Here is a 56,650-nt window from a genome sequence, read left to right as displayed (position 1 = left end):
CCATGTTCTCCAGTTTGCTTCAGCGGCTGCAGCGCCTGCGCCCCGCCGGCCCCACCTCCTTTACCCGCCAGGTCCCGGCCGCCATCGGCGCGCTCGTCACGCTGCTCCTCACCGCGCTGGCCAGCCGCGCCGCGCTGGGCGCCGCCGCCGTTCACTCGCTGCCTTACCTGATCGCCCCGATGGCCGCGTCCGCCGTGCTGCTGTTCTGCCTGCCGGCAGCGCCGCTGGCCCAGCCCTGGCCCGTCATCGGCGGCAATGTGGTGTCGGCGCTGGTCGGCGTGGCCTGCGTCCAGGCGGGCGATCCGCTGGTCGCGGCGCCGCTCGCGGGCGGTCTGGCGATCGCGGCGATGGCCTCGCTGCGCTGCCTGCATCCACCCGGCGGCGCGGTGGCGGTGACGGCGGTGCTGGGTGGAGCGGCGGTGCACCAGGCCGGCTTCTGGTTCGTGCTGGCGCCGGTGGGATTGAATTCGGTACTGATGGTGCTCGGTGCGATGGTCTGGAACAAGCTGTCCGGGCACGCCTATCCGCACGTGCAGCCGGCCGCACAGCCGCCCGAGCAGAAGGCGGGCTTCGCCAAGGAAGACCTGGACGCGGCGCTCGACAGCTACGGCGAGACGCTCGACGTCAGCCGCGACGACCTGGCCTCGATCTTCGCCGAGACCGAACAGCGCGCGGCCGAGCGGCGCGCGCGCCTGCACCATTGCGGCGAGCTGGCCAGGCCGGTGCCGGCGACCCTGCGTCCCGACATGCCGCTGGCGGCCGCGCGCGCCTTGCTGGTGCGGCACGGCGTGCCGGCCTTGCCGGTGCTCGATGCCGACGGCCGCCCGGTGGGCGTGCTGAGCATGTCGAGCCTGGTGGCGGCTGGCGGCAGCGCCAGCCGTCCCTTGCCGGCGCGGGCGCGCCGCGCCACGGCGCTGTTGTTCGGGCACGATACGGTGCCGACGGTCGGCCAGCTGCTGGAGCCGGACTTCATCGCGGTCAGAGAGACGGCGCCGGTGACGGCGATGCTGGCGCGCTTCCATGACGGTGCGCGGCAGGTGTTCGTGGTGGATGGGGAAGGGAGGCTGACCGGGATGGTGCAGCCGGGGGACCTGCTGGTGGGACTGGACCTGGGATTGCAGGATGCGGCCGCCTGAGGGCGGCCGCTTGAATGACAATCAGCTCGACTCGGCGCCGCAGCACTTCTTGAACTTCTTGCCGCTGCCGCAAGGGCAATCGTCGTTGCGGCCGACCTTCGGCTCCTCACGCTTGACGGTTTCGACCGCGCCTTTGCGCAGCGGCAGCCAGTAGCGGTAGATGGCAGGGATGTTGGCCTCGATCTGCAGCGCCAGCCCGTGCGCCTTATGCGGGTCTTCGACTTCCTTGAGTTCCTCTTCCTCGATCTCGTCCGCGCCCAGCAGGTAGATCGGGCGCATCAGTTCGGCGACCTCGGAATCCCAGATCGGGTCCCAGGCGCCCGGACGCAGTTCCATACCTTCCCAGAAGCCCCAGCACCACGCTTCGGCATCGATCAGGGTGTCGCTGCCGATCTCGTGCTCGCAGAACAGCGGCTCGAATTCCTTGGGCGCGGCTTCGAAGGTGATCAGGACTTCGTTCATGAAGCGCATGATCAGGTTGAGGATGCGCTGTTCTTCCTTGCTGTTCTTCCACTTCGGCGCCTGCTTGCCATCCTCGCCCCAGACACGCGGCAGCCACTCGGCAGGCATGATGGTTTCCGGACCGATCGCGATTGCGGTCAGGTAGCCGTGCAGGGTGTCCATCGTCATCGCGTCCTCGGGGGAGCGATCGGACAGCAGGAACTGGTCAAGTTCGTCGAATTCTTTTTCGGTGAGGGGCTCGTCGAGATGCATGGGGTGCTCTTGTTGCGTTTTGAAGGCGCCAGTGTAACGCCTGCGGCCTGCGAGAGCACGGAAAACGTTTGATTACACCGTTGGCCGATGAGCCGTCGCCCCGGCGGAGGCCGGGGCCCAAGTTCGTTGCGTCACGTTGGCGGGTGAACGCAAGCGGTTGTGATTAGCGGACAAACTTGGATTCCCGCCTGCGCGGGAAGTCATGGGCGCCAGTGGCGCGCATGACGGTCTTTAGGCTGCGTGTTCTAAAGTCTGCAACTCAGCGCTTGGCCGCGAACGCCTTCGTCAACGCATCCGCCGCATACTGCTCCGCTTCCTTCGCCTTCGTCACCACCGCGCCCATGCCGAAGAACTCGTGCGTCACGCCGCTCCATTCGCGGTAGTCGACCGCCACGCCGTCCTTCTTCAGCTTGTCAGCATACTGCTTGCCCTCGGTGAGCAGCGGGTCGATCTCGGCCGCGACGATGGTCGCCGGCGGCAGGCCCTTGAGCGAGCTCGCCTTCATCGGCAGCGCGTACGGGTTCTTCGGATCGCCGCCGTAATGCTTGAAGAACCAGCCCATCATCGCCTTGTTGAGGGGCTTGGCGTTGGCGTTGCGCTTGTAGGATTCGTTGTTCATGTCGTCGTTCACGACCGGATACACCAGCAGCTGGTGCAGCGGCAGCTGGGCTTTCTTGTCGCGCGCCATCATCGACACCACGGTTGCCAGGTTGCCCCCGGCCGATTCGCCGCCGACCGCCACGCGCATCGGGTCGCCATTGAAGTCCTTGGCATGCTGGATGGTCCAGAGGTAGGCGGCATAGGCGTCTTCCGGCGCGGTCGGGAATTTGTGCTCGGGCGCCTGGCGGTAATCGACCGACACCATGATGGCCTTGGCCATCTTGGCCAGGGCGCGCGGCGACGCCTCGTACACCTTGGTGTCGGCGATCACGAAGCCGCCGCCGTGGAAGTAGACCATCACCGGGAAGGGGCCGGCGCCTTCCGGCGTGAAGATGTGGACCGGGACGCTGCCGCCCTTGACCGGCACGTTCATGGTCTTCATCGTCACGCCCGGTTCCGGGGCGGTGCTCTTGCCCATCTGGGTGAGCACTTTCTTGACCGCGTCGGCCGGGGTCGGCTGCTTGCGCGCTTCCGCCGGCGTCAGCTTGTCGATCGGCTTCGGGTTCAGCGACGCGTGGGCGTCGAGCACCTTCTGCATGTCGGCGTCGGCCTTGGGCGGCTGCGGCGACTGCGCCTTGGCGGCGTTCCAGACAAAGGCCGCGGCGACGGCGGTCAGCGCAAGCGGGAGTACCTTCTTCATATTCTTTTCCTCTTTGAAAAGGCCGTATGCCACGCGAAGCGCGTTCAGGTACGTGCCAAATCCGATAATTGCCCGCGCCGGCATGCAGACTCTGTTCGTGCGCGCACCAAATCCGTCAATTTCTGAGCGTTTAGGCAGGAAGGCAGGGCGGCGCTTACAATGCGTGAATGGATAATTTGCCTACTGAAGCATCGAGCCAGACCCATCCGTTCGCGCGGCTCGACCCGCAGGCGGTGCTGGAGGCGGTCGAGAGCGTCGGCCTGTTCGGCGACGGCCGTTTATTGGCCCTGAACAGTTACGAGAACCGCGTCTACCAAGTCGGCCTGGAGGAGGGGCCGCCGGTGGTGGTCAAGTTCTACCGCCCCGGGCGCTGGAGCGACGCCGCGATCCTCGAGGAACACGCGTTCGTGGCCGAGCTGGCCGAGCAGGAAATCCCGGCAGTGCCGGCAAGCGTGATCGACGGGCGCACGCTGCATGAATTCGCCGGCTACCGCTTCTCCGTGTTCCCGCGCAGGGGCGGACGGGCGCCGGAACTGGGCGACCCGGCCACCCTGGAGTGGATCGGGCGCTTCATCGGCCGCATCCATGCCGTCGGCGGCACGCGGCCGTACGGGGCGCGGCCGGAACTGAACCTGCAGACCTTCGGACGCGAGCCCTTCGCATATCTGCGGACCCACGACTTCATTCCGCCTGAACTGGCAGCCACCTGGGCCAGCGTGGTCGAGCAGGCCTTGAGCGGCGTCGAGCGCTGCTACGAGCGCGCAGGCGAGCTGCCGCTGTTGCGCCTGCACGGCGACTGCCACGGCGGCAACGTGCTGTGGACGCCGGATGGCCCGCACTTCGTCGACTTCGACGACAGCCGCATGGGCCCGGCCGTGCAGGACCTGTGGATGCTGCTCTCGGGCGAGCGCCAGGAGATGGTGGGGCAGATGGCCGACGTGCTGGCCGGCTACGAGGACTTCTGCGAATTCCACCCGCGCCAGCTCTACCTGGTCGAAGCGCTGCGCACGCTGCGCCTGATCCACTATTCGGCCTGGCTGGCGATGCGCTGGGACGACCCGGCCTTCCCGGCGGCTTTCCCCTGGTTTCACACCCAGCGCTACTGGCAGGACCGCATCCTCGAGCTGCGCGAACAGGTGGCGCTCATGGATGAGCCGCCCCTGTGGCCGGTATAGCAAGGAATTGCGCCGCTTTTGCCGTCCAGTTCGGCGTGACAGCCTTGCTGGATTTGCCGGATAATCGGCAGGACGCAGCTTGCGTCCACCCTTGAAGACGACCATGGAACCCATCAAGCCCGATCCCGACAAGTACGACGACAGCGATTTCACGATCGACCTCTCGCATGCGGGCAGCGTCATGCCGGCCCAGAGCGCCGGCCGGGCGCCGATGGAAATGCGCGAGATCCAGGAAGCCATCGCCCGCGTCGAGGCCGAGGCCAAGGCCAACGTGGCCGCCGAGAGCCGGGCCCACGCCGAGTCGCGCGCCCGCTCGCTGGCCGAGGAGCGCGCTGCGATGGACGCGGCCGCCACCGCCGCCGCGCTGGCCAATGCCCAGGCTTCGGAAGAGGCGATCGCCGCCGACCGTGACCGCCTGGAATCGCTGCGCGCAGCCGCCCAGGCCTCGAACGAGCGCCTGGAAGCGATCCGTCAGGAGACCGCCGAACTGCGTGCCCGCGTCCAGGCTGAAACCGAAACCCGCATGGCGGCCGAGTCCCGCTCCCGCGCCGAGGAAGAAGCGCGGCGCCGCGCCGCCGCCCAGGTGGAAGCCCAGGCCGAGATGGCGGCCCAGGCTACACGCGCGGCCGAGGAGCTCCTGGTGCAGACCGAGCAGGCGCGCCTGCAGGCCGCCGAACGCATGGCGGCGGTGGAAGCGGCCAAGGAAGAAGTGCTGCACAACGCCAGCGCCGACGCGCGCGTGGCGATCCTGGCGCGCGAGCGCGAGCGGGCCGAACGCGGCGCCCGCCAGACCGCCGAGAAGCTGGCCCAGGCCGAAGCCGAGGCACTGGAATTGACCCAGCAGCGCGAACGCGCCGACCAGGTCGCGCTGGCGTCGAGCTTTGCGCGCGCGGCCGCCGAAGCGCGGGCGCTGGAAGAGGCGCGCGCGCTGGCCCACATCGAACAGGAACGCGAAGCGATCGCGCTGGCGCAGGCCGAGTCCGAGCGCGTTGCCGCGCAATCGCTGCGCATGCGCCTTCAGGCTGAGAAGGAGCTGCGCGACGCCGCCACCCACCGCGAGCGCATGGAACAGATGGCCGCCGCCAGCGCCGAGGCCCGGCGCGAGGCGGAAACCCGCATCCTGGCCGCGACCGAGGCCCGCATCGAAGCCGACCGCAAGCTGCGCGAGGTGTCCGAGGAACGCGCGCGTGCCGAGGAAGAGGCGAGCGAGCAGGTGAGGGCGCGGGTGGAAGCCGAAGCCGTCGCCGCCGACCATGCGCGCGTGCGCGCCGCGGCCGAGGAAGCGGCGGCGCAAGCCGCCCGCCGCCAGGCCGAGGAAGAACAACGCGAACGCGCCCTGTTCGAGGAACGCGCGCGTCTCGCGGTGCAGGCGGCCGAGGCCAAGGCGCAGGAAAACGCATTGGAAGAGGCGGCGATGGCTGCCGTGCGGCAGCAGGCCGAGGTCCAGCAGCAGGCCGTGGAAGCGGCCCGCCAGCGCGCCGAGCAGGCCGAACGGCTGGCCCAGGCCGAGCGCGAGCGTGCGGCCGCCGAGGAAGCGGCCCTGGCGCGCGAGCAGGAACGCCTGCTGGCCGAGCAGGAACTGACGCAGGCTGCCCAGGCGCGCGAACAGGCGGCGCAGGCGGCCAGCGCCCAGCTACGGGAACAGGTGGAGGCCGAGCAGCGTGCCGAAGCGGCGCAGCAGGCTGCGTTGGAAGCGCAGCGGGCCCAGGCGCACGCCGCCATCGCAGAAGCGGAGCATGCCGAAGCGGCCGCCGCGGCCCAGCAGGCGCAGGCGCGCCGTGCGGCCGAACTGGCGCAGGTGCAGGCCGAGCGGGCCGAGGCCGAGCGGCGCCAGCAGGCGCTACTGGATGCGGCGATCCTTGAAGAACGTGCCGCGACTGAGGCGGCGCGCGAATCGCTGGCCCTGGTGGAGCGCAAGCTGGCTGCACAGCGCCAGCAGGCGGCGTCGGATGCGCGCGCCAACGAGGCGGCATCGGCGCGGCTGGCGTCGGAACAGGCTGCGGCCCAGGCCGCCCAGACCCGTGCTGCCGCCGAAGAAGAACAGGCCAGGCTGGCGCGCGAGCGCGAGGTGCTGGAACAGGCGGCGCTGCAGGCGGCCGTCGAGAAGCGCGAAGCCCAGCGCGCGCTCTTGGCGCACGCCCAGCGCCATGCCGAGATGCAGCGCAAGGCGGCCGAGGCGACCCAGCGCATGGCGGATGCACGCAAGCAGCTGGCCGACCTGGAGTCGCAGCGCTTCGATGAGCATACGCAGGAACTCGGCGCTACCGAGCGGGCCATCGGCGAGCGCAAGGCGGAAGCCGAGCACCGCGTGGCCTCGGTGAACATCACGCGCGAAGTACTGGGAAGGTTCAAGCAGATGCCGCCGGCGTCGGCCTCACAGGCGGTGACGCGGCTGGCGGATGTGATTGCGAATCAGCGCAAGCTTGAGGAGTGATTCTCGAGCGCTAGCGGGGCGCTGCGGAAGTCAAATTGGGTTCCGGCCTTCGCCGGAACGACGGTTTTTGGATTAACGCAGAGTGGTCGCACACTCCTGTCTAACCCGCACCCTCAGCACGTCATCCCGTGACTAGGCGTCCCCCTTGGCCGGGATCCAAGTTGACGGTGATATGCCGAACGTATTAATAGCACCCAATTAATACGCCCCGCGTATCACTGCGGATTCGGCGCCACCGGATTCAGCGGCCCGGTGCCCGCCTTGGTCGCAAAGTATTCCGTCTCACCGAAGCAGGAGGTCGGAATCCCGACGTGCTGTTCGTACGAAATCTGCACCCGCTGTCCCATCGCATTCTGCAGCTGCTTCACCACCGCCTCGTCGCGCACGGTGAAGGCGAAGCGTTCCGGGATCGCGCCCGGCATGCTCGACAGCAGAATCTCGCCCTCCCAGGTCTTGCACAGCCAGCCCTTCTTCGAGAACTTCTGCAGGTAGCCCGCCCGTTCGCCTTCCGAATACGACCAGCTCAGCGTGAACCAGGTGTACAGCGCGAACAGCACCACGATGGCGGCGAGGGCGGACAGGAGGAGGGCGGTGGCGCGTTTCGGCATGGCTATTCGTGGGTTGAGTTGTCAGGATGGCAGCATCGCAGCCGCGCCCATTCTGCCACGGCTGCGCCATTTAGCAAAATCCCTCAGTCTCCCAGGCCCTGCCCCTTGTCCTCCATGCGCTTGCGGTAGCGCACCGAGGACCACAGCGACACCAGGATGAAGGCCAATCCTGACAAGCCGGTGAACCATTCCGGGATGTGATACTCGACGCTGAAGAACATGATCAGGGCCAGGATACCGATCGCGTAATGCGCCCCGTGCTCGAGGAAGACGAATTCGTCCAGCGTGCCCTTGTAGACCAGGAACACGGTCATCGAACGCACGAACATGGCGCCGATCGCCAGGCCCAGCATGATGATCACGACGTCATTGGTAATCGCGAAGGCCCCAATCACGCCGTCGAAGCTGAACGAGGCGTCCAGCACTTCCAGGTACAGGAAGCCGCCGATGCTGCCCTGGGCGATCATCTTGCCCACCGTCGGGTCTTCTTCCTCGCTCTCGAGCAGGCCGCTCAGCCATTGCACGCCGATATAGATCAGCACGCCGGTGACGCCCGCGATCAGGACCGGGAGCTTGCGCGCCGGTTCCATCAGGTACATGGCGCCGAACACCGCCGACAGGGTGATCAGGATCGCCAGGCCCTCGGTGCCGTACTTGCCGACCTTTTCCTCCAGCCAGCCGAGCCAGTGCAGTTCCTTTTCCTCATCGAACAGGAAGTTCAGGAAGACCAGCATCAGGAAGGCGCCGCCGAAGGCCGCCACCTCGGCGTGCTTCTCGGTGAGATGGCGCGAGTATTCGGTGGGATTGTCGATCGCCATGTGCCAGACCTCGATCATGCCCAGGCCGGTCGCGGCCGACACGATCACGAGCGGGAACAGCAGGCGCATGCCGAACACCGCCACCAGGATGCCGACCGTGAGGAAAAGCTTGCGCCAGAACTCGTTCCAGCCGCGCAGGACGGAAGCGTTGACGACCGCGTTGTCGAAAGAAAGCGACACTTCGAGCACGCCCAGCACGGCCGTGATCCACAGCGCCTGCAATAGTCCCGCCATCCCGCGGTGCTCGTAGCCCCACCAGCCCGCCAAGGCCATCAGGATGATCGTTACCCCAATCGACAACCGGAAATGCCGCATACTGCCCCCTTGCCTGTCTAGTCTAGTTAAGAGAATATTACCGTCCCAGGTGGTGCGGCGGCGCTACGGATGTCCCTGTTTCATCCCTGATTTCGTATCGACGATGCTTTGCATCTGAGATAATGCCGCGCGGCATTACATTAACACTAACTACCTGGATTTGGACGTGGATATTGCTTATCTTGTAACACCTGTGCTGACCTGGATGGTGGTTGGCCCGATCAAGTTCCTGATTACCAGCGTGCGCCAGCGCCGCTGGGCCTTCAACCTGGTGGGCAATGGGGGCTTCCCCAGCAACCACAGCTCGGTGGTCACCAGCATGGCGACCCTGATCGCCCTGCGCGAAGGCATCGGCCACCCGGCCTTCGGCGTCGCCGTGACCCTGGCCTTCATTGTGATGATCGACGCCAACAGCCTGCGCCAGCACGTGGGCCGCCAGGCGGCCGCCATCAACCGGCTGGGCAAGGAAACCGTCGGCCACGTCGTCCTGCGCGAACGCATGGGCCACACCCTGGTCGAAATCAGCGGCGGCATCCTGACCGGCATCGGCATGGGCTTCCTGGTTCACGCCATCTTCGGCGCCGGCGTCTAGAAGGCGGGCTGGCGGGCCATCCGGACGTCCGCCTTGTCCGCAAACTGTCCGGAATCGGGCACATTTCAGCCCGTCTGGAATGCAGCTCATCGCGAAATACCGCATTTCATCCCTCGATTTCCGCAGTACGCAGAGTAGTCACTTGAAGTTGGTAGGGCACTACTCGATACTGCGCGCTGGCTGTCTATATTCGAATTTTTACAAGAACAACCAAGTCCATTCTCTGGAGAACCACAATGCTGCGCAAATCATTACTCGTCCTTGCCATCGCCTCGGCGCTCGTCGCCTGCAGCAAGGAGTCCAAGGAACCCGCGAAGCCGGGCGAACAGACCGCCCAGGCCGGCGCCAAGGGCGAGGCCAAGGACAAGCGTCCGTCGCAGCTGCAGGTGGCGCCGGAAGACGTAATGACCGTCCAGAACGACACCCTGACCAGCGGCCCGGTCGTCACCGGTTCGATCCAGCCGGAGCGCAAGGCCGACCTGCGCGCCGAGGTCTCGGCCGTGGTGCTTCAGGTCCTGAAAGAGAACGGCGACCCGGTCAAGCGCGGCGACGTGCTGGTGCGCCTGGATGAGACCGCGATCCGCGACACCGTGTCGTCTGCCGACGAAGCCGTGCGCGCCTCCAGCCAGGCCCTCGACCAGGCCAACCGCCAGCTCGAGCGCATGAAGACCCTGCGCGCCTCCGGCATGACCTCGGCCGTCGGCCTGGACGAAGCCGAAGTGCGCCGCAACAGCGCCCAAAGCGAACTGTCGGCCGCCCGTTCGCGCGCCGCCACCGCCCGCCAGCAGCTGTCGCGCACCATCGTGCGCGCTCCGTTCGACGGCATCGTCTCCGAGCGCAAGGTCTCGGCCGGCGACACCGCCACCATCGGCAAGGAACTGGTGAAGGTCATCGATCCGGACAGCATGCGCTTCCAGGGCCGCGTCTCGGCCGATTCGATCGCCGCCGTCAAGACCGGCCAGAAGGTCAACTTCCGCGTCAACGGCTACGGCGAGCAGCAGTTCGCCGGCATCATCAAGCGCATCGACCCGGCCGCCAACGCCGTCACCCGCCAGGTCGAAGTCGTGATCGAGTTTGCCGACAAGGCCCAGCCGAAAGTGGCCGGCCTGTACGCCGAAGGCCGCGTCGATGCCCAGAGCACCAGCGCCCTGATGCTGCCGGAAGCGGCAGTCGTGAAGTCGGGCGACAAGGCCTACACCTGGCGCATCAAGGACAAGACCCTGTCCCAGGTCAACCTGGTGGTGGGCGCACGCGACCCGCGCACCGGCAACGTCGAGATCAAGCAGGGCCTGGCCGCCGGCGACATCGTGCTGCGCGCCCCGACCTCGAACCTGAAGGATGGCCAGAAGGTCGACATGGCGACCGCCCGCGTGGCGAGCGCAGCCCCGGTTCAGGGCAAGTAAGGAAAACAAGGAAAACAACAAATGTTCCTCTCTAATTTCAGTGTCAAGAAGCCTGTCGCGACGGTCGTGCTGATCGTCGCGATGATGGCCATGGGCCTGCTGGCCCTGTCCAAACTGAAGGTCAACCAGAACCCGGACGTCGAAGTGCCGGTCATCGTGGTCGACATCCCGTATCCGGGCGCCTCGCCGGAAACCTCCGAACGCGAGATCACCAACCGCATCGAGAAGCAGATGCTGGCGATCCAGGGCGTCACCGAAGTCAACTCCAACTCCTACGAAGGCGGCGCCTCGATCTGGATGGAATTCGACTTCGACCGCAACCTGATCGAAGCCTCGGACGACGTGCGCAACGCGATCGCCGCGGTGCGCTACAAGCTGCCGGTCGAGATGCGCGAGCCGATCCTGCGCCGCATCGACCCGGCTTCGGAACCGGTGATGTCGCTGGCCTTCTCGTCGAGCTCGCAGAGCCACGCGGAAATCTCGCGCTACGCCGAAGACGTGCTGGCCGATAAGTTCCGCGCCATCGACGGCGTCTCGACCGTGAGCGTCAACGGCGCCCTGCGCCGCGAACTGTCGGTCCTGCTGCGCGCCGAGAAGCTGCGCGAGTTCGGCGTCTCGGTGTCGGACGTGACCAACGCCCTGCGCACCCAGAACACGAATGCGCCGGTGGGCAAGCTGCGCAGCGAGCTGGACGAGAAGGGCATCCGCCTGGTCGGCCGCATCGAGCGTCCCGAAGATTTCTCGCAGGTCGTGGTCAAGCGTAACGGCGACCAGATCGTGCGCCTGAACCAGGTGGCCGAGATCAAGGACGGCTACGCGGACATCAACAGCCTCTCCATGCGCAGCGGCAAACCGAACGTCGGCATCCAGATCTCCCGTTCGCGTGACGCTTCGACCGTGTCGCTGGCCAAGAAGGTCCACAAGGTGGTCGAAGAGACCCAGAAAGAACTGCCGGAAGGCACCAAGCTGGAAGTCACCCGCGACGGCGGCGACGACGCCCAGATGAGCCTGAACAACGTGATCGAATCGCTGGTGCTGGGCGCGATCCTGACCATCTTCGTGGTGTACGTGTTCCTGAACTCGTGGCGCTCGACCCTGATCACCGCGCTGTCGCTGCCGACCTCGGTGCTGGCCGCCTTCATCGCGGTCTGGCTGTGCGGCTTCACGCTGAACTTCATGACCCTGCTCGGCCTGTCCCTCGCCATCGGCGTGCTAATCGACGATGCGATCGTGGTGCGTGAAAACATCGTGCGCCACATGGAAATGGGTTCCGACCGCCGCACCGCGGCGCTGGAAGGCACCGCCGAGATCGGCATGGCCGTGGCCGCGACCACCTTCTCGATCATGGCCGTGTTCATCCCGGTCGCCTTCATGCCGGGCATGTCCGGCCAATGGTTCGGTCCGTTCGCACTGACCGTGACCTGCTCGGTGATTGTGTCGCTGTTCATCTCCTTCACCCTCGACCCGATGCTGTCGGCCTACTGGGGCGACCCGGTCGACCACCACAAGATCCAGAAGAAGGGCATCGGCAAGGCGCTCGACAAGTTCAACGTCTGGTTCGACCACCAGGCCGACCGCTATAGCCGGGTGATCGCCTGGGCGCTGCACCATCGCAAGTGGATGGCCGCCATCGCCGTCGCCAGCTTCGTCGGTGCGATCTTCCTGCAGGGTAAGTTCGGCGGTTCGAGCTTCCTGCCGAAATCCGACCAGGGCACCCTGATGGTCGAGATCCGCGTACCGGCCTCGTCGAGCGTGGAGTATTCGCGCCGCAAGGTGGAAGCGGCGGCCGAGCTGGCCCGCGCCATCCCGGAAACCAAGGACACCAACAGCAACGTCAACACCGGCGGCGGCCGTATCTACATCGACATCGGCAAGCGCAGCGAACGCAAGCGCACCGGTTCCGAAATCGCGACCGAGCTGCGCGAGAAAGTCGGCCGCCTGGTCGGCGCCGAGTACACCGTGATCGATGACCTGAACGGCGGCGGCAAGCCGGTCCAGATCCAGTTCACCGGTCCGGATTCGCGCAAGCTGATGGACCTGACCACGGCCTACATGGAAAAGCTGCGCCAGGTTCCGGGCGCGGTCGACGTCACCCTGTCGGAGCAGGATCCGAAGAACGAGCTGCAGATCGTGCTCGACCGCGGCCTGGCCAACGCCATGGGCATCTCGATCAACGACGCCGCCCAATCGCTGCGCGTGGCCTTCGCCGGCATTGAAGTGGGCGACTGGGTCGACCCGAGCAGCGAAACCCGTGACGTCGCGGTGCGCCTGCATCCGGACGACCGCGTCAACACCGACAGCATCGAGCGCCTGCCGATCGCCGTGAGCGGCACCGGCATGATGGTGCCGCTGGAGCAGATCGCCAGCATCACCATGGGCAAGGGCCCGGCCGCGATCCGCCACAAGAACGGCGAGCGCATGATCACCGTGTCCGCCAATGCCCAGGGCCGTTCGCCGGGTGAAGTGACCGCCGACGCCATGAAACTGGCCAAGAGCTTCGACTTCCCGCCGGGCTATGGCCTGCAGCTGGGCGGCGCCGGCCAGGACCAGCAGGAAGTGTTCACCGCCATGGGCATCGCCCTGATTTCGGGCATCGGCCTGATGTACCTGATCCTGGTGATGCAGTTCGGTTCCTTCACCGCACCGATGGGCGTGATGCTGTCGCTGCCGCTGTCCCTGATCGGCGTGGTGCTGGCGCTCCTGATCACCAAGAACACCCTCAACCTGATGAGCCTGATCGGCGTCATCATGCTGATGGGCCTGGTGGCGAAGAACGCGATCCTGCTGCTGGACGCCGCCCGCGAACTGGAGAAGCAGGGCATGGACCGCGAGGACGCGCTGATGGCGGCCGGCCGCAAGCGCCTGCGCCCGATCCTGATGACGACCTTCGCGCTGATCGCCGGCATGCTGCCGGTGGCGCTGGCCCTCGGCGACGCCGGCCAGTTCTACCAGCCGCTGGCCATCGCGATCATCGGCGGCACCATCACCTCGACCTTCCTGACCCTGCTGGTGGTGCCGACCTTCTACGACAGCATCGAGATCGCCCGCGACCGCATGTTTGCGAAGTTCAACCGCCGCGCCAACCGCTTCAACCCGGCGCTGGCCTTCCTGATGACCTTCGTCGAAGCCATCCTGACGCTGACCTTCGTGCGCCTGGTCTATCGCACGATCATGCGCCTGGGCCGCCTGGTGACGGGCCGTGGCCGCGGTACGCCGCAGCCGGTGTAAGGGGTTTTCTTCTCCGCAAAAGCCAGCCTTCGGGCTGGCTTTTTTTTCGTCGTATATCCGCAAATTCCCCAGATTTCATTGCGCATCTGATAACGCGTGCATGCATCTGTGCATTAAAATTGCCGCATTGCGTCATTCGCCCACCCACTGAAAGCTTTTCGCATGCCTGAAACGACCCCGGCGCTCGATCGCCAGCCCGACCTCAGCTGGCTGGCGGGCGGCGGCGAGATGGGCGCCCTGATCCGGTCGATGGACTGGTCCGCCACGCCGCTGGGACCGCTCGACCAGTGGCCGCAGAGCCTGCGCACGACGGTCAGCCTGTGCCTGTCCTCGACCTTCCCGATCCTGGTGTGCTGGGGTGAGCAGGACATCCAGATCTACAACGACGCCTACCGCCCGATCTGCGGCGACCTGCATCCCAAGTCGATGGGCGGCCCGTTCAAGGAAATCTGGGCCAGCGCGCTGCCGGTCGTGGGCGATGCCTTCGACCGCGCCCACAAGGGCGAAGGCGCCTACATCCGCGACCAGCGCATGTTCCTCGACCGCCACGGCTACCTGGAAGAGGCCTTCATGACCTTTTCCTTCTCGCCGATCCGCGACGAGTCGGGCGCGGTGGGCGGGATCTTCCACCCGATCACGGAGACCACGGCACTGGTGCTGGGCGCGCGCCGCACGCGTGGACTGCGCGAGCTGAGCGACGCCCTGGCCAGCGCACGCACCGCCGCCGACATCGGGCGCCAGCTGGCGGCCGGCCACGCGGCCCTGGCCGAGGACCTGCCTTTCATCCTGTTCTACCAGCATGACACTGCCTCCGGCCAGCTGCTGCTGCGCGGCCGCGCCGGCATCGAGAGCCACTGTCCGCTGGCCCCGGGCGCCCTGGCGCCGGACGACACCACCTGGCCGTTCGCGCTGGCCGCAGCGGGGCGCGCCACCCAGCGCGTGACCGGCCTGGCGCAGCGTTTTGCCGGCGCCCGCTGCGGCACCTACGACGAGGCGCCCGATACCGCGATGGTGCTGCCGGTAACGCTGCCGGGGCAGCAGGAAGCCTGGGGCTACCTGGTGGCCGGCGTCAGCGCCCGGCGCGCGCTCGACGCCGACTACCTGAACTTCTACGAGCTGCTCGGCGCCGCCATCGGCACCGCGGTGGGCAACGTCTCCGCCTATGAGCAGGAGCTGCGCCGGGCCGAGGAGCTGGCCCAGATCGACCGCGCCAAGACCGCTTTCTTCTCGAACGTCTCGCACGAATTCCGCACGCCGCTGACCCTGATCCTGGGCCCGCTCGACGACGCGCTGGCCGATACCGGCGAAGCGCTCACGCCCGGCCAGCGCCGCCGCATCGAACTCACCCAGCGCAATGCGCTGCGCCTGCTCAAGCTGGTCAACTCCCTGCTCGACTTCTCGCGGATCGAAGCGGGCCGGGTCCAGGCCAGCTACGCGCCGGTGGACCTGGCGCGCCTGAGCACCGAACTGGCCGGCGTGTTCGAGTCGGCCATGGTGCGCGGCGGCCTGGCCTATGCGGTCGATGCCGAGGACCTGGGCGAGCCGGTCTGGGTCGACCGCGACATGTGGGAAAAAATCGTGTTCAACCTGCTGTCGAACGCCTTCAAGTTCACCTTGGCGGGCGGCGTCACGCTGCGCCTGCAGCGTCATCAGGGCATGGCGCGCCTGTCCGTGAGCGACACCGGCATCGGCATCCCGGCGCACGAACTGCCGCGCGTGTTCGAACGCTTCCACCGCATCGAAGGCGCCAGCGGCCGCACCTACGAGGGCACCGGCATCGGCCTGGCCCTGATGCAGGAACTGGTGTGGCTGCACGGTGGCAGCATTGCCGTGCACAGCGTGGAAGGCGAGGGCACCCGTTTCGATATCGATATCCCGTTCGGACATGCGCACCTGCCGGCCGAACGCGTGCTGGCGGCGGACGCGCCGGCGCCGGCCGGGGACGATTCGCGCATGGGCGCCGCCTTCGTCGAGGAGGCGCTGCGCTGGCTGCCCGACGCCGGCGACCCTGCCGCCGTGCCGTCCGCCGGCCTGCCGGCCACGATAGCGGACGCCGGGCCGCGCCCGCGCATCCTGGTCGCCGACGACAACAAGGACATGCGCGCCTACCTCAAGTCGCTGCTCGAGCCGCATGCCGAGGTCATCGCCTGCGCCGACGGCGAGACTGCCTTCGCGCTGCTGCAGCGCGACCCGCCCGACCTGCTGCTGAGCGACGTGATGATGCCGCGCCTGGACGGCTTCGGCCTGATCGCGCGCATCCGCGCGGACGAAGCCCTGTGCGACCTGCCGGTGATGCTGCTCTCCGCGCGCGCCGGCGAGGAAGCCAAGGTCGAGGGCCTGCAGGCCGGCGCCGACGATTACATGGTCAAGCCCTTCGCGGCCAACGAACTGCTGGCGCGGGTGCGCAGCCAGGTGGCGCTGGCGCGCGAACGCCGTCGCATGCACCAGGAAACCTCGCGCCGCGACGCCTATTTCCGTGCCCTGGTGGATGCCTCGCCCGCGATGCTCTGGACCACCAGCGGCGACGAGCAGTGCACCTATCTGAGCCAGCGCTGGTACGACTTCACCGGCCGCCGTGTCGAGCAGGACCTGGGGCGCGGCTGGCTCGACAACGTCCATCCGGACGACGTGCAGCGCACCGTCGACGCTTACCTCGAGGCGACGGCCGCACGCGTGCCGTTCGCGATCGACTTCCGGCTGCGCCGCCATGACGGCGCCTACCGCTGGGTGATCGACACCGGCCTGCCGCGCACAGACGAAGCGGGGCGGCCGGACGGCTATGTCGGCACCGTGATCGACATCCACGAACGGCGCATGCTGCAGAAGCGCTTCGAGCGCGTGGCGCAAGCCGGCAACATCGGCGTCTGGTATGCCGACGCGCCTTTCGAACTGTTCCGCATGAACCCGGAGATGGCGGCCCAGCTCGGGATGGACGGCCGGCGCGAGGCCGTGGTGGAGGAGCTGGTGGCCGCCGTGCACGGCGCCGATCGCGCGCGCTTCGAGGCGCGCCTGCGCCGCTCGCTCGAACAGGGCAGCGCGCTCGACATCGAATTCCGCAGCGCGTACGACGCGGACGGGACGCGCTGGCTGCACGCGATCGGCTGGTGCGACCTGGACGAGGACGGCCAGCCGCTGCGCTTCGACGGCGTGACCTTCGACGTCAGCAGCCACAAGCATGCCGAGCAGGAGCTGCGCCACCTGGCTGACGAACTGGCGGCCAAGAACCGCCAGCAGAACGACTTCCTGTCGACGCTGGCGCACGAGCTGCGCAATCCGCTTGCGCCGATCCGCGCCGGCGTCGACCTGCTGCAGTCCGGCGCCGACGCCGGCGGGCGCGACGTGCCCGGCATGATGCGGCGCCAGGTGGACCACATGGTGCACCTGGTCGACGACCTGCTGGATATGGCGCGCCTGTCCGAGGGCAAGCTGACCTTGCGCCTCGAACCTGTGCTGCTGGGCGACGCGGTGCACGACGGCGTCGAGATGGCCATGCCCCTGGTGAACGCGCGCGGCCACCGGCTGGCGCTGCGCCTGCCGGAGGCGCAGGTCGTGCTGCAGGCCGACCGCCACCGCGTGTCCCAGGTCATCAGCAACCTGGTGAACAACGCGGCCAAGTACACGCCGGCCGGCGGCGACATCGCGGTCGAGGCCTGGACCGAAGAAGGCGAGGCGGTGATCGCCGTTGCCGATTCGGGGATCGGCATCGGGCCCGACGCACTGGCGCGGGTGTTCGACATGTATGCCCAGGGACATGCGAGCGAAGTGATGGGCGAGGGCGGGCTGGGCGTCGGCCTGAACCTGGTCCAGCGCCTGGTGCAGCTGCATGGCGGCAGTGTGGCCGCCGAAAGCGCCGGCGAAGGCCGCGGCAGCCGCTTCACGGTGCGCCTGCCGCTGCCGGATGCCGCGCCGGCTGCATCGGCCCCGGCCACACCGGCGCCGCACGCTCCCCGGGCCGCGGCGCCCGGTCGTGCGCTCCGGGTGCTGGTGGTGGACGACAATGTCGATGCTGCGGAGATGCTGGCGACCCTGCTCGAGATCGGCGGTCATGAGGTGCGCATGGCGCACGACGGCGCCGGCGCGATCGACGCGGCGCGCGCGCTGCTGCCGGAAGTGGTCTTCCTCGATATCGGACTGCCGGATACCACCGGCTACGAGGCCGCGGTGGCGCTGCGCCGGATCGACGGCCTGCAGGGGACCATGCTGGTGGCCCTGACCGGTTGGGGGACAGAGCAGGACCGGCAACGGGCGCGCGAGGCGGGCATGGACCACCACCTGACCAAGCCGGCCGAGTTCGACGCGGTCGACCGCCTGCTGGCGCTCGCGCTGCAGGCGCGTTCGCCGGGTCGCTAACGGCGCCCAAAGCGGGCGCCTGGCGGGGACTAGGGCGCGCCGGCTCCGCGCACCAGAGCGTCCCAGGACGCCATGGCGAGCTTCGCCACCGTCTGTAGTTCTTCCCTGCTGGCGCCGTCGCGCGCCCTGATCGCCATGCCGCTCTGGACGATTTGCAGGTAGCGCGCCAGACCGCTCAGGTCGACGGAGGGCGCCAGTTCGCCATTGCGCACGGCCTGCTCCAGGCGTCCCAGCAACACGTCATAGGTACCGCCCCGCGTCGTTCGCATCAGCGCGCCGAGTTCCGCATATTCGCTGCCGCCCACGGTGCCGAGGTTGACCATGCACCCGCGCGGCAGATCGGCATCCGATCCCGTCATCGCAGCCGCCGAGTCCAGCAAATAGGCGGACATCGCCTCGCGCGCCGTGGGCGCCGTCCGGAATCTGCCCAGCACCAGGTGTTCATAGCTGGCCGCATACAGCTTGAGCGTCTCGGCATACAACGCTTCCTTCGAGCCGAATGCGGCGTACAGGCTGGTCGGTCCGATTCCCAGCGCCGTCGTCAGATCCGTGATCGAGGTCGCCTCAAAACCCTTTACCCAGAACAGCTTCATGGCCGTCTCCAGGGCGGCGTCGCGGTCGAACACGCGCGGCCGTCCGCGACGTCCGGATCCACCGGTCGTTCCCGTAGGAGCCGCTTCAGATTTTTTTGTAGTAAGCATTACAAAAGTCCTTGACCAGGCGACGATCCTACCATACGATTAATGTATCGATCACTACATAAAGGTCCAGAAATGAAGTCCCTCCAAGGAAAACGCGCGCTCGTCACCGGCGGCTCGCGCGGCATCGGTGCCGCCATCGCCCGCATCCTGGCCGAGCAGGGCGCGGACGTCGCGCTCACCTACCAGGGCGGCGCGGAGCGCGCGCAAGCGGTCGCGGCCGACATCGAGGCACTCGGCCGCAAGGGGATCGCGATCCAGGCGGACAGCGCCGACCCGGCCGCCATCAAGCGCTCCGTCGATGCGGCGGTATCCGCGCTGGGCGGGCTGGATATCCTGGTCAACAACGCCGGCATCGCGCGCTACAACCTGATCGCCGATTTCAGTGTCGAGGATTTCGATGCGCTGTTCGCGGTGAACGTGCGGGGTCCGGTACTGACGACCCAGGCGGCCATTCCCTACCTCGCGTCAGGCGGCCGAGTGATCACGATCGGCTCGGCCGGCGCCGACCGGATCGTCGGCACGCCGGGAACCGTGTACTACATGACCAAGTCGGCTTTGCAGTCGTTCGCGCGCGGCCTGGCGCATGAACTGGGCGCGCGCGACATCACGTCGAACCTGGTGCAGCCCGGGTCGACCGACACCGACATGAATCCCGCGAATGGCGAAAGCTCGGACTTCCAGCGCGGCCTCATGCCGCTGGGACGCTACGCCGAGCCGGCCGACATCGCCGCCACTGTCGCCTTCCTGGCAAGCCCGGCCGCAAGGCATATCACGGGCACCGTCGTCACGGTCGACGGCGGTTTGCTCGCCTGATCGCACGGAGTAAACGACATGAGCGAGGGCAGTTCGTCGCGTCCGATTGGCGTGGGCATCGTGGGCGCTGGCCCGCATCGTGGATGGGCCCGCGTCGCCCACCTGCCGGCGCTGCGGGCTATCGACCGGTTTGCCCTGCGCGCCGTCAGCACGACCCGGATGGATAGCGCGCGGGCCAGTGCGGACGCGCTCGGCATTGCGCTTGCGTTCGACGACCACAGGGATCTCGTCGGCCGGCCGGAAGTCGAACTCGTCGTGGTAGCGGTGAAGGTGCCCGGACACCACGCCATCGTGCGCGACGCACTGGCCGCGGGCAAGATGGTGTATTGCGAATGGCCGCTTGCGCGCAACCTGGCGGAAGCCGAGGAACTCGCGGCCCTGGCCCGTGCGGCGCAACGCAAAACGGTCGTCGGCCTGCAGGGCCGGCATCATCCGCCAATCCGCTTCCTGCGTGACCTGGTCCGGCAAGGCGTGATCGGGCGTCCGCTCAGCACCAGCATCCGGGCGCATCCGACCGAGGCTACCTGGTATGGGCATTTCGACCCGCCTTTCGAATACATGGCCGACAGCGCCAACGGCGCCACGATGCTGAGCATCGCCGTGGGCCATGCACTGGAGCCGCTTGCGCAGGTGCTCGGCGAGCTCGAGAGTCTGTCGGGAGTGGCGGTGAACCGGCGCGGCCATGGTGTCCGCTTGCGCGACGGCAGCTCGATGCAGAACGATACGCCGGATGAGATCGCAGCGGTGGGCCTGATCGAGGGCGGCGTCGTGGCTTCCCTGCATTACAGCGCAGGCAGTGCGGTGGCGAAGCCGATGTCCTGGGAGATACAGGGAAGCGCCGGCAGCCTGCTGATCGAGTCCGCGACGGCCGGGTATCTGCACATGGGCGATCTCGGTATCGTGCTCAGGCGTGGCTCGGAACCACCGCGCCGGATACCGGTTCCCGCAGCGTATTTCGCCGATTTTCCCGGCTTGAGCGGCGCCGCCGCGGGCGTGGCCAGGCTGTATGCGCGCCTGGCTGTGGATATCGAGGAGGGAACATCGACGGTGCCGGATATCGACACGGCATTACGCAGGCATCGGACGCTCGATGCGATCACGCACTCGTTCGCGACAGGAGACCGTGCACGCCTTTAGCGGGCCCGCGGGCAAGACCCAGGGAGTGGAAAGAAGTAGTGGTGCGCGTGCATCAAGACGACTAAGCCAGCCCGGACGGGCTGGCGATCGCCGATGTGAAACGGCACGAAGCCAAGCTTCCGGCGAGAGCGGAAGTCCCGGAGCCTGCGTTGCAGGCTCCGTTCGTTGCCAGGCGGATGGCCGATCAGCCGCCGCTGCTTGGCGGGGTGGTGCCGGTGCCGGTGGTACCGGTGGTGCCCGAGGTACCCGAGGTGCCGGTGCCGCCGGTGGTGCCGGTGCCAGTGGTGCCGGTGCCGGTGGTGCCGGTTGCGCCAGTGCCGGTGGTGCCGGTGCCGGTTGCGCCGGTGCCGGTGCCCATGTCGCCGGTGGTGCCGGTTGCGCCAGTGCCGGTGGTGCCGGTTGCGCCGGTGCCGGTGGTGTCGCCAGCGGTGCCGGTGGTGCCGGTGCCAGTTGCGCCGGTGCCGGTGTCACCCGTGGTGCCGGTGGCGCCCGAGGTGCTGCTCGGGGCAGTTGCCGAGGTGTCCGGCGTGGTGGTGGTGGCGTCGGTTGCCGGCTCGTTCTTGCGGCATGCGCCCAGCAGGGAGGCCAACACGGCAGCAGTCAGCAGGATTTTTGGTGCTTGAGTCAGTGCTTTCATTGTTTAACTCCTCGTTTACGTCTATCTTGTGCCGCAATCTCCAGGTGAGGCCTTGGAGGGGAAGCGGCGCCAGGTTAGGTCCTCCGAGGGTTCGTAAACCCAGCAGTGGAACCATCAGGGAACCGACGCAATACGCGGCCCCGGTCAGTGCACGAATCCGACTGGAACATCGCAGGCGGACAAGCCGCCAACCAGTTGGACCGCGCACCGTCGTACTTGTTTCCGCGGTGCGCTGCGGATTTGCTGGAGACTAGGTGGTCGGGACCCCCATCCCCCAGCCCACCGGCGTCTGCCGGGTGGTCCTGGTGTCGCCGGCATCCTTGCCTGCGATCTGTTCCAACAGCGCGGGTATTTCCTGCGATATTTCCCGCGCCAGATAGCCAAGTGTTCCCATGCGCTGCGCCAATCGCTCGCCGGCGCGCGCATGCAGCGCCACACCCCAGCAGACGGCCTGGTCGAGCGGCGCGCCACGCGCCGCCAGTCCTGCGATGACGCCGGCCAGCACGTCGCCGGAGCCGGAGATCGCCAGGCCGACGTTGCCGCCCTCATGCTGGTACAACGTTCCATCGGGCGTTGCGATGACAGTGCGTGCACCTTTTAATGCGAGCACCGCATTCCAGTCGCGCGCCGCAGCGAGCGCGCGCGCATCGGGCGCGGCCGTGATCTCGTCTTTCGCGATGCCGGTCAGGTGCGCCATCTCGCCCGCGTGCGGGGTGAGGATCACGGGGCGCTCGAAACGCCAGGGCATGCCGGCCGGCCAGTGCTTTGGCGGATGCAGCAGCACGCCCATGGCGCAGGCGTCCAGCACCACGCGCGTGCCCGCCGCCTCGAAGCGCGGCAGCAGCGCGTGCACCAGTTCCGCGGTAGCCGCTTCGTCGCGCATGCCCGGTCCGATCAGCACTGCGTCGACGCGGTCGGCCAGCGGGTCGAGGCAGGCGACCGCGTCCATGCTGAAGCCGGCGCTCGCGTGCTCATTGAGGCCGATCACGCGCGCCTCGGGCATGGCCAGCGCCACCAGCTGGGCCACGCTCTGGCCGGTGGCGATGGTGAGCTTGCCGGCGCCCGCGCGCAGGGCCGCGGTGGCGGCCAGGATGATCGCGCCCGGCATTTCGCAGGAGCCGCCCAGCACCAGCACGTGGCCGCGGATTTCCTTGTCGCCTTCGACGGCCGGCATCGGCACAGGCCAGCTGCGCAGCAGGGCTGTGTCGACGTCATGCACGGCATTGGCGCGGGTGAGTGATTCCATGGATGGGCTCAGGCCTTCGGTGCGGCAGGCAGGTCCTTGCTGGCGGTGACGGGGGTGCCGCTCGCTTCGAGCGGCGCAACGAAGTTCACGAGGCGCAGGGCCATGTGGCCGCCCTTGCCCAGTGAGGGATCGAATTCGTAGGAAGTGACCGAACAGTTCGGCACGTCGCCGGCGCGGTCGAAATCGAGGATGGTCTTCTCGTCCATGCGCTCGAACAGGTAGCGGAAGCAGTTGACCGTGACCTGGTGCGCAACGATGAGTACGCGCTCGCGGCAGAACTCGCGGTTGAGCGTGTCGACCACGCTGCGCAGGCGCAGGATGACGTCACACCAGCTCTCGCCGCCGGGCGGGCGGAAATAGAACTTGCCGACGTGCTGGCGCTGTTCGTACAGCTCCGGGTAATCGTGCGCGATGCCGTGGGTGGTGAGGCGGTCGAGGATGCCAAATTCCTTCTCGCGCAGGCGCTCGTCGGATTCGACGACCAGGCGCGAACGGTCGAGGCGCTGCATCAGGATGTTGGCGGTGTCTGCGGCGCGCACGTAGGGCGAATGCAGCACCACTGTCGGCTGCTGTTCCGGCGGCAGGGCGGCAAACCAGGAGCCGAGCGCCTGCGACTGGCGCTCGCCCAGCTCGGACAGGGGCACGTCGACGTCACGGTCGGCGATGTCGATGCGGTGTCCGGCGGCAGCTTCCGCCAGATCACGCGCGACGTTGCCGGCGCTCTGTCCATGCCTGACCAGCCAGATTTCCTGTGGCCACTTCTGTTCCATCACAAGCCCGTCTCTGATATTGACATGACGTCATCATAGACGGATTCTACGGGCGCAAAGCGCACGATTGCGGGCCTTCCACAGAGGCTCGCCGTGGCGTCGGAACCCGCTTACAAGCGGTGTTTACACGGTCTGTTCGTCACCATCCAAATTGATTTCCGCGTCGCTATTAAACACGCGCAAATCGCTCTGTCCGAGCGTGCGGCTGGTAAGGGTACCGGCCATGATGGAGCCGCTCACGTTGAGTGCCGTGCGGCCCATGTCGATCAATGGTTCGACCGAAATCAGGAGGCCCGCCAGCGCCACCGGCAGGTCCATCGCCGATAGCACGATCAGGGCCGCGAAGGTAGCGCCGCCGCCGACACCGGCTACGCCTATCGAGCCGAAGGCGACGATGGCAAGCAGCGGCAGCAGGAAGCTGGCCGTGTACGGATCGACGCCGACGGTCGGCGCAATCATCACCGCCAGCATGGCCGGGTAGATGCCGGCGCAGCCGTTCTGGCCGATGGTGGCGCCGAAGGAGGCGGCGAAGTTGGCGATGCCTTCCGGCGTGCCGAGGCGGCCGGTCTGGGTCGCCACGCTCATCGGGATGCTGCCGGCGCTGGTGCGGGAGGTGAAGGCGAAGGCCAGCACCGGGAAGATCTTGGCGACGTAGCGCAGCGGGTTCAGGCCGCTGCCGGTGACCAGCAGCAGGTGCACCAGGAACATCAGCGCCAGCGCGCAGTAAGAGGCGGCGACGAAGCTGGCCAGGCTCAGGATGTCCTGCAGGCTGGAGCCGGCCACCATCTTGGTCATCAGGGCGAACACGCCGAACGGGGTCAGGCGCAGCACCAGGGTCACCATGCGCATCACGATCACGTGGACTATGTGCACGAAGTCGCTGAAGGACTGGAACACTTCCGGCTTCTTGCCGGCGATGCCGGTGGCCGAGATGCCGATGAAGATCGAGAACACCACCACCGCAATGGTCGAGGTCTTGCGCGCCCCGGTCATGTCGAGGAAGGGGTTCGCAGGGATGAAGGACAGCAGCATGGTAGGCAGCGAAATCTCCTTCGCCGCGGCCAGGTTGCCCTGCAGGTATTCGCCGCGCGCCACTTCTGCTGTGGAAGCCGTCAGGCCCACCGCGCTCAGGCCGAACAGCTTGGCCATCAGGATGCCGATCGCGGCGGCCACGATGGTGGTGGTGATCAGGATGCCGATGGTGAGCGTGCTGATGGTGCCGAGCGAAGACGCATTGCGCAGCTTGAGGATGGCCTGCACGATCGAGACCATGATCAAGGGAATGACGATCATCTGCAGCAGCTTCACGTAGCCGCTGCCGACCACGTTGAGCCAGGCGCCGGTCGAGGCGACGATCGGCGAATCCGCGCCATACACGGTCTGGAGTGCGGCGCCGAGCAGCACGCCGAGGCCGAGTCCGGTGAACACGCGCTTGGTGAAGGACACGTGCCTGGCCTGCATGCGGTACAGCAGCACGCAGACGAGGAGGGCGAGGACCAGGTTGATCAGGACAGGGAAATTCATTAGAGCCTTTTCGTAGCAGCAAATGCACTGCGGAAATCAATCCATGCATTTTATAGGCAAACTAGCATCGCCGCCGAGCCACCATATAGCACCACGCTGGTGCATGTCATTGTCGCAACGACTACAAGCGCTGACACCCTAACAATCCTGTGTGGCTAGGGGACGACGGAGGTCGGAAAAAAGGCGATGTTGACTGTTCAGTTTCTGGGTTGATGGATGCATTGTTTCTATAATTCAATGTGAAATGACGTCCTGCTGCCACTCCAATCATCGGATTTCCCATGTTTAAAAATCTCAGCATCAAGTCCCGTCTCATCTTCGTTATCGCGCTCCTCGCGGCCGAGCTGGTCGCCGGCGCGGTGATCGGCATCTACAACCTGAGCGTCGCCAACCGCGAGCTCAAGGGCATGCACGACGACCGCGTCGTCCCGCTCGGCCAGCTCGGCGCCGTCATGCGGCTGATCACGACCAACCAGCTGCTCGTCACCAAGGCCGCGCACCTGGACGATGCGAGCGCGCGCAATGCGCTGATGGCCGAAGTCGATGCCAACATCGCCACCGTGACGGCCACCTGGAAGGCCTATGAACAGACCTCGCTGACAGCGGAAGAAGCTGCGCTGGTGGCGAAATTCGTCGAGGCCCGCAAGGCCTTCCTGGCGCAGGGACTGCAGCCGGCGATCGCCGCCATCCGCGCCGGCGACCTGGCGCAGGCCGGCCAGCTCGCCTCCGGTGCAATGGAGCGCGGCTTCCAGCCCGTGGCTGCGCTCGGCGGCCAGTTGATTGCGCTGCAGCAGCAGGTGGCGAAAACGGAATATGAGCATTCGCAGCAGAAGTATGCAATCGTGCGCCTGGTGTGCCTGGCCGGTCTGGCCTTCGGTCTCTTGATGGCGGCCGTGGTCGGCTGGATGCTGGTGCGCGCAATCGTGCGTCCGATCGAGCAAGCCATGCAGATCGCCGGCGCAGTCGCCGCAGGCGACCTGACCCAGCAGATCGAGGTGACGTCGAAGGACGAGACCGGCCGCCTGCTGCAGGCGCTCAAGGACATGAACCTGGCGCTGGTGCAGATCGTCACGCGCGTGCGCGGCGGCACCGACACCATCGCTACGGCCTCGGGCCAGATCGCCGCCGGCAACCTCGACCTGTCGAGCCGCACCGAGCAGCAGGCCGGCTCGCTGGAAGAGACCGCGTCCTCGATGGAAGAACTGACTTCGACCGTGCGCCAGAACGCGGACAACGCGCGCCAGGCCAATGCGCTGGCGGCCTCGGCCCAGCAGGTGGCGGGCAAGGGTGGCGAAGTGGTCGATCAGGTGGTGCGCACCATGGGCGCCATCAACAGCTCGGCGACCCGCATCGTCGACATCATCTCGGTGATCGACGGCATCGCTTTCCAGACCAATATCCTGGCGCTGAATGCGGCGGTGGAAGCGGCGCGCGCCGGCGAGCAGGGCCGCGGCTTTGCGGTGGTGGCGGGCGAGGTGCGTAACCTGGCGCAGCGCAGCGCAGCGGCGGCCAAGGAGATCAAGGCCCTGATCGACGATTCGGTCCAGAACGTGCAGCACGGTTCGGTGCTGGTCGACCAGGCCGGCGCGACCATGGCGGAGATCGTGCAGAGCGTTGGCCGCGTGACCGACATCATGGCCGAGATCACGGCCGCCAGCCAGGAGCAGACCGCGGGCATCGAGCAGATCAACAGCGCCGTGGTGCAGATGGACCAGGTGACGCAGCAGAACGCTGCGCTGGTCGAGCAGGCCTCGGCGGCGGCCCAGTCGATGCAGGAAGAAGCGGCCTCGCTGGCCCAGGCGGTGGGCATGTTCAAGCTCGACGCGCAGGCGGCGCCTGCCGCGGCCGTGGTGCGCACGCCGGCGCCGGCACGTCAGCAGAAAGCGCCGGTCCGCATCGAGACCAGGGCCGCGGCTGCCAAGCCGGCACCCAAGGCGGCCAAGGCCAAGCGCAAGGCCGAGGAAGCGACCGAAGGGTGGGAAGAGTTCTGACGGGATTCAGCTGAGGGCAGGGCGGCCGTGTGAGGGCCGCCCGCCAGCGCTAAAACGACACAGCGGGCAAGGCGCCCGCTGTTTTTTATGCGCGCGCCTGCACACGGCGCCCGGCGCCGGATGCGGGCGATATACGGCGTCTTACTAGAAAGCGATCACGAGTGCGGCCATGCCGAGGCACAGGCCGACGGCCACGCCGATCCGCTGACGCAGGCGGCGGCTGTTCGAAACGACGCCCTTGGCAAAGGTGCGCTTCGGCATGCCCGGGTTGCTGCTGTCGATGGTCGCTGGGTGGATGGTCGGATGCGAATGCTCGGTGTTCATGTCGGTTCCTTGTTTATGCCGTCTCCACCGGAGACTGGCGTTTGATAGTGAATGGCGCCTGGCGGCGCGAAAAATGCATGGCAGCGTGGTCCGGCGGAGTCGATCTTGCGCCCGCCGGCTTAGGCAAGCCGGACCGGAACAGCCGGACCGGATCCGGCAGGTAAGGCGCTGGCGCACCGCACGGCAACGGATCTGTTGCGCGATTCTCTAGCGTGCGGTTGAGAGACGTAAGACATGCTTTGCCAGTCAGCGTTCAATGAAAAACCCGGTCCGTGAAATCCCTTGCCGTTAAGCTGCACGGATGTTGTCTATTTTACATGCAGGGATGGCGAATTCAAGGGCGCACACAATTGCTTACGACTTCAAGGAATTGCTGCAAAACAACAATATCCCGCCGTCCTTGAGGAATGTCAAGCAATTACGGTAGGGAGTAGGGGGAAACCAACACTTACGGGTAGGTGCTGGTGCTACGCCTTGTGAAAACGATACAAAAAACCGATGCATATTGCTATTTTTGTATCATTTCGACGCGATCTAATGGTGAATCAATCAAGACCGTTTCGTGATGTGCGGCGGTCGCGCCTTGCGGGTGACGGGCGCTGCCCTAGACTGCAATGAGCCCTGACAGCTTCAGGCAGCCCAATCGGTCCACGAAGGAGAACACCATGCGCCCCCTATCCCTGGCAATCGCTGCGGCCCTGCTGCTGTTGGTCGCCGATGCCGCTGCCCAAACCAGGAACTACCCTGTGACGGGCGACTCATCCATCTCGAGCGTGCAGGTGACCGCGCCCGCCCGCACCATGCGGGTCTACCAGGAACACCTCGATGCGGTGCGCGGCGTGTATGCGCTGTCGAACGGCTGGCGCCTGAAGGTCGGCGCGGCCGCCGGCGGCATCACGGCCCAGATCGACCGCCAGCCCGCGATGCACCTGGTGGCCCTGAGCCCCGACCGCTACGTGTCGCGCGACGGCAATGTGACGATGGACTTCAACCGCGGCGATACCGGCGACGACATGCTGATGAGCTATGTACCTGATTCGCGCGTGGCGCAGGTGATCGTGGTGAAGGCGACGCTGGCACAGCGTTGACGAGGGAAGGGCGGAAACAAAAACGCCAGCCCGAAGGCTGGCGTTTCTGCTGATTCTGGTAGGCCGTGCGGGGCTCGAACCTGCGACCAACGGATTAAAAGTCCGCTGCTCTACCAACTGAGCTAACGACCCGAAAGAAGTGAGATTATAGGATGAGTCGCGCTCGCTGTCAAATGCCGTACGACATCGCAGCACGTCCCCATCCTTATTTCAGCGAAGCGAGGCGGTCCTTGGCCGTCTTGGCGGCGCTCGACTCCGGGTACTTCGACACCAGCTGCTGCAGCGCCTTCTTGGCGTTCTTGCTGTCCTTGAGCAGGGCGTAGCTGCTGCCGATGTTCAGCATCGCGTCCGGCACCTTCGGGCTGCTCGCGTAGGTCGTGGTCAGCACTTCCTGGGCGGCGATGGCCTTCTTGTAGTCGCCTTGCGCGAACCAGGCGTTGCCGAGCCAGTACTGCGCATTGGCGGCATAGGCCGACTCCGGGTAGCGGCGCACGAAGTCCTGCAGGGCCGCGGTGGCGCCCTTGTAGTCGCCCGACTGGAACATCGCGGTGGCGCTGTCGTAGGCGGTCTTTTCGGCCGGCAGGACCGAGGCGGTCTGGCCGTCGACGGTTTCCTGCTGCGGCTCGACCTTCTTGATGCGGGCGTCGAGGTCGGCGTACAGCTGCTTCTGGCTTTCCTGGGCGCGCGCGATCTGGTTGGCCAGCACTTCGATCTGGCCGCGCAGGCGCGAAATTTCCTGCATGGTCTGCTCGTGCTGGTTCAGCAGGTCGAGCTGCGAGGTCTTGTCCGACTTGGTCTCGATGCGGGCGTTCAGGTCGCGGGCAATGGCATCGACCTTGGCGCGCAGGTCGAGGATAGCCTTGCGCGCTTCGTCGTCGTCGAGCAGGCCGGCGTGGGCCTGCAGCGGCATCCAGGCCGCCAGGATCAGGCAGGCAAGACGGGACGGGGACAGTTTGATCATGGCATTTCTTTCCGGTTGCAGAGTAAAACGGGGCGGATGCAGTCTGCACTGCCATCCGCCCCGCTGTCAATCAGCCGTATCTAAACAGTTATCGGAACGATTACTGGTAGACGATGTCGGCGCGACGGTTTTCAGCCCATGCAGCTTCGTCGCTGCCGGTTGCCTTCGGCTTTTCTTCGCCCAGCGACACGGCTTCCATCTGGTTTTCCGACACGCCCAGGGCGGCCATTGCACGGCGCACGGCTTCGGCACGCTTCTGGCCCAGGGCCAGGTTGTACTCGGTGCCGCCGCGTTCGTCGGTGTTACCCTGGATCAGGACCTTGCGGCCGGTGTTCTTGGTCAGGTAGCCCGAGTGGTTGGCGACGACCGGCTTGCCGTCTTCGCGCACGACGAAGCTGTCGTAGTCGAAGTAGACGCTACGGTTGGCCAGCACGCCTTTCGGATCGTTCAGCGGATCGACGCTGCCGGTTTCGACCGGGCGGATGTCGCGCGGGTTGGCTTCAGCCTGTGCCGGCGGCGGGGTCGGGGTCTTTTCGACGACCGGGGTTTCCTGCAGCTTGGTCGACGAGCAGGCGGTCAGCACGAGGGCGGAAGCGATGAGGGCCAATTTCTGGAAGTTGCGCATGGTTTTTCTCCTTGTCTATTAAAGATGTACTGCTTTTTACTTCATGAAGGGACCCCAGCTGGGCTCCCGAATGTTTCCCGCGTTGGTGGTCAAGCGCTGCTTCACCCGTCCATCCACCGAGACCACGGCCAGCGAGACACGCCCGCCGCCCTTGGTCGCATACATGATGTACTTGCCGTTAGGCGAAAAACTCGGTTCGGTGGCCCCGTCGGCCAGGCGCAGCTCCTGGCCGCTGGCCAGGTCCATCGCGTATAAGGAGAAATTGCCGCCACGCTGGGAAATCCAGGCCAGTGTCTTGCCGTCGGAAGACACGCGCGGGCTGATATTGTAATTGCCGTTGAAGGTCACACGGGTCGCATTGCCACCCGCTGCGCTCATTTTGTAGATCTGCGGACCGCCGCTGCGGTCGCTGGTGAAATAAATGGTCTGGCCGTCGGCCGAGAACTGCGGTTCGGTGTCGATCGACGGGCTGTTGGTCAGGCGGCGGTGGCCGGTGCCGTCCGAGTTCACGGTATAGATTTCGGTATTGCCGTCCTTCGACAGGGCCACGGCCAGGGTGCGGCCGTCCGGCGACCACGACGGCGCCGAGTTGTTGCCCTTGACGTTGGAGATCACGTTGCGGCGGCCGGTCATCAGGTCCTGCAGGTAGACCACGGGCTTGCGGTCTTCCATCGAGACGTAGGCGACGCGGGTGCCGTCCGGCGCCCAGGCCGGCGAGATAATCGGCTCGCGGCCGCGCGCGGCGACGACTTCGTTCTCGCCGTCGGCGTCGGCCACGGCCAGGGTGTAGTTGCGGCTGGCGCGGTCTTCCTTGACGTAGGCGATGCGGGTCGAGAAGATGCCGCGCACACCGGTCAGCTTTTCATAGACGTCGTCGGCGATGCGGTGGGCCTGCAGGCGCACGTACTTCGGCTGCACTTCGCCGCCCAGCTGCGACAGCTGCGCGCCCTTGACGGTGTCGTGCAGCTTGTAGCGGATCGCGAAGCGGCCGTCCGGGCCGCGCGTCACGCTGCCCACCACGAGCGCGTCGGCGCCCTTGGCCTTGAAGGCGGCCAGGTCGACGCTGGCGCTGTCGCTGATGGTCTGGCCGGCGTCGATCACCTTGAACACGCCGCTGCGCTCGAGGTCGGCGCGGATGATGTCCGAGACGTCGTCGGCGGCCAGCGATTCGTCGGCGAAGGCCGCGACCGCGACCGGGATCTGGTTGCTGCCGACACCGGCGATCTCGACCTTGATCTGGGCCTGGGTGGCCGTGCCCATGACGAGGGTGGCGCTGAACAACAGGAAATGGAGTTTTTTCATAGTCTTGGGTTAGCTCGTACGGATCAGTCGTAGTCCTTCATGGAGAAACCAATGTCGGCGGTGCGCGCGACGGTGCCATCCTTGCGCTTCGGCAGCGGTGAGGCCTTGCGAATGCCATTTTCCACTGCCCGGTCGAACTCAGGCACACCGCTGCTTTTCACCAGGCGCACGGACATCACTTCGCCGGTCGGCAGCTGCTCGACCTTGAACACGGCGCGCGGATTGCCCGCCATGGTGGTGCTGCCGCCATACGAGGTGGCGCTCTTGATCGCGGCGGTGAGCGCGGCGACGTAGCCGTCGTCGGAACGCGGGCCGGTCGATTTTTCGGCGGTGCCGGTGGTGCCCATCGCGCCCGCGATGCGCTTGAGTTCGTCCTTGGCCAGCTTGTCCAGCTTGGCGGCTTCGGCTTTTTCCTTGGCGGCCTTTTCCTTCGCTGCTTTGTCGGCGGCGAGCTTCTCGGCTTTCTTCTTCTCGTCAGCTTCCTTCTTCGCGAGCTCTTTCTTGTCGGCTTCTTCCTTCTTTTTCTTTTCGGCGAGTTCCTTGCGCTCTTCTTCCTTACGCTTTTGCTCGAGCTCGCGCTCCTTCTTCTCGGCCAGCTCGCGCTTTTCCTGTTCCTTGCGTTCCTTCTCGCGCGCCAGGTTGATGTCCGGCGGCGTCGGTGCAGGGCGTTCCACCGGCGGCGGTTCGACCGGGCGCGGCGGCGGGGCGGGTTCGGGTTCCGGCTCGGGTTGCGGCGGTGGCGAAGGCCGTTCCGGCGCGGCGGCGCTCTGGACCGACATGTCCCAGACTTCGGCCTGCACGGCGACCGGTTCCGTGTTCTGCCAGCTGATGCCGAACCACAGGAAGCCCAGCAGCAGGGCGTGCACCACCACTGCCAGCATGAAGGCGGGCAGGCGGCTCGGTTCGGGCGGCACGGTGTAGGGCGTGCCGGCGGTGGCAGGCTTCATTGCAGACATATCACTTGGTGGCGAGTCCCACCCGGTTGATGCCCATCTTCTTGGCGTCGGAGATCAGGGTGATGACATCCTCGTATTTGCTGTCGCGGTCGCCTTCAATCAAGACCGGGTAGTCCGGATTTTCTTCGTGCAGGGCGCGCAGGCGCGCCATCAGGGCGGTGCGGTCGGCCACGTCTTCCATGGCGACTTTCTGCTTGCCGCCGACGCCGATCGACAGGCGGTTCTCCGGCTGCACGGAAAGGCGGATATAGGTGTCCGGCGGCAGCGCCGATTTCTCGGCGCTCGGCAGGTTGACCACGCTCGGCGCCTCGTTGGCCGGCACCGCCATGAAGATGATGAGCAGCACCAGCATCACGTCGATGTAGGGCACGACGTTGATCTCGGACTTGAATGCCCGTTTGCGTCCGCTGCGCAGGCTGCTGTTAAAGGCCATTCCGGTCCTCCTCGCTTAGCGCGACTGGCGCTGCAGGATGTTCGAGAATTCTTCGACGAAGCTCTCGAAGCGGATCGCCAGGCGATCGATGTCGTGGGTGAAGCGGTTGTACGCCACCACCGCTGGGATCGCGGCGAACAGCCCGATCGCGGTGGCGATCAGGGCTTCGGCGATGCCGGGCGCGACCACGGCGAGGGTGGCCTGCTGCACGTTGGCCAGGCCGCGGAAGGCGTTCATGATGCCCCACACGGTGCCGAGCAGGCCGATGTAGGGCGAGACCGAGCCGACCGAGGCCAGGAAGTTCAGGTGGATGTCGAGGGCGTCGAGTTCGCGCTGGAAAGCGGCGCGCATGGCGCGGCGGGCGCCGTCGAGCACCGGACCCATGTCCATGGCGTCGCGCGCGGCCTGCTTGCCTTTGATGAATTCGCCCATGCCGGCCTCAAAAATGCGGGCCAGCGGTCCGCTCTGGTCGCGCTGGCTGCTGGCGCTCTGGTGCAGGGTGTGCAGGTTGCCGCCGGCCCAGAAGCTGCGCTCGAACTGCTCGGTCTGGCTACGGGCGGAGCGCAGGGCGAATACCTTGCGGAAGATGTAGGTCCAGCTCACGACCGACAGGATCAGCAACAGGGCCATGATCAGCTGCACCAGGAAGTGCGCGTTGGCGATCAGCGTAATAAACGAAAGGTCTTGGGTCGCGGTCATTGGGTTGTGGTCTGTTGTCTGATTGTCTGTACTTATGCGGCGCGCATTTTATCAGCAGCATGGTCGGGAAGCGAACGCGGACGCATGGTGGCGATGTCGACGCAGCCGACCTTGACGCTGGCGCTGGTCAGCAGCAGTTCGCCGCGCCAAGCTTCCTGCGCGAACTGGACCGAGGCACGGCCCAGCTTCTCGACCCGGGTGCGGATGGTCAGCACGTCGTCAAGGCGGGCCGGCGCGTGGTAGTCCAGGGAAGCGCTCTTGACGACGAAGGCCGTGCCGTACGCGTCCAGCAATTCCTGCTGGCCCACGCCGGCCGCGCGCAACCATTCGGTGCGCGCACGTTCGAAAAACTTCAGGTAATTAGCGTAAAACACGATGCCACCGGCGTCGGTATCTTCGTAATAGATCCTGACTGTCCAGTCAAAAGCTGAAGGCATTTCCCCTGCCATTTAAATGTAAATAGGAAACATTTTACGCGATTTTTCCTCGCCTTATGTACGCTCGCGAACATATGGGGAGGAAAAGGTCGGGCGTGCCTTCCGGTAAAGGCAGCTACGATGCGGCAGTAGTAGACGTGAAACATAGCCGAAAGGCCAATTACTGTAACACTTTCTCACAATTGCAGAGTGTCCGATACAAACCGTCAACGCGGGCGGCCGCCCGCCCGCGACATGATCAGCTGCGCTTGATGGTGAAAGGCGAGAAGCCCTGGCAGGTCGGCATCAGCTCGATGCTGTTGACGTTCACGTGCGGCGGCAGGGTCGCGATCCAGTAAGCGGTGTTCGCGATGTCCTCGGCGGTGAGCGGCTGGGTGCCTTCGTAGACCTTGGCCGCGGCCGCATCGTCGCCCTTGAAGCGCACGTTCGAGAACTCGGTGCCGCCGCACAGGCCAGGGGCCAGGTTGGTGGCGCGCACGCCGGTGCCGACCAGGTCGGCGCGCAGATTCAGCGTGAACTGCTCGACGAAGGCCTTGGTCGCGCCGTACACATTGCCGCCCGGGTAGGGGTAGTGGCCGGCCACCGAGCCAAGATTGATCACCAAGCCGCTGCCACGCGCCACCATGCCCGGCAGCACGGTACGGGTCATGGTCACCAGGCCCTGGCAGTTGGTGGCGATCATGGTGTCCCAGTCTTCCAGCGGCACTTCATGGGCCGGTTTGGTATTCAGCGCCAGGCCCGCATTGTTGATCAGCACGTCGATGTCGCGCCAGCCTTCCGGCAGGCCCGCCAGCGCCTGCTCGATCGAGGCGCGGCTGGTGACGTCCAGGGTGATGGCCAGGGCGGCGTCGCCCAGTTCGTTTGCCAGTTCTTCGATGCGCTCGGTGCGGCGCGCGGCCAGGATGGCGCGGTGGCCGTTGCGGACGAACTGGCGCGCCATCGCGGCGCCGAAGCCGGCGGAAGCGCCGGTGATAAAGACGATCATGGTTGGGTCTCTCAGGCGAAGGAAGGAAAATTGTAGCCGAAACGGCCACAAGTCCGCTGGCGCCCGCAAGCTTGTTAAGAAGACAGCAGTTTCCTTGCCCTAAGCGGCTGGGATCACATACAATCGTCCTAATTTACGTCTCACGTAACTGGCGAAACACCATGTACGCTCCAGCTTCCGGCGCGCATGGCAAAGGTGGGTAACCACCGGGGAACGTGAGATGTCACCCGCCGTTCGCCTGGGCAGCCATCAACCGGCAATTGTGTCGCGTCGCTGCCGTGCGCCTCAACGTCTGTTGCCTGGTATTTCTCTCGATTGGAGTTTTACATGTTTGCCAAAGATCACACGCTTGCCAATATCGACCCGGAACTGTGGGATGCCATCCAGAAGGAAAACGTTCGCCAGCAAGACCACATCGAACTGATCGCTTCGGAGAACTACACCTCGCCGGCCGTGATGGAAGCGCAGGGCTCGCAGCTGACCAACAAGTACGCCGAAGGCTACCCGGGCAAGCGCTACTACGGCGGCTGCGAATTCGTCGACGTCGCCGAACAGCTGGCGATCGACCGCCTGAAGCAACTGTTCGGCGCGGAAGCCGCCAACGTGCAGCCGAACTCCGGTTCGCAGGCCAACCAGGGCGTGTTCTTCGCCATGCTGAAACCGGGCGACACCATCATGGGCATGTCGCTGGCCGAAGGCGGCCACCTGACCCACGGCATGGCCCTGAACATGTCGGGCAAATGGTTCAACGTCGTCTCCTACGGCCTGACCGAGCAGGAAGACATCGATTACGAGGCCATGGAGCGCCTGGCACGCGAGCACAAGCCGAAGATGATCATCGCCGGCGCCTCGGCGTTTGCGCTGCGCATCGACTTCGAGCGCTTCGCCCGCATCGCCAAGGAAGTCGGCGCCTACTTCATGGTCGACATGGCCCACTACGCCGGCCTGATCGCCGCGGGCGAATACCCGAACCCGGTGCCGCACGCCGACTTCGTCACCTCGACCACCCACAAATCGCTGCGCGGCCCGCGCGGCGGCATCATCCTGATGAAGGCCGAGTACGAGAAGCAGATCAATTCCGCGATCTTCCCGGGCATCCAGGGCGGTCCGCTGATGCACGTCATCGCGGGCAAGGCCGTAGCCTTCAAGGAAGCGCTGTCGCCGGAGTTCAAGGAATACCAGAAGCAGGTTGTGAAAAACGCCGCCGCCCTGGCCAATACCCTGACCGAACGCGGCCTGCGCATCGTCTCGGGCCGCACGGAGTCGCACGTGATGCTGGTCGACCTGCGTTCGAAAGGCCTGACCGGCAAGGAAGCGGAAGCGATCCTGGGCCAGGCTCACATGACCTGCAACAAGAACGGCATCCCGAACGACCCGCAGAAGCCTTTCGTCACCTCGGGCATCCGCCTCGGCAGCCCGGCCTTCACCACCCGCGGCTTCAAGGAAGAAGACGCGGTCAAGGTGGGCCACCTGATCGCCGACGTGCTGGACAACCCGCATGACGCCGCGACCATCGAGCGTGTGAAGGCCGAAGTCAAGGTCCTGACCGACAAGTATCCGGTCTACGCGAAGTAAGCAACCCTGGGGCCGCGCTTGCGGCCCCTTTTAGAAACACCGGCGCCATGAAATGTCCCTTCTGCCAGCATGAAGATACCCAGGTCCTCGACACCCGCGTGTCCGAGGAAGGGGATGCCATTCGCCGGCGCCGGCGCTGCGCGAAGTGCGACAAGCGCTTCACCACCTACGAGCGCATCGAGCTGTCGATGCCGATCCTCGTCAAGAAGAATGGCAGCCGCACCGAATACGCGCCGGCCAAGCTGCGCGGCAGCCTGATGCTGGCGCTACGCAAGCGTCCCGTGGCCGCCGAAGCGATCGACACCGCGGTCGCCACCATCGAAGAAAAGCTGCTCACCAGCGGCCGCCGCGAGGTCGATACCGGCTACGTCGGCGAACTGGTGATGCAGGAACTCAAGCGCCTCGACAAGATCGCCTACATCCGCTTCGCTTCGGTCTACAAGAACTTCGAAGACCTGGCCGAGTTCCAGGAAGCACTGGCCGAAGTCGGCCATCCACGTAAGTAATCGCGCACACGAGCGCGGTTACGAACACTCTGCTGTTGTGCCGAGCACGATTGCGCCAGCTCATGGCTGGCTCATGCACGCCTGATAACTTCGCAGCTCATCATGAGCGAGGGAGGTTGGCGTGCGCGCGCAGTGTCATGGCTTTACCCTGGTCGAGGTGCTGGTCGCCATGTTCGTGCTGGCGGTCGGCATCGTCGGCGCCGGCGCCACCCAGCTGAGCGCCGAGCGCACACGCCAGCAGTCGGCGCTGATGTCCGATGCGGCCCAGCTGGCGGCCTCGCTGGCTGCGCGCATGCAGGTCAATCCGGCCGTGTCGACGCTGCCTGACGACGCCAATCCCTATCTCGCATTCTCCTATGACGCGGCCGACGGCGCCCCTGTGGCCGGCGCCGGCTGCTACGGCGGGAGCAGCTGCACGCCCGCCGAACTGGCCGAATTCGACCTGCACGAGCTGCGCCAGGCATTGCAAACGCAGTTCCCGCAGGGGCGCATCGAAGTCTGCCGCGATGGCTCGCCCTGGGATAGTGCCTACGGCCGCTATCGCTGGAGCTGCGACGGCAACGCCAGTGCGCTGCCGGTGGTCAAGCTGGGCTGGCAGGGAACGGGCGACGGGCCTGGCTATGTGGGGGTGATCCGATGAGCGCGCGTTTCACGGCGCAGCGCGGCATGACGATGGCCGAGCTGCTGGTGGCGATGGCGCTCGGCCTGGGTGTGCTGCTGGCGGCCGCCACCCTGTTCATCTGGGCCAACCGCGCCTTTGCCGCGCAGGTGGAGACGGCGGCGATGGATGACGCCGGCCGCTATGCGCTGGAAGCGATCGCACGCGCGGTGCGCCAATCGGCCGCGGCCGACTGGGAGACGCACAGCGGCGGCCCGGATCCGGCCGCGCCGGCCAAGCTGGCGGGCCTCGACGCGCACAGCGTCAGCAAGACCAGCTTTGCGCTCGACAATGCGCTCCCGAACGCGGTGAACGGCAGTGACGTGCTGGCGGTCCGTTTCCCGGGCACCGGTGCGGCGCCCAACGGCGACGGCACCACGCTCGACTGCGCCGGCTTCAGCGTGCATCGCGACGAAGAAGGCTGGAGCATCTTCTATGTCGCCCGCAACGCCCAGGGCGACACCGAGCTGCGCTGCAAGTACCGCGGCGCAAGCGCCTGGTCGGCAGATGCGGTGGTGGGCAGCGTCGACAGCTTCCAGGTGCTGTACGGGCTCGATATGGACGCCGACGGCGCGCCGGAGCGCTACGTCAACGCCACCTTGCTCCAGGAGCTCGACGCCGGCCTGGCGCTGGCCGGGACCACCGAGGCCGAGCGCGAGGTCGAGCTGCGCCGGCGGACCCACTGGAAGCAGGTGACGAGCGTGCGCGTAGCGCTGCTGTTGCACGGACCGCCGAGCCCGCTCGAGATGGCGCGCGACGCCGTCTACGAACTGTTCGGTCACGACTACGGCGAACTAGCGGGCGCGGAGGACGCCGGCACCCGTCTCGAGGAAGCGGTGTTGTCGGGCAGCGACGAGGCGCGCTACCGCAAGGTGTTCGGCACCACCATCGCGCTGCCGGCGCGGCACAGGTGAGGGCGGCATGGCGAACCCATTCTCGATGCCGCGGCAGCATGGCGTGGCCCTGCTGACTGCCCTCCTGTTGATGCTGGCCATCCTGATGACCAGCATCGCCGCCGCCCGCAGCGCGATCAGCGGGGCGCGCGCCGCCGGCCATGAGCGCGAACGCATGCTGGCCCTGCACGGCGCCATGGCCGCGCTGGTGGATGCCGAGCACGATATCGAAGGCGGCAGCGAACCCGCATCGGCGCGTGCACTGGCGCTGGCGAACGCCACCCCCAGCGCCTTCGCCGACGGCTGCCGCGGCGGCACGCCCTACGACGGCCTGTGCGGCCAGGCGCTGGATCCCAGCGATATCTTCGTGGCGCTGGCCGACGATGACGGACCCTCCGTCGTGCTGGGCAGCTTCACCGGCGCCCAGATCCCTGCGGGGACGGGCGCGTTGCCGGCGCAGGCGCCACGCTACCTCATCGAGCGCATGCCTGAGGCCTCCGGCGTGCTGCTGTACCGGGTGTCGGCGCTCGGCTTCGGCAGCGCCGACACGACCCAGGTCGCGGTGCAGGCCTACTACCGCAAGCTGCTCGCTGCCGGCCCAGCGACCGGGCCCGATCCGGGGCAGGAGCCCGGGACCGAACCGGAGACCGGTGACGGGCAGGGCGACGGTCCGAGCGCGCCGGATCCAAGCGCGCCGCCGGGCTCGCCGGGTACGGCGGGCGGCCCCGGCATCCGCGTCGGCTGGCGCGAGATCGCCAACTGGAGCGAAACGGTGGCGGCCGCCGGGCCATTGGCACGTACGGAGCGGCGATGAGACGGCAGACCGGATTTACGCTGATCGAGCTGTTGATCGTGGTGGCGATCATCGGCATCCTTGCCGCGATGGCTTACCCGAGCTATGCGCAGCATGTGCGCAAGATGCGCCGCGTCGAGGCGCAGCTGGCACTGGTCGAGGCCATGCAGCGGCAGGAGCAATACCGCGCGCTGCACCACAGCTATCTCGCGTTCTCGTCCGCCGATGCGGACGGCCAGTTCCGCTGGTGGCTCGGTGCGCGGCCGGCATCGAGTCCCTACGAGCTCGAGGGCCGGGCCTGCGAAGGCCAGGACATCAGCCAGTGCATCGAACTGCGCGCCCAGCCCGGCACCGTCAACGTCGACGCCAGCTTCAGCGACCCCGATTGCGGCGTGCTGAGCTTCGACAGCACCGGCGCCCAGGGCGCCAGCGGCGCCGGGGAGCGCTGCTGGCCATGAGGCTGCTTGCATGCCGCGGCGCCACGCTGGCCGAACTGGCCGTGGTGCTGGCGATCGCCGCCGTCGCCTTCGCGCTCGCTGCGCCCGACCTGCATGCGCTCGTTTCCAATCAGCAGATCAAGGCGGCCTCGAGCGAGCTGCTGGACGCCATCGCGCACACCCGGGCCCAGGCCATCGCGCGCAACCAGCGCGTCAAGCTGGTCCCGCGCGACGCTGGCGGCGCCGACTGGACCCAGGGCTGGACGGTCTTCGTCGACCGCGACGGCGACCGCCAGCCGGGGTCTGGTGACGAGATCCTCGCCGTCCACGGCCCCTTGCCACGCGGGCTGCAGGTCGATTTTTCCTTCACCCAGTCAGCGCCGCCGCAGTACATCGCCTACAATGGCGCCGGGCGCAGCTGCAGCGACACGAACAGCGGCGCCTCACGGCTCGGTTCGCTCTCGCTCTTCCATGGCGGGCATACCCGGCGTATTAAAATCAACATGCTCGGACGCGTGCGGCTGTGCAACCCGGCGCGCGACGATGGCTGCGAGGGGCCTGAAGCCCCGCCGTAGCGTGGCAAGGCAACCCAACAGCGGACAAGACGGTGGCAAACGACAGGGTAGAAGTTCTCGACGATACCGACGGCATGGCGCTGGCCCTCGCATGGGCCGCGAAAGGCATGTACCTCACCGCGCCAAATCCGCGCATCGGTTGCGTGATCGTGCGCGACGGCGTGGTCATCGGCGCCGGCCACACGCAGCCGGCCGGGCAGGCCCACGCCGAGATCCAGGCCATGCGCGACGCCGCCGCGCGCGGCAACGATGTCCGCGGCGCCACCGCCTACGTCACGCTCGAACCATGCAGCCACTACGGCCGCACCCCGCCATGCTCGAATGCCCTGGTGCAGGCGGGCATCGGGCGCGTGGTGGCCGCCATGACCGACCCCAATCCCCTCGTCGCCGGACGCGGCCTGGCCCAGCTGGAGGCGGCCGGCATCGCCGTCACCTCTGGCGTGCTGGCCGAGCAGGCGTACGAGCTGAACATCGGCTTCTTCTCGCGCATGCGGCGCGGCCTGCCCTGGGTGCGCCTGAAGGTGGCCGCCAGCCTGGACGGCGCCACCGCGCTGGCGGACGGCGAGAGCCAGTGGATCACCGGGCCGGAGGCCCGCCTTGATGGCCATGCCTGGCGCGCCCGCGCGCAGGCCATCCTGACCGGCATCGGCACCATCAAGGCCGACGACCCCCAGCTCAACGTACGCGGCATCGATACCCCATTGCAGCCGCGCCGCGTGATCGTCGACAGCCGGCTCGAGATTGCGCTGGACGCGCGCATCCTGCAGGGCGAGCCGTGCTGGATCGTCGCCGCGGCCGAGTCGCCGGACAAGGCGGACGCCTTGCGCGCGGCGGGGCATGAGGTGATCGTGCTGCCGAACGCGCACGGCAAGGTCGACCTGCCGGCCCTGATGCAGGAGCTCGGCCGGCGCGAGATCAACGAAGTGCACGTCGAAGCCGGCGCGAAACTGAATGCGTCGATGGTGCGCGAAGCTTGCGTCGACGAGCTGCTCGTCTACCTGGCGCCGAGCCTGATCGGACCGGGGCAGGGCATGTTCGACCTGCCGGCGCTGGCGCGCCTGGCCGACAAGCGCCAGCTGCGTTTCCACGACCTGGCGCGGGTCGGCGACGACATCCGCATCCTGGCGCGGTTCGCCGCCCCCCAAACTGCTATCAACTGAGGAAGTTCTTATGTTTACTGGAATCGTCGCCGCTGTCGGCAACATCACATCGGTCAAGCCGCTCGAAGGCGGCTCCTTCGCGGGCGTGCGCCTGGAAGTCGATGCCGGTCCGCTGGGCCTGGCGGACGTCGCGCTGGGCGACTCGATCGCCATCAATGGCGCCTGCATGACGGTGGTGGAAAAGACCGGCAGCAGCTTCACCGTCGACGTCTCGCGCGAAAGCCTGAGCAAGACCGTCGGCTTGGAAGCGCCGGGCGAAGTCAACCTGGAAAAGGCCCTGACCCTGGCCGAGCGCCTGGGCGGCCACCTGGTGTCCGGCCACGTCGATGGTCTCGGCACCGTGCACAGCTTCGAACCGGTGGGTGAATCGCGCGAGCTGGTGATCGATGCGCCGCGCGAGCTGGGCAAGTTCCTGGCTTATAAAGGATCGGTGGTGGTGAACGGGGTGTCGCTGACGGTGAACCGCGTCGAGGACATCGAGGCAGGGTGCCGTTTCTCGATCAACCTGATCCCGCACACGATCGAGGTGACCACGCTGAAACACCTGAAGGCGGGATCGAAGGTGAACCTGGAGATCGACCTGATCGCGCGCTACGTGGAGCGCATGCTCTCCGCGCAGAAATAATCTGGTGGTGGGGCGGCCATGCCGCTCCACTCGGATATCAACCGCCAGGCGTCGTGCTCTTGGCGCTCGAGGCTGCCACCGTCGTCGCACCCTGCTGCGTCTCCGGATTCAACACCACCTGCACGTAGTTCATCTCGTTGAAGTAGCGCCGCGCCGCGATCTTGATGTCCTGGGCGCTCAAGGCCTGCACCTGCTTCTCGACCTCCAGGATCGATGCCGGATCCGTGCCTTCGCTGAGCGCCGTCTGCAGGTGCCCCAGCCAGTAGCCGTTCTCGCGCAGCGAGCGGCGGTGGTTCTGGATCCAGTTGCTCTTCACCTTTTCCAGGTCGGCCGCCACCGGCCCTTCCGCCTGCAGGCGCTTGATCTCCTCAAAGGTCGCGGCGATCACCTTGTCCACGTGTTCCGGTCCGGTCGGCAGGGTCACGCCGATCGAGTAGTTCCCGTAGGGGATCTTGCTCAGCACGCCCGAGGCGCCGCCGCCGTAGATCAGAGCCATCTTCTCGCGCAGCACGTCGATGATGCGCAGGTTGACCACTTCCAGCAGGGCCGACAGGCGGAGCTGCTCTTCTTCGCTGAACTCGGCCACGCCGGTGAAGGTCAGCGAGACCGTGCTCTTCGGCTCCGAACCGCTGCGCACTTCGCGCTTGACCACGCCGGTGGCCGGGCGCAGGCCGACGTCGCGGTAGGCCACCGTCAGGTCCGGGGTCGGCAGGCTGCCGAGGTAGGTCGCCAGCAAGGGCTTGATCGCGGCCGCGTCGAAGCTGCCGACCAGGATGAAGGTGAGGTCCTTGGCGCTGGAGAAGCGCTGGCGGAAGATGTCGATGCTGCGGTCGAGGTCGATCTGCTCGTATTCCTCGGCCTTCAGGGTGCGCGGCGCGCGCGGGTGGTTGTTGTAGAGCGCGGACATGACCGCATCGCCGAAGCGCGCGCCCGGCTGCGCAGTCTGGTTGCGCGCCTGCTCGGCCTGCTTGCCGACATAGGACTTGAACAGGTCTTCATCGCGGCGCACGCCGCTGAACTTCAGCCAGGTCAGCTGCAGCATGGTCTCGATGTCGGTCGCGCCCGAGGCGCCCACCACCACGTCGGTGTAGTTGGCCAGGCCCACGTTCACCTGGGCCGCCTTGCCGGCGAGGATCTTGCGCATGTCGAGCGGCGTGAAATCCTTGACGCCCATGCTGGCCACGATCGCATTCGCGAAGCGCGCGTTGAGGATGTCCTTGTCGCCGAACAGGCTCTGGCCGCCAAAGCGGGCCGCGCTCATCATCACCTGGTCGTTGCGGAAGTCGGTGGGTTTCAGGATCACCTTGACGCCGTTCGACAGCTCCAGGCGGGTCAGGCCGAGCGCCTTGTCGTGCGACTCGGCCACGATGCTGCCCGGTTTCGGCGGGCGTTCCATCAGGCGCGCCGCCACCGCTTTTTCATCGTGCGGACGCAGTTCGGCGCGCTGGGCGCTCGCCACCGCGCCGAGCAGCTGCTCGCCCTTCGGCGTGTCGGGACGGGTCACGCCCGTATACAGCACCAGCTTGCCCGAGTCCGCTGGAATGGTGCGGCGCGCGTAGGCGTTCATCTCGTCGAGGGTGATGCCCGGCACCAGCTCCCTGACATAGCGGTATTCGGTGTCGATGCCCGGAATCGCTTCCTGCTGCAGGAAGTTGCGGATGTACTCGGCGGCATAGGTGCCGGAATCGCTCTTGGCGCGCTCGTTCCAGGCCTGCTCGTAATTGCGCATCAGGTTTTTCTTGACCCGCTCCAGTTCGGCCGCGCTGAAGCCGAAGCGGCGCGCGCGTTCGTTTTCCTCGACCAGGGCGGTGAGGGCGGCCTCGGCGCCGCGCGGACCGAGCGCCGCCGACGCATTGTACGAGCGGTAGCGCGGGGTGAGCTTGCCGAGCGAGCTGCCGGCGCCCATGTAGGGCGGTTCCGGTAGCTGCGACAGCTCCTGCAGGCGCTGGTTGAGCATGGCGGAGAACAGCGACTGCACCAGGTCGTCGCGGTAAGCGCGGATGGTGCCGGCTTCGACCACCGGCTGCACCGGATAGCGGATCAGCACCGCATTGCCGGTCGCTTCCTGGTCGGTCACCACCAGCGCATCGGTCGATGCGCGCGCCGGGATCTCGGCGTAGGCGCGCGGACGCGCCGGCTTCGGATTCTTCAGGTGCGCGAAATGCGCCTTGACCAGTTTCTCGGCCTTGGCCGGGTCGATGTCGCCGACCACCACCACCGCCATCAGGTCGGGGCGGTACCAGTCGCGATAGAAGCGGGTCAGGGCCTCGGGCTGGAAGTTGCGCAGCACGTCCTCGGTACCGATCGGCAGGCGCTCGGCGTATTTCGAGCCGTTGAAGATGGCCGGCATGATCTGCTTGCTCATCCGGTCGGAGGCGCCTTTGCCGAGCCGCAGCTCTTCCAGGATGATGCCGCGTTCCTTGTCGATGTCTTCTGGATTGAAGCTCACGCCATGGGCCCAGTCTTCCAGCACCTGGAAGGCCTTGGTGACATTGTCCGGATTGTCGGTCGGGATCGGCAGGATGTAGACGGTCTCGTCGAACGAGGTGTAGGCGTTCAGGTCGGCGCCGAAGCCGACCCCGATGGTCTGCAGGTAGGAGACCAGCTCGTGCTTGCGGAAATTGGTCGAGCCGTTGAAGGCCATGTGCTCGACGAAGTGGGCCAGGCCGCGCTGGTCCTCGTCCTCGAGGATGGAGCCGGCCTTGACCACCAGGCGCAGCTCCAGCTTGCGTTCGGGGCGGGCGTTGCGCTGGATGTAATAGGTCAGGCCGTTGGCCAGCTTGCCTACCTTGACTTGCGGGCCGACGGGAATCGCGGCGTCCAGGCGTAAGGGAGCGGCTGCCGGCGCCGCGGCGCGGGCGGCAGGGGCGGCGGTGGCGGCGCCGGCCAGCGGCTGCACACACAGCAGCGCGGCCAGACAGAGGCCGCGCAGGGAATTCTTGCTCATCGAGGATCCAATTCTTGGGATGAGCACGCATTCTACCGCGCATGCCCGTCAAAACTGTTGTGGTAATGCGTATGTATGTCTGATCAGACAGCGACCCGCCCCTTCGCCAGCAGCTGGGCCATCTCATGGGGCGGCACCGGGCGGCTGTACAGGTAGCCCTGCATCACGTCGCAGCCGATCAGGCCCAGGAAGTCGCGCTGCCCGATCGTCTCCACGCCTTCGGCCACGACCGACAGCGACAGGCCCTGGGCCAGCGCGATGGTGGCCTGGGCGATCGCGGCGCTGCGCTGCTCGGTGGTGATGTTGCGCACAAAAGTCTGGTCGATCTTGAGCTTGTCGAGCGGGAAGCGCGACAGGTAGCCGAGCGAGGAGTAGCCCGTACCGAAGTCGTCCAGCGACAGCGACACGCCCATGGCGCGCAGCTCGGCCATCTGGGCCTCGGCCACAGCGCTGTCGCCCAGCATCACGCTTTCGGTCAGCTCCACTTCCAGGTAGCGCGGCGCCAGGCCGCTCTCTTGCAGCGCCTTGCGCACGATCGCGCTCACCGAACCGGCCTTGAACTGGTTGGCCGAGACGTTGACCGCCACCTTCACCGGCGGCAGCCCGGCGTTTTGCCACGCCTTGTTCTGGAAGCAGGCCTCGCGGATCACCCATTCGCCGATTGGATGGATCAGGCCGGTATCTTCGGCCAGCGGGATGAAGTCGCCCGGTGACACCTGGCCGACTTCCTCGCTGCGCCAGCGCAGCAGCGCCTCCATGCCGACCACGCCGCCGTCGATGCGCGAGATCTGCGGCTGGTAGTGCAGGGCCAGTTCCTGGCGCTCGATGGCGCGCCGCAGGCGCGTTTCCAGCGCCAGCCAGCGCAGCGCCTGGGCGTTCATCTCGCCCTTGAAGAAGCGGAAGCCGTTGCGGCCCGACTGCTTCATGTCGGAGAGCGCCGCGTCGGCGGCCTTGAGCAGGTCGCCCGGCGCATTGCCGTCGCGCGGGAAGATGCTGATGCCGACACTGCCGGTGACCACCACGTCGTGCCCGCCAACCGAATGCGGCTGGGCGATGGCGTCGATCAGGCGGCGCGCGGCCAGGATGATGTCCTCGTTGTCGTGGCAGCTGGTCAGCAGCAGCACGAATTCGTCGCCCGACAGGCGCGCCAGGGTGTCGGTGGGGCCGGCGATGTCGCCGACCCGGCGCGCCACTTCGCGCAGCACGGCGTCGCCGGCGGCGTGGCCGAGGCTGTCGTTGATGCGCGACAGCCGGTCGATGTTAAACAGCAGCAGGGCCAGCTGGCCGTCGCCCTGGCGCGCGGCGGCGATCGCCTGCTGCAGGCGATCGTTGAACAGCGAGCGGTTCGGCAGCAGGGTCAGGGCGTCGTGATTGGACAGGAAGTCGAGCTGGTGGTGGGCCGCCTTCAGGGCCGACAGGTCGGTCGACACCGAGACGTAGGCGGTGAGTTTACCGGCCTCGTCGCGCACGGCGCTGATGCTGGTGCGCTCCGGATAGACTTCGCCGTTCTTGCGGCGGTTCCAGATCTCGCCGCGCCACTGCCCGTCCTTTTCCAGGCAGTGCCACATGTCTCGGTAGAAGGTGGCGTCGTGCCGGCCCGAGCGCAGCACGCGCGGACTCAGGCCCATCACTTCCGATTCGCGGTAGCCGGTGATCTGCTCGAAGGCCGGGTTGACCGCGACGATGTTGGCGTCGGCGTCGGTCATCATGATGCCTTCCTGGGTGCTGTCGAACACCTGGCGCGCCAGTTCCAGCCGGTGTTCGCTCTCGCGCAGGGCCTTGTCGGCGTCGGCGCGCGCCAGCGCTTCCAGCTGCAGCTGGGTGGCATGGCGCTGGACCACGTCGTACAGATTCAGGTTTTCGTAGGCCACCGCCAGCTGGGCCGCCAGCGCCGTGGCCCAGCGTTCCTCTTCGTCGGTGAAGGCGGGGGCGCCGAGAAGGCGTGCGCAATACAGCCAGCCGTGCGGGTGTTGCAGGTCGTGCACCTGCAGGCCGAGGAAGCTGCCCATGGGCGGGTGGCAGGATGGCATGCTGTCGAGCATGCTGTCGCCCTCGGCCAGGCGCAACGGGGCACGGGCGCGCAGCAGCATACCGGGCAGGCGGCCCTCGTTGAGCGCATGCTCGCGCAGCAAACCGGGGTCGAGCGACCAGGTGTCGAGGTGGCGCACGTTGCGCTCGCCGCGGTCGAGCAGGCACAGGGCGGCGCAGTCGGCGTGCAGCACGCGGCGCGCGGCGTCGAGGAAGGAGGCGGCCAGGGTCTCGACGCGGCGCTCGCCGATCAGGGACAGGCACATGCGTTCCAGTTCGGCCAGGCGCGCGCCCAGGTCGAAGGGCAGGGCGCGGTCGCTTTCCGGCGCCAGCTGCGGCACCGGTAGCGGCGGCGCGCCTTCCAGCACGCCCAGCTCGGTGCTGATGGCGTCGAGGATGTGCTGCGGGTCGGCCGGCTTGGGCAGCACGGTGGCGACGCCGCAGCGGGCGGCCATCGCCAGGGTTTCGTGTTCGGCATACACAGCCGAGAAGAAGATCACGCGGACGGTGCGCAGCTCGGTATCCTGGCGCAGCTGCTGCACCAGTTCATAGCCATCCATGACCGGCATCAGGATGTCGGTGATGATCAGGTCCGGCCGCTGGGCGCGCGCCAGCGCCAGCGCCTGGGCGCCGTCATCCGCTTCCAGCAGGCGATGGCCGGTAAAGCCGAGCAGCGCGTTCAGGAAGGCGCGGTTGCTCGGCCTGTCGTCGACGATCAGGATCGTGGCCATCAACGCTTCCCGTCCGGGGAAGCGGGGCCGCGCCCGCCTGGCTGTGGAACCACCGTCATGGCAACTCCGGAAAATGGCCGCATGTTCTCAGGGAAGAGCCCTGAAGACAGTTGCAGCCTCGATGTCTTTATCATAATCGAGTCATGCGTAAACACGCTGGGTGTTGCGTGCGGGAAAAGAGAGCTTAACAATTCTCACCGCATACGCATACATCAACTAGTAGATCTGATAGGTTTGTTGCTCATGGGTAACAGTCGTTGACGGATTCGCAGCTGTGTGCTGGAGCGGGCCTTTGCTAGCTCGGTTGAACGGCGGTAAATCCTTTAAAATAACGGATTACGCAAAACACCCGTATCAAGGAATCCGTATGTCTATCTCCAGCACCGAGGAAATCGTTGCCGAATTGCGCGCCGGGCGCATGGTCATTCTTGTCGATGAAGAAGACCGCGAAAACGAAGGCGACCTGGTGCTTGCCGCCGACTTCGTCACCCCGGAAGCGATCAACTTCATGATCCGCTACGCGCGCGGCCTGGTCTGCCTGACCCTGACCGAGGAACGCTGCGACGAACTGGCGCTGCCGATGATGACCTCGAAGAACGGCACCTCCTTCGGCACCAACTTCACGGTGTCGATCGAAGCGGCCGAGGGCGTGACCACGGGTATTTCCGCGGCCGACCGCGCACGCACCATCCAGGTGGCCGTCAACAAGGGCACCACCCCGGACGACCTGGTCCAGCCGGGCCACATCTTCCCGCTGCGCGCCCAGAAGGGCGGCGTGCTGATGCGAGCCGGCCATACCGAAGCCGGCTGCGACCTGACCGAGATGGCCGGCCTGACCCCGGCCTCGGTGATCTGCGAGATCATCAAGGAAGACGGCACCATGGCGCGCCTGCCGGACCTGATCGAATTTGCTAAAGAACATAATCTGAAGATCGGCACCATCGCCGACCTGATCCACTACCGCAGCCAGAACGAAAGCCTGGTCGAGCGCGTGGCCGAGCGCCCGCTGAACACGCCCTACGGCGAATTCAAGCTGGTCGCCTATCGCGATAAACCGAGCGGCGCCGCCCACCTGGCTCTGGTCCACGGCGAGATCGCGCGCGACAAGGAAGCCCTGGTGCGCGTGCACCAGCCGGTGTCGATCCTCGACGTGCTCGGTAACTGCGCCTCGACCCACTCCTGGGACCTGGCTTCGGCCATGAAGGCGATCCAGGCCGGCGACTGCGGCGCCATCGTGCTGCTGAACTGCGGCGAGACCGCCGACGAGCTGTTCTCCCAGTTCGCCCCGCGCGACACCGGCCCGCGCAGCAGCCGCGCCGCCTCGATGGACCTGCGCACCTACGGTATCGGCGCCCAGATCCTGCGCAACCTCGGCGTCGGCAAGATGCAGCTGCTGGCGAACCCGCGCAAGATGCCGTCGATGACCGGCTTCGACCTCGAAGTCACCGGTTACCTGCCGCAGCCGGCCGCGTGACGCAGCTTAGGCGCCGCGCACTGACGAAACCACACTAATATATATACACACATCGAAAAGAAGAGGTCAGCCATGACGGTAGGAACTTTTGAAAGCAATCTGGCGGGTGAAGGCCTGCGCATCGGCATCGTGCAAGCGCGATTCAACGCCGACATCGGCCATGGCCTGCTGTCGTCCTGCCTGGCCGAACTGAAGCGCCTGGGCGTCGCCGACGAGGACATCCTGCACATCACCGTGCCGGGCGCGCTGGAAGTGCCGCTGGCGCTGCAGAAGATGGCCGAGACCCAGCAGTTCGACGCGCTGATCGCGCTGGGCGCGGTGATCCGCGGCGAGACCTACCACTTCGAGCTGGTGTCGAACGAATCCGGCGCGGGCATCACCCGCATCGGCCTCGATTACGGCATGCCGATCGCGAATGCGATCCTGACCACCGAGAACGACGAGCAGGCCGAAGCCCGCATGGCCGAGAAGGGCGCCGACGCGGCGCGCGTCGCGGTCGAGATGTCGAACCTGCTGTTCGCGCTGGAAGAACTGCAGGCCGAAGAAGAATAAAGCAGTAAAGGAAAAGCACATGACTGACAAGACCACGCACGCCAACCCGAGCAAGAACCGCACGCCGCGCCACCGCGCGCGCGAGTTCGCGCTGCAGGGCCTGTACCAATGGCTGCTGAACAATGAACCGGCCCGCACGGTCGTCACCAACATCCGCGGCGCGCACGGCTTCGACAAGGCCGACGGCGAGTTCTTCGGCGAACTGCTGAACGGCGCCATCGCCACCTCGGTCGAGCTGCGCGAAGTCATCGCACCGCTGATCGACCGCAGCATCGCCGAGCTGTCGCCGATCGAGCATGGCGTGCTGCTGCTGGGCGCCTACGAGCTGAAGAACCATCCGGAAGTCCCATACCGCGTCGTGATCAATGAAGCGGTCGAGCTGACCAAGTCCTTCGGCGGTATCGACGGCCACAAGTACGTCAACGGCGTGCTGGACAAGCTGGCTTCGACCCTGCGCCCGGACGAAGTGGGCGCCGACGCCCGTCGCTGATCGACAGCGCCTCACTATATAGATAGCACAAAGCCACCGCGGCACTGCCCGGTGGCTTTTTTTTATGCCGAAATGACATCCCATCCACGATTTGCCGAACCCGAGCTGCTGTGGGCCTGGCTGGCCGGGCGCTCGGTGGCCCGCGGGCTGCCGCAGCCGGTCCCGGACCACGGCGGCATGCGCGTCGACACCCGCTCGGCGCATGAGACCTGCCGCTACGTGTTTGCCGGTCCCGGCCCGGGCCTGCGGGCTTTGCTGGCAGCGACTCGCGCGCCACGTACGTTTGTGAAGATGTGCGGGCCGGGCCAGGAGCTGCTGGCGCTGGCCCCGCCAGGCTGGCAACTGCAGCCGGGCGGCTACCTGATGACCCATGCGGGGCCGCGCCACGCGGCGCCGGCGCTGGCGCCCGGCTACCGTGTCGAGCTCGACCAGCAGGGCGTCGTGATCGCTGCGCGCATCCACGCCGGGGATGGCACGCTTGCCGCCAGCGGCTACGCCGTGGAGCATGGCGGCGCCTTCGTGTTCGACCGGATCGCCACCGATGCGGCGCACCGGAGGCGCGGCCTGGGCCGGGTCCTGATGGCGGCACTCGCGGCCAGGCAGCGCTCGGACAGTGCGCGCCGGGTGCTGGTGGCGACCGAGGACGGGCGCGCCCTGTACGAGGCGCTCGGCTGGCGCGTGGTCTCGCCGTATTCCACCATCGTGATCCCGGATTCCGAACGCTAGCCCAGGGGCCTAGCAGATGCGCTTCTCGAGCAAGTGATCGGGGTAGGGATTGCTGGTGCTGGGCAATCCGCAGCCTTTTCGCGTCCGGCAGCTGCCGACCCATAGCGGACGTCGGCAGCTGGCATTCATGGGATGACGTGAAGTATGAATTCTCGCGACCTATACTCACCCGACGCACAGTTTCCATCTGGACCGATTCCCCATGTGGCTCGGATTGAGTACTTTCCCGGCTTTGAAAAGTCGAGGGCTTCCTCCAGGTTATTAAAGAACCTGCCGTAGCTGTATTCCGGGTAGAGAGAGACCCGTTCGTTCTCATAGAGAAGTTTTGGCTCCGGGCCTCGCCACTCGAGAACCTTCCCCTGCTCGTTCCTTACTTGAAACCTCAGCCAGTAGTAACGAGGCACCATGGGCTTCGGCAGCTTGAGCTCACTTTGACCCGTATTTTCGACCAATACGTTGAGCGAGACTGGCTTCCCCAACCTGACACGACTGTCGCCAAAAATTTTAACTCGCAGCGACTGCTTGCCTGATGCGCATCCAGCACCTACGGCCTCAGCGTCGACTGATGCAAGGAAGATTACAAGTGCAGAGATGTAGCGAGTAGATAGGAGTTGCATAGCTTGAGTAAGTGATTGCGCTTTACATAGACGGAGTGGGACTATTTTAAGGGTCCGTTTTTGGCTGCGTATTCAATCGTTGGGGCGAGGCCCGGAACGATGGGCGAAAAAAAACCACCGCCGCAGCGGTGGTTTCGTGAAAAGTATCGTGCCCTGGCTTACAGGGTCGCCAGCGTTTCCGTGCCGTGGCTTTCCGGCTTGGCCGGAGCGGGCGCCGGTGCCGGCGTTTCGGCCGGATCCTGCTTGACCATGATGGTCGACGGGACCGGAGAAGGAGCTGCCGGGCGCGGCGCGTTGGTGGTCGGGACCTTCTGGCCGCGCGCCACCTGCTTCAGGCGCTGGTACTCGGCCAGCACCTTGGCGCCATAGCCGGAGTCGCTTTCCATGTCGGCCGCGCCGACGTAGGTCTTGAGGCCGCCTTCGACCGAACCGGTGCGCTTGACGTAATCCTTCAGGATCAGGGCGCCGACCTTGATGTTGGCGACCGGATTCAGGGCCGCCTGCTGGCCGCCCACTTCCTCGAACTTGTCGTGGTGGACCTTGGCCATGACCTGCATCAAGCCCTTGGCGCCCATGGCGCTCTCGGCAAAGGGGTTCAGGCCCGATTCGATGGCCATCACCGCCAGGATCAGCAGCGGGTCCAGCTTGACCTCGTGCGCCGTCATGTAGGCGGTCGAGACCAGCATGTTGGCGGCGTCGCCGGCGACGCGGTAGCGCTTGCTCAGCCAGGAGGTCACCCATTGCTGCTGCTTGCTGTTGCCCACATGCTGGGCGGCGGCGTGGGGCGTTTCTACCGCATCGGCCACGTCCGCGAGTTTGGGCGCCGGGGCAGCAGGGGCCACGGCGACGATTTCAGGCTGGGGATCCAGCACGTCCGAGACGCGCTTGGCGACGTCTTCGTTGGTGTACAGCAGCGCGAGCATCGCGACTGCGGAGAGACCGAATACGGTCAGGGTGTTGCGTGCGGTGTTCAGCATACCGCGTGCCGCTTTGCTCGCGGAAGACCACGTGACTGGCTGGCTGGCCATGGTGTGCACGAGCCTTGCGCTCGTGATGAAACGATGGATCATCGAATTCCCCTTTGTCGCGGCAAAAAGAACTCCTGTCACGGCGTCTAAGGACGCTGTGTCGGGTAACTGAATGCCGTGCATCAGAAATATCGTAGGTCGCCGCGGTGCGGCCGACTAACGCCGTCATTGCTTTGCTACAGCTGGCTGCTTTGAAACCCGTGCGGGTGGAACCAGTGGCTCAACAACTGTCTCGGGGGGATTGGGCAGACGCCCAGTGAAAACACTCCTTAAAATGTCATGTGGGGCCCCGACCCCGTGAATGCATGAGAACAGCTAAAATCATGTCAGAAAGATTTGCCTGCCTCATCAAGTAGGACGGATTCTAGTGTCTCCTTTATACCAAGTCAACCCTAGCACGATCCGCTCTTATTACTTTTAGTTCTGATTGCCAAGCCTAAATTTTGAAAAGTCTTGCTAAATCAGCTACTTGGCATGGTGCCTTGAACAAGCTTCTACTGACGAGATAACGATCAAAACTTGATGAAATATTCAGATTTGCGGGACTTTATGGCTCAGCTCGAGAAAATGGGCGAGCTCAAGCACGTTGGCGTACCGGTGTCGCCCAAGCTCGAGATGACGGAGATCTGCGACCGTACGCTGCGCGCCGAAGGACCCGCGCTGCTGTTCGAAAAACCGACTGGACACTCTATTCCAGTGCTGGGCAACCTGTTCGGCACGCCGCGCCGGGTGGCGCTGGGCATGGGCGCCGAAAGCCTGACCGAGCTGCGTAACATCGGCCACGTGCTGGCGCGCCTGAAGGAGCCTGAGCCGCCAAAAGGCTTCAAGGACATCATGGGCATGGGCTCGCTGGTCAAGGCGGTCTGGGACATGGCGCCGAAAGAAGTGAAAGGCGCCTCCTGCCAGGAAATCGTCTGGGAAGGGCAGGACGTCGACCTTGCGCGCTTGCCGATCCAGCACTGCTGGCCGGGCGACATCGCGCCCCTGATTACCTGGGGGCTGGTGATTACCAAGGGGCCGCACAAGAAGCGCCAGAACCTGGGCATCTACCGCCAGCAGGTCCTTGGCCGCAACAAGGTGATCATGCGCTGGCTCGCCCACCGCGGCGGCGCCCTCGATTTCCGCGAGCACGCGCTGGCCAATCCGGGCAAACCCTATCCGGTGGCGGTGGCGCTGGGCGCCGACCCGGCCACGATCTTGGGCGCGGTCACCCCGGTGCCGGATACCTTGTCCGAGTACCAGTTCGCCGGACTGCTGCGCGGCCAGCGCACTGCGCTCACCAAGGCGATCGGCAGCGAGCTGCGCGTGCCGGCATCCGCCGAGATCGTGCTGGAAGGGCATATCTACCCGGATGCGAACCACCCGTCCGGCTTCGAGCATGCATTGGAGGGCCCGTATGGCGACCACACCGGCTATTACAATGAGCAGGACAGCTTCCCGGTCTTCACGATCGACCGCATCACCATGCGGCGCGACCCCATCTACCACTCGACCTACACCGGCAAACCGCCCGACGAACCGGCGGTGCTGGGCGTCGCGCTGAACGAAGTCTTCATCCCGCTGCTGCAAAAGCAGTTCAGCGAAATCACCGACTTCTACCTGCCGCCGGAAGGCTGCAGCTACCGGATGGCGGTGGTGCAGATGAAGAAGCAGTACGCCGGCCACGCCAAGCGCGTGATGTTCGGGGTGTGGAGCTTCCTGCGCCAGTTCATGTATACGAAGTTTATCGTGGTGGTGGACGAGGATGTCGACGTGCGCGACTGGAAGGAAGTCATCTGGGCCATCACGACCCGGGTCGATCCGACCCGCGACACGGTCATGGTCGACAACACCCCGATCGACTACCTCGACTTCGCCTCGCCGATCAGCGGCCTGGGCAGCAAGATGGGCATCGACGCCACCAACAAGTGGCCGGGCGAGACCAACCGCGAGTGGGGCACTCCGATCGCGATGACGCCGGAAGTGAAGGCGCGGGTGGACGACCTGTGGGGCCAGCTGGGTATTTGAGCGACGGCACGCGTGCGGCGCGGTGGATGAGGGCCAGTTAGACTCGATCCTCGATCCACCCCGCACATGGAGGCCCCGATGAAGATCCTGATGGTGCTGACCTCGCACGACCGCCTCGGCGACACCGGCAAGAAAACCGGTTTCTGGCTGGAGGAGTTTGCCGCTCCCTATTATGTATTCAAGGATGCCGGCGCTACCTTGACGTTGGCTTCGCCGAAAGGCGGTCAGCCGCCGCTCGACCCGAAGAGCGACGAGCCGGACGCCCAGACCGAGGCGACCCGCCGTTTTCGCGCCGATCCGCAGGCCGGACAGGCACTCGCCAACACCACCACCTTGTCCGGCGCGAAAGCGCAGGACTTCGACGCCGTGTTCTATCCCGGCGGCCACGGCCCGCTGTGGGACCTGGCCGAAGACGCCGATTCGATCCGCCTGATCGAGACCATGCTGGCGGCCGGCAAGCCGGTCGCGGCGGTGTGTCACGCCCCGGGCGTGCTGAAAGGCGTCAAGGCGCCGAACGGCGAGCCGCTGGTCAAGGGCAAGCGCGTGACCGGTTTTACCAATACCGAGGAAGAGGCGGTCGGCCTGACGAAGGTCGTGCCTTTCCTGGTCGAGGACACCCTGAAACAGCTGGGTGGCGAATACAGCAAGGCGGACGACTGGCAATCCTATGTCCTGACCGACGGCCTCCTGGTGACTGGCCAGAACCCGGCCTCGTCGGAAGAGGGCGCACGCGCCTTGCTGGCACTGTTGAAAGGGCGCTCCTAGGCCATTGCAAGATCCGGCCCCAAAACCAGTGGGGTCGGGTATAATTGTCGCTGGCGGGCCCCTGCGCATTGCGGCATGGTTTACCTGGTCAGGTCGGGAACGAAGCAGCCAAAGCCGTTCACCGCAAGTGCCGCAGATCAGGCTCGCCTCTTTACTTTCCTTCCTGTTTTACCCTTCCATATCTCTCGAATCGTCCTGCCCGTGGCAGGAAAGCGCCATCGCGTGCGGCAACATTGTGTTGTTGCCGAGCATGCCACTGGAATGTTCGCGGCGGTCGCCAACTGCGGTAAAATCCGGGTATGTCCTATCAAGTCCTCGCCCGCAAATACCGTCCCAAGAACTTCGAAACGCTGGTCGGCCAGGAGCACGTCGTCCGTGCGCTGACCCATGCCTTGAGGACCGGCCGCCTGCACCACGCCTACCTGTTCACGGGGACGCGCGGCGTCGGCAAGACGACCCTGTCGCGTATCCTTGCCAAGTCGCTCAACTGCGTCGGCCCGGACGGGCAGGGCGGCATCACGGCCGAGCCCTGCGGCGTGTGCGAAGCCTGCCGCGCGATCGACGCCGGGCGTTTCGTGGACTACATCGAGATGGACGCGGCCTCGAACCGCGGCGTCGACGAGATGGCCCAGCTGCTGGAACAGGCGGTCTACGCGCCGAGCAATGCGCGCTTCAAGGTCTACATGATCGACGAGGTGCACATGCTCACCAACCACGCCTTCAATGCGATGCTGAAGACGCTGGAAGAACCGCCGCCGCACGTCAAATTCATTCTCGCGACCACCGATCCGCAGAAGATCCCGGTGACGGTGCTGTCGCGCTGCCTCCAGTTCAACCTGAAGCAGATGCCGCCCGGCCACATCGTGGGCCACCTCGAGAACATCCTCGGCCAGGAAGGCGTGGCCTTCGAGCAGCCGGCATTGCGCCTGCTGGCCCAGGGCGCGCACGGCTCGATGCGCGACGCGCTGTCGCTGACCGACCAGGCGATCGCCTATGCCGCCGGCCAGGTGACCCTGGAAGCCGTGCAGGGCATGCTGGGCGCGCTCGACCAGTCCTACCTGGTGCGCCTGCTGGATGCGCTGCTGGCCCAGGACGGCGCCGACCTGATGGCGGTTGCCGACGAGATGGCCAGCCGCAGCCTGTCCTACAACGGCGCGCTGCAAGACCTCGGCACGCTGCTGCACCGGATCGCGCTGGCCCAGTCGGTGCCCGCGGCGGTGCCGCAAGACTTGCCGGAACTGAACGACATCCTGCGCCTGGCCCAGGCCTTCGATGCGCAGGAAGTCCAGCTCTACTACCAGATCGCGGTGCACGGCCGTAACGAGATCGGCCTGGCGCCGGACGAGTACGCCGGCTTCACC

At 66.2% G+C, this 56,650-nt stretch carries 48 protein-coding genes, 1 tRNA gene, 1 other RNA gene and 1 riboswitch (1 of these 51 cut by a window edge); of the genes, 28 read left to right on the top strand and 22 right to left on the bottom strand.

Annotated elements, in window-relative coordinates; all coding sequences use genetic code 11:
• Window positions 1-2 precede the first annotated feature (2 nt).
• On the top strand, window positions 3-1,136 hold the full coding sequence (locus GV068_RS02050; protein WP_159695762.1) for an HPP family protein: 1,134 nt from the start codon (window positions 3-5) through the stop codon (window positions 1,134-1,136).
• Between the two features lie 21 nt (window positions 1,137-1,157).
• On the opposite strand, the gene GV068_RS02045 is transcribed toward GV068_RS02050, so the two are convergent.
• Both GV068_RS02045 and GV068_RS02040 read right to left on the bottom strand, forming a co-directional pair.
• Window positions 1,158-1,850 carry a UPF0149 family protein gene (locus GV068_RS02045; RefSeq protein WP_159695761.1) on the bottom strand — a complete coding sequence of 231 codons (693 nt, stop codon included), beginning with the start codon at window positions 1,848-1,850 and terminating at the stop codon, window positions 1,158-1,160.
• A 259-nt stretch (window positions 1,851-2,109) separates the two neighbouring features.
• Window positions 2,110-3,150 carry an alpha/beta hydrolase gene (locus tag GV068_RS02040; protein ID WP_201303232.1) on the bottom strand — a complete coding sequence of 347 codons (1,041 nt, stop codon included), beginning with the start codon at window positions 3,148-3,150 and terminating at the stop codon, window positions 2,110-2,112.
• 167 nt (window positions 3,151-3,317) lie between these two features.
• Between GV068_RS02040 and GV068_RS02035 the strand changes: the two genes are divergently transcribed.
• Both GV068_RS02035 and GV068_RS02030 read left to right on the top strand, forming a co-directional pair.
• On the top strand, window positions 3,318-4,325 hold the full coding sequence (locus tag GV068_RS02035; RefSeq protein WP_159695760.1) for a serine/threonine protein kinase: 1,008 nt from the start codon (window positions 3,318-3,320) through the stop codon (window positions 4,323-4,325).
• A 103-nt stretch (window positions 4,326-4,428) separates the two neighbouring features.
• Window positions 4,429-6,759 (top strand): hypothetical protein, encoded by a 2,331-nt coding sequence (locus GV068_RS02030; protein ID WP_229464602.1) that lies wholly within the window; start codon window positions 4,429-4,431, stop codon window positions 6,757-6,759.
• 215 nt (window positions 6,760-6,974) lie between these two features.
• Here the strand turns inward: GV068_RS02030 and GV068_RS02025 are convergent, their stop codons facing one another.
• Both GV068_RS02025 and GV068_RS02020 read right to left on the bottom strand, forming a co-directional pair.
• On the bottom strand, window positions 6,975-7,367 hold the full coding sequence (locus GV068_RS02025) for a hypothetical protein (RefSeq protein ID WP_159695759.1): 393 nt from the start codon (window positions 7,365-7,367) through the stop codon (window positions 6,975-6,977).
• A gap of 83 nt (window positions 7,368-7,450) precedes the next feature.
• Window positions 7,451-8,500, bottom strand: coding sequence for a DUF475 domain-containing protein (locus GV068_RS02020; RefSeq protein WP_159695758.1), 1,050 nt, complete (start codon window positions 8,498-8,500; stop codon window positions 7,451-7,453).
• A 166-nt stretch (window positions 8,501-8,666) separates the two neighbouring features.
• On the opposite strand from GV068_RS02020, the gene GV068_RS02015 reads away from it, so the two are divergent.
• The 4 genes from GV068_RS02015 (at window position 8,667) to GV068_RS02000 (ending at window position 18,073) form a co-directional block, all read left to right on the top strand.
• Window positions 8,667-9,092: a divergent PAP2 family protein gene (locus tag GV068_RS02015; RefSeq protein WP_159695757.1), complete on the top strand. Its 426-nt coding sequence runs from the start codon at window positions 8,667-8,669 to the stop codon at window positions 9,090-9,092.
• 236 nt (window positions 9,093-9,328) lie between these two features.
• Window positions 9,329-10,495: an efflux RND transporter periplasmic adaptor subunit gene (locus GV068_RS02010; RefSeq protein ID WP_159695756.1), complete on the top strand. Its 1,167-nt coding sequence runs from the start codon at window positions 9,329-9,331 to the stop codon at window positions 10,493-10,495.
• A gap of 21 nt (window positions 10,496-10,516) precedes the next feature.
• Window positions 10,517-13,723: an efflux RND transporter permease subunit gene (locus tag GV068_RS02005; RefSeq protein WP_159695755.1), complete on the top strand. Its 3,207-nt coding sequence runs from the start codon at window positions 10,517-10,519 to the stop codon at window positions 13,721-13,723.
• Between the two features lie 162 nt (window positions 13,724-13,885).
• The gene (locus tag GV068_RS02000; protein WP_159695754.1) at window positions 13,886-18,073 is read left to right on the top strand and encodes an ATP-binding protein; all 4,188 of its coding nucleotides are present in this window, start codon (window positions 13,886-13,888) and stop codon (window positions 18,071-18,073) included.
• A 29-nt stretch (window positions 18,074-18,102) separates the two neighbouring features.
• Here GV068_RS02000 and GV068_RS01995 read toward each other — a convergent pair whose 3' ends face one another.
• Window positions 18,103-18,666, bottom strand: coding sequence for a TetR/AcrR family transcriptional regulator (locus GV068_RS01995; RefSeq protein WP_159695753.1), 564 nt, complete (start codon window positions 18,664-18,666; stop codon window positions 18,103-18,105).
• Between the two features lie 180 nt (window positions 18,667-18,846).
• Here GV068_RS01995 and GV068_RS01990 point away from each other — a divergent pair, with 180 nt between their 5' ends.
• Both GV068_RS01990 and GV068_RS01985 read left to right on the top strand, forming a co-directional pair.
• The gene (locus GV068_RS01990) at window positions 18,847-19,587 is read left to right on the top strand and encodes an SDR family NAD(P)-dependent oxidoreductase (protein WP_159695752.1); all 741 of its coding nucleotides are present in this window, start codon (window positions 18,847-18,849) and stop codon (window positions 19,585-19,587) included.
• An 18-nt stretch (window positions 19,588-19,605) separates the two neighbouring features.
• A complete protein-coding gene (locus GV068_RS01985; RefSeq protein WP_159695751.1) occupies window positions 19,606-20,724 on the top strand; it encodes a Gfo/Idh/MocA family protein in 1,119 nt (372 codons plus the stop codon).
• Between the two features lie 184 nt (window positions 20,725-20,908).
• On the opposite strand, the gene GV068_RS01980 is transcribed toward GV068_RS01985, so the two are convergent.
• The 4 genes from GV068_RS01980 to GV068_RS01965 all read right to left on the bottom strand — a co-directional run bounded on the left by GV068_RS01980 (window position 20,909) and on the right by GV068_RS01965 (window position 24,901).
• Window positions 20,909-21,361 carry a hypothetical protein gene (locus GV068_RS01980; protein WP_159695750.1) on the bottom strand — a complete coding sequence of 151 codons (453 nt, stop codon included), beginning with the start codon at window positions 21,359-21,361 and terminating at the stop codon, window positions 20,909-20,911.
• 250 nt (window positions 21,362-21,611) lie between these two features.
• The gene (locus GV068_RS01975; RefSeq protein WP_159695749.1) at window positions 21,612-22,607 is read right to left on the bottom strand and encodes an NAD(P)H-hydrate dehydratase; all 996 of its coding nucleotides are present in this window, start codon (window positions 22,605-22,607) and stop codon (window positions 21,612-21,614) included.
• Window positions 22,608-22,615: 8 nt separating this feature from the next.
• On the bottom strand, window positions 22,616-23,377 hold the full coding sequence (locus GV068_RS01970) for a histidine phosphatase family protein (protein ID WP_159695748.1): 762 nt from the start codon (window positions 23,375-23,377) through the stop codon (window positions 22,616-22,618).
• Between the two features lie 123 nt (window positions 23,378-23,500).
• Window positions 23,501-24,901 (bottom strand): L-cystine transporter, encoded by a 1,401-nt coding sequence (locus GV068_RS01965; protein WP_159695747.1) that lies wholly within the window; start codon window positions 24,899-24,901, stop codon window positions 23,501-23,503.
• A gap of 281 nt (window positions 24,902-25,182) precedes the next feature.
• Between GV068_RS01965 and GV068_RS01960 the strand changes: the two genes are divergently transcribed.
• Window positions 25,183-26,892 carry a methyl-accepting chemotaxis protein gene (locus GV068_RS01960; RefSeq protein WP_159695746.1) on the top strand — a complete coding sequence of 570 codons (1,710 nt, stop codon included), beginning with the start codon at window positions 25,183-25,185 and terminating at the stop codon, window positions 26,890-26,892.
• Between the two features lie 144 nt (window positions 26,893-27,036).
• Here the strand turns inward: GV068_RS01960 and GV068_RS01955 are convergent, their stop codons facing one another.
• A complete protein-coding gene (locus GV068_RS01955) occupies window positions 27,037-27,216 on the bottom strand; it encodes a hypothetical protein (protein ID WP_159695745.1) in 180 nt (59 codons plus the stop codon).
• Between the two features lie 665 nt (window positions 27,217-27,881).
• On the opposite strand from GV068_RS01955, the gene GV068_RS01950 reads away from it, so the two are divergent.
• On the top strand, window positions 27,882-28,304 hold the full coding sequence (locus GV068_RS01950; protein WP_159695744.1) for a hypothetical protein: 423 nt from the start codon (window positions 27,882-27,884) through the stop codon (window positions 28,302-28,304).
• 56 nt (window positions 28,305-28,360) lie between these two features.
• Here the strand turns inward: GV068_RS01950 and GV068_RS01945 are convergent.
• The 9 genes from GV068_RS01945 to GV068_RS01905 form a co-directional block, all read right to left on the bottom strand.
• Window positions 28,361-28,436: transfer RNA gene (locus tag GV068_RS01945), tRNA-Lys, on the bottom strand.
• Between the two features lie 73 nt (window positions 28,437-28,509).
• The gene (ybgF, locus tag GV068_RS01940; RefSeq protein ID WP_159695743.1) at window positions 28,510-29,265 is read right to left on the bottom strand and encodes a tol-pal system protein YbgF; all 756 of its coding nucleotides are present in this window, start codon (window positions 29,263-29,265) and stop codon (window positions 28,510-28,512) included.
• Window positions 29,266-29,365: 100 nt separating this feature from the next.
• Window positions 29,366-29,890, bottom strand: coding sequence for a peptidoglycan-associated lipoprotein Pal (gene pal / locus GV068_RS01935; protein WP_159695742.1), 525 nt, complete (start codon window positions 29,888-29,890; stop codon window positions 29,366-29,368).
• Window positions 29,891-29,926: 36 nt separating this feature from the next.
• Window positions 29,927-31,192, bottom strand: a complete 1,266-nt coding sequence (gene tolB / locus GV068_RS01930) for a Tol-Pal system beta propeller repeat protein TolB (protein ID WP_159695741.1) — start codon at window positions 31,190-31,192, stop codon at window positions 29,927-29,929.
• Between the two features lie 23 nt (window positions 31,193-31,215).
• Window positions 31,216-32,139, bottom strand: a complete 924-nt coding sequence (tolA, locus tag GV068_RS01925) for a cell envelope integrity protein TolA (RefSeq protein WP_159695740.1) — start codon at window positions 32,137-32,139, stop codon at window positions 31,216-31,218.
• A 10-nt stretch (window positions 32,140-32,149) separates the two neighbouring features.
• A complete protein-coding gene (locus tag GV068_RS01920) occupies window positions 32,150-32,581 on the bottom strand; it encodes a biopolymer transporter ExbD (RefSeq protein WP_159695739.1) in 432 nt (143 codons plus the stop codon).
• 15 nt (window positions 32,582-32,596) lie between these two features.
• Complete coding sequence (gene tolQ, locus GV068_RS01915) at window positions 32,597-33,280, bottom strand: protein TolQ (protein WP_159695738.1); 684 nt, start codon at window positions 33,278-33,280, stop codon at window positions 32,597-32,599.
• Between the two features lie 32 nt (window positions 33,281-33,312).
• Window positions 33,313-33,717, bottom strand: a complete 405-nt coding sequence (gene ybgC / locus GV068_RS01910; RefSeq protein WP_159695737.1) for a tol-pal system-associated acyl-CoA thioesterase — start codon at window positions 33,715-33,717, stop codon at window positions 33,313-33,315.
• A 238-nt stretch (window positions 33,718-33,955) separates the two neighbouring features.
• Window positions 33,956-34,702 carry an SDR family oxidoreductase gene (locus tag GV068_RS01905; RefSeq protein ID WP_159695736.1) on the bottom strand — a complete coding sequence of 249 codons (747 nt, stop codon included), beginning with the start codon at window positions 34,700-34,702 and terminating at the stop codon, window positions 33,956-33,958.
• Window positions 34,703-34,836: 134 nt separating this feature from the next.
• Window positions 34,837-34,953: riboswitch (ZMP/ZTP riboswitch) on the top strand.
• A gap of 76 nt (window positions 34,954-35,029) precedes the next feature.
• Between GV068_RS01905 and glyA the strand changes: the two genes are divergently transcribed.
• From glyA to GV068_RS01860, 9 genes are all read left to right on the top strand, one after another.
• Window positions 35,030-36,277 carry a serine hydroxymethyltransferase gene (gene glyA / locus GV068_RS01900; protein WP_159695735.1) on the top strand — a complete coding sequence of 416 codons (1,248 nt, stop codon included), beginning with the start codon at window positions 35,030-35,032 and terminating at the stop codon, window positions 36,275-36,277.
• A 47-nt stretch (window positions 36,278-36,324) separates the two neighbouring features.
• Entirely contained in the window at window positions 36,325-36,783 is a 459-nt protein-coding gene (gene nrdR, locus GV068_RS01895) for a transcriptional regulator NrdR (protein WP_159695734.1), read from the top strand.
• A gap of 121 nt (window positions 36,784-36,904) precedes the next feature.
• Window positions 36,905-37,423 (top strand): type IV pilus modification protein PilV, encoded by a 519-nt coding sequence (pilV, locus tag GV068_RS01890; protein ID WP_229463601.1) that lies wholly within the window; start codon window positions 36,905-36,907, stop codon window positions 37,421-37,423.
• The gene (locus GV068_RS01885) at window positions 37,420-38,355 is read left to right on the top strand and encodes a PilW family protein (protein ID WP_159695733.1); all 936 of its coding nucleotides are present in this window, start codon (window positions 37,420-37,422) and stop codon (window positions 38,353-38,355) included. The genes pilV and GV068_RS01885 overlap by 4 nt, the downstream gene beginning before the upstream one ends.
• 7 nt (window positions 38,356-38,362) lie before the next feature.
• The gene (locus tag GV068_RS01880) at window positions 38,363-39,148 is read left to right on the top strand and encodes a hypothetical protein (RefSeq protein ID WP_159695732.1); all 786 of its coding nucleotides are present in this window, start codon (window positions 38,363-38,365) and stop codon (window positions 39,146-39,148) included.
• Window positions 39,145-39,585: a type IV pilin protein gene (locus tag GV068_RS01875; protein ID WP_159695731.1), complete on the top strand. Its 441-nt coding sequence runs from the start codon at window positions 39,145-39,147 to the stop codon at window positions 39,583-39,585. The genes GV068_RS01880 and GV068_RS01875 overlap by 4 nt, the downstream gene beginning before the upstream one ends.
• Window positions 39,582-40,139 carry a GspH/FimT family protein gene (locus GV068_RS01870; RefSeq protein ID WP_159695730.1) on the top strand — a complete coding sequence of 186 codons (558 nt, stop codon included), beginning with the start codon at window positions 39,582-39,584 and terminating at the stop codon, window positions 40,137-40,139. Before GV068_RS01875 ends, GV068_RS01870 begins: the two co-directional genes overlap by 4 nt.
• A 74-nt stretch (window positions 40,140-40,213) precedes the next feature.
• Window positions 40,214-41,299 carry a bifunctional diaminohydroxyphosphoribosylaminopyrimidine deaminase/5-amino-6-(5-phosphoribosylamino)uracil reductase RibD gene (gene ribD, locus GV068_RS01865; RefSeq protein WP_159704457.1) on the top strand — a complete coding sequence of 362 codons (1,086 nt, stop codon included), beginning with the start codon at window positions 40,214-40,216 and terminating at the stop codon, window positions 41,297-41,299.
• Window positions 41,300-41,309: 10 nt separating this feature from the next.
• Complete coding sequence (locus GV068_RS01860; RefSeq protein WP_159695729.1) at window positions 41,310-41,924, top strand: riboflavin synthase; 615 nt, start codon at window positions 41,310-41,312, stop codon at window positions 41,922-41,924.
• A gap of 37 nt (window positions 41,925-41,961) precedes the next feature.
• Here the strand turns inward: GV068_RS01860 and GV068_RS01855 are convergent, their stop codons facing one another.
• Together GV068_RS01855 and GV068_RS01850 are read right to left on the bottom strand one after the other, a co-directional pair.
• Window positions 41,962-44,871 (bottom strand): pitrilysin family protein, encoded by a 2,910-nt coding sequence (locus tag GV068_RS01855; protein ID WP_159695728.1) that lies wholly within the window; start codon window positions 44,869-44,871, stop codon window positions 41,962-41,964.
• Between the two features lie 83 nt (window positions 44,872-44,954).
• On the bottom strand, window positions 44,955-47,630 hold the full coding sequence (locus GV068_RS01850) for an EAL domain-containing protein (protein WP_159695727.1): 2,676 nt from the start codon (window positions 47,628-47,630) through the stop codon (window positions 44,955-44,957).
• Between the two features lie 367 nt (window positions 47,631-47,997).
• On the opposite strand from GV068_RS01850, the gene ribBA reads away from it, so the two are divergent.
• From ribBA to GV068_RS01830, 4 genes are all read left to right on the top strand, one after another.
• Entirely contained in the window at window positions 47,998-49,104 is a 1,107-nt protein-coding gene (gene ribBA / locus GV068_RS01845; RefSeq protein WP_159695726.1) for a bifunctional 3,4-dihydroxy-2-butanone-4-phosphate synthase/GTP cyclohydrolase II, read from the top strand.
• A gap of 72 nt (window positions 49,105-49,176) precedes the next feature.
• The gene (gene ribH / locus GV068_RS01840; protein ID WP_036245112.1) at window positions 49,177-49,656 is read left to right on the top strand and encodes a 6,7-dimethyl-8-ribityllumazine synthase; all 480 of its coding nucleotides are present in this window, start codon (window positions 49,177-49,179) and stop codon (window positions 49,654-49,656) included.
• A 19-nt stretch (window positions 49,657-49,675) separates the two neighbouring features.
• Complete coding sequence (nusB, locus tag GV068_RS01835; protein WP_159695725.1) at window positions 49,676-50,146, top strand: transcription antitermination factor NusB; 471 nt, start codon at window positions 49,676-49,678, stop codon at window positions 50,144-50,146.
• Window positions 50,147-50,218: 72 nt separating this feature from the next.
• The gene (locus GV068_RS01830; protein WP_159695724.1) at window positions 50,219-50,872 is read left to right on the top strand and encodes a GNAT family N-acetyltransferase; all 654 of its coding nucleotides are present in this window, start codon (window positions 50,219-50,221) and stop codon (window positions 50,870-50,872) included.
• A 775-nt stretch (window positions 50,873-51,647) separates the two neighbouring features.
• On the opposite strand, the gene GV068_RS01825 is transcribed toward GV068_RS01830, so the two are convergent.
• Window positions 51,648-52,466 (bottom strand): transglycosylase SLT domain-containing protein, encoded by an 819-nt coding sequence (locus GV068_RS01825; RefSeq protein ID WP_229463598.1) that lies wholly within the window; start codon window positions 52,464-52,466, stop codon window positions 51,648-51,650.
• Between the two features lie 573 nt (window positions 52,467-53,039).
• Here GV068_RS01825 and ubiD point away from each other — a divergent pair.
• The 4 genes from ubiD to GV068_RS01805 all read left to right on the top strand — a co-directional run.
• A complete protein-coding gene (ubiD, locus tag GV068_RS01820) occupies window positions 53,040-54,524 on the top strand; it encodes a 4-hydroxy-3-polyprenylbenzoate decarboxylase (protein WP_159695723.1) in 1,485 nt (494 codons plus the stop codon).
• Window positions 54,525-54,602: 78 nt separating this feature from the next.
• Window positions 54,603-55,289, top strand: a complete 687-nt coding sequence (locus GV068_RS01815; RefSeq protein WP_159695722.1) for a type 1 glutamine amidotransferase domain-containing protein — start codon at window positions 54,603-54,605, stop codon at window positions 55,287-55,289.
• 52 nt (window positions 55,290-55,341) lie between these two features.
• Window positions 55,342-55,440, top strand: an RNA gene (gene ffs, locus GV068_RS01810) — signal recognition particle sRNA small type.
• A gap of 148 nt (window positions 55,441-55,588) precedes the next feature.
• A protein-coding gene (locus tag GV068_RS01805; protein ID WP_159695721.1) for a DNA polymerase III subunit gamma/tau crosses the window boundary here: on the top strand, window positions 55,589-56,650 show its beginning. The gene runs 1,080 nt beyond the window's last position; the window shows 1,062 of its 2,142 coding nt (coding positions 1-1,062); its start codon is at window positions 55,589-55,591; its stop codon lies off the right edge, out of view.

The organism is Massilia sp. 9I, assembly GCF_902506415.1.
Lineage (GTDB): Bacteria > Pseudomonadota > Gammaproteobacteria > Burkholderiales > Burkholderiaceae_D > Telluria.
The sequence above is the reverse complement of the archived record's forward strand: the minus strand, read 5'-3'. Positions and strand labels throughout refer to the sequence as shown.

Excerpts from the sequence above, each read along its gene's own strand:
- GV068_RS02025 (WP_159695759.1), bottom strand. The coding sequence starts at position 7,367 with ATGCCGAAACGCGCCACCGCCCTCCTCCTGTCCGCCCTCGCCGCCATC.
- ybgF (WP_159695743.1), bottom strand. The coding sequence starts at position 29,265 with ATGATCAAACTGTCCCCGTCCCGTCTTGCCTGCCTGATCCTGGCGGCC.
- GV068_RS01855 (WP_159695728.1), bottom strand. The coding sequence starts at position 44,871 with ATGAGCAAGAATTCCCTGCGCGGCCTCTGTCTGGCCGCGCTGCTGTGT.
- GV068_RS01860 (WP_159695729.1), top strand. The coding sequence starts at position 41,310 with ATGTTTACTGGAATCGTCGCCGCTGTCGGCAACATCACATCGGTCAAG.
- GV068_RS02030 (WP_229464602.1), top strand. The coding sequence starts at position 4,429 with ATGGAACCCATCAAGCCCGATCCCGACAAGTACGACGACAGCGATTTC.
- GV068_RS02005 (WP_159695755.1), top strand. The coding sequence starts at position 10,517 with ATGTTCCTCTCTAATTTCAGTGTCAAGAAGCCTGTCGCGACGGTCGTG.
- GV068_RS01880 (WP_159695732.1), top strand. The coding sequence starts at position 38,363 with ATGGCGAACCCATTCTCGATGCCGCGGCAGCATGGCGTGGCCCTGCTG.
- ribD (WP_159704457.1), top strand. The coding sequence starts at position 40,214 with ATGGCGCTGGCCCTCGCATGGGCCGCGAAAGGCATGTACCTCACCGCG.
- GV068_RS01830 (WP_159695724.1), top strand. The coding sequence starts at position 50,219 with ATGACATCCCATCCACGATTTGCCGAACCCGAGCTGCTGTGGGCCTGG.
- pal (WP_159695742.1), bottom strand. The coding sequence starts at position 29,890 with ATGCGCAACTTCCAGAAATTGGCCCTCATCGCTTCCGCCCTCGTGCTG.
- GV068_RS01870 (WP_159695730.1), top strand. The coding sequence starts at position 39,582 with ATGAGGCTGCTTGCATGCCGCGGCGCCACGCTGGCCGAACTGGCCGTG.
- GV068_RS01905 (WP_159695736.1), bottom strand. The coding sequence starts at position 34,702 with ATGATCGTCTTTATCACCGGCGCTTCCGCCGGCTTCGGCGCCGCGATG.
- tolQ (WP_159695738.1), bottom strand. The coding sequence starts at position 33,280 with ATGACCGCGACCCAAGACCTTTCGTTTATTACGCTGATCGCCAACGCG.
- GV068_RS01995 (WP_159695753.1), bottom strand. The coding sequence starts at position 18,666 with ATGAAGCTGTTCTGGGTAAAGGGTTTTGAGGCGACCTCGATCACGGAT.
- tolA (WP_159695740.1), bottom strand. The coding sequence starts at position 32,139 with ATGAAGCCTGCCACCGCCGGCACGCCCTACACCGTGCCGCCCGAACCG.
- GV068_RS01950 (WP_159695744.1), top strand. The coding sequence starts at position 27,882 with ATGCGCCCCCTATCCCTGGCAATCGCTGCGGCCCTGCTGCTGTTGGTC.
- GV068_RS01985 (WP_159695751.1), top strand. The coding sequence starts at position 19,606 with ATGAGCGAGGGCAGTTCGTCGCGTCCGATTGGCGTGGGCATCGTGGGC.
- nusB (WP_159695725.1), top strand. The coding sequence starts at position 49,676 with ATGACTGACAAGACCACGCACGCCAACCCGAGCAAGAACCGCACGCCG.
- GV068_RS01875 (WP_159695731.1), top strand. The coding sequence starts at position 39,145 with ATGAGACGGCAGACCGGATTTACGCTGATCGAGCTGTTGATCGTGGTG.
- GV068_RS01975 (WP_159695749.1), bottom strand. The coding sequence starts at position 22,607 with ATGGAATCACTCACCCGCGCCAATGCCGTGCATGACGTCGACACAGCC.
- GV068_RS01980 (WP_159695750.1), bottom strand. The coding sequence starts at position 21,361 with ATGAAAGCACTGACTCAAGCACCAAAAATCCTGCTGACTGCTGCCGTG.
- glyA (WP_159695735.1), top strand. The coding sequence starts at position 35,030 with ATGTTTGCCAAAGATCACACGCTTGCCAATATCGACCCGGAACTGTGG.
- GV068_RS01970 (WP_159695748.1), bottom strand. The coding sequence starts at position 23,377 with ATGGAACAGAAGTGGCCACAGGAAATCTGGCTGGTCAGGCATGGACAG.
- GV068_RS02040 (WP_201303232.1), bottom strand. The coding sequence starts at position 3,150 with ATGAAGAAGGTACTCCCGCTTGCGCTGACCGCCGTCGCCGCGGCCTTT.
- GV068_RS02050 (WP_159695762.1), top strand. The coding sequence starts at position 3 with ATGTTCTCCAGTTTGCTTCAGCGGCTGCAGCGCCTGCGCCCCGCCGGC.
- ybgC (WP_159695737.1), bottom strand. The coding sequence starts at position 33,717 with ATGCCTTCAGCTTTTGACTGGACAGTCAGGATCTATTACGAAGATACC.
- GV068_RS01850 (WP_159695727.1), bottom strand. The coding sequence starts at position 47,630 with ATGGCCACGATCCTGATCGTCGACGACAGGCCGAGCAACCGCGCCTTC.
- tolB (WP_159695741.1), bottom strand. The coding sequence starts at position 31,192 with ATGAAAAAACTCCATTTCCTGTTGTTCAGCGCCACCCTCGTCATGGGC.
- GV068_RS02045 (WP_159695761.1), bottom strand. The coding sequence starts at position 1,850 with ATGCATCTCGACGAGCCCCTCACCGAAAAAGAATTCGACGAACTTGAC.
- GV068_RS01990 (WP_159695752.1), top strand. The coding sequence starts at position 18,847 with ATGAAGTCCCTCCAAGGAAAACGCGCGCTCGTCACCGGCGGCTCGCGC.
- nrdR (WP_159695734.1), top strand. The coding sequence starts at position 36,325 with ATGAAATGTCCCTTCTGCCAGCATGAAGATACCCAGGTCCTCGACACC.
- GV068_RS02035 (WP_159695760.1), top strand. The coding sequence starts at position 3,318 with ATGGATAATTTGCCTACTGAAGCATCGAGCCAGACCCATCCGTTCGCG.
- GV068_RS01920 (WP_159695739.1), bottom strand. The coding sequence starts at position 32,581 with ATGGCCTTTAACAGCAGCCTGCGCAGCGGACGCAAACGGGCATTCAAG.
- GV068_RS01965 (WP_159695747.1), bottom strand. The coding sequence starts at position 24,901 with ATGAATTTCCCTGTCCTGATCAACCTGGTCCTCGCCCTCCTCGTCTGC.
- GV068_RS01955 (WP_159695745.1), bottom strand. The coding sequence starts at position 27,216 with ATGAACACCGAGCATTCGCATCCGACCATCCACCCAGCGACCATCGAC.
- GV068_RS01825 (WP_229463598.1), bottom strand. The coding sequence starts at position 52,466 with ATGCTGAACACCGCACGCAACACCCTGACCGTATTCGGTCTCTCCGCA.
- ribBA (WP_159695726.1), top strand. The coding sequence starts at position 47,998 with ATGTCTATCTCCAGCACCGAGGAAATCGTTGCCGAATTGCGCGCCGGG.
- ribH (WP_036245112.1), top strand. The coding sequence starts at position 49,177 with ATGACGGTAGGAACTTTTGAAAGCAATCTGGCGGGTGAAGGCCTGCGC.
- GV068_RS01885 (WP_159695733.1), top strand. The coding sequence starts at position 37,420 with ATGAGCGCGCGTTTCACGGCGCAGCGCGGCATGACGATGGCCGAGCTG.
- ubiD (WP_159695723.1), top strand. The coding sequence starts at position 53,040 with ATGAAATATTCAGATTTGCGGGACTTTATGGCTCAGCTCGAGAAAATG.
- GV068_RS01960 (WP_159695746.1), top strand. The coding sequence starts at position 25,183 with ATGTTTAAAAATCTCAGCATCAAGTCCCGTCTCATCTTCGTTATCGCG.
- GV068_RS02020 (WP_159695758.1), bottom strand. The coding sequence starts at position 8,500 with ATGCGGCATTTCCGGTTGTCGATTGGGGTAACGATCATCCTGATGGCC.
- GV068_RS02010 (WP_159695756.1), top strand. The coding sequence starts at position 9,329 with ATGCTGCGCAAATCATTACTCGTCCTTGCCATCGCCTCGGCGCTCGTC.
- GV068_RS01815 (WP_159695722.1), top strand. The coding sequence starts at position 54,603 with ATGAAGATCCTGATGGTGCTGACCTCGCACGACCGCCTCGGCGACACC.
- GV068_RS02000 (WP_159695754.1), top strand. The coding sequence starts at position 13,886 with ATGCCTGAAACGACCCCGGCGCTCGATCGCCAGCCCGACCTCAGCTGG.